Here is a 57,671-nt window from a genome sequence, read left to right as displayed (position 1 = left end):
CCACCAGGCAAATGGCATCATTGGCAAAATAATCACGGATCCCCATAAATTCCAGCTCCTCAGGATCCGCAAGGCGGTATAAATCGAAGTGGTACACCATGAGATTTTCAAGGGTGTACGGTTCTACCAGCGTGTAGGTTGGGCTTTTCACATTCCCGCTATGCCCTAACGCCTGTAAAAAGCCCCGGCTGAAGGTGGTTTTACCCGCACCTAAATCACCATACAGATAAATGACGGTTGCCCCCTGACAGGCCTGCGCCACGCGCTTGCCGAGATCTAAAGTGGCTTGTTCATCAGGTAAAGGAATCGCTCGATTAGTCATTTTCTACGTCAATCACATCCGGGTTAACAACACGCCGCAGCGTGCAAAAAAGATCGGTGGCCAGCATACCGCGTGTACCGTAACGTGCAGCCAGTTGATCTGCCGCTGCACCATGAGCCACGCAGCCCGCACAGGCTGCATCATAAAGGGGAAGTTTCTGTCCAAGCAATGCGCCAATGATGCCTGAAAGCACATCACCCATTCCGCCACTCGCCATGCCCGCATTTCCGGCATCAATAATGCCCAGCGTCTCGTCACTGGCGACGACGGTTCCTGCCCCTTTCAAAACGGCAACACCTCCGTAACGTTTTACCAGACACTGAGCAGAAAGTAAGCGATCGCTTTCAATTTCTGCCACGCTGCAGTTAAGCAGACGCGCGGCTTCGCCGGGGTGTGGCGTCAGAATGCGATTGTGACGCTTATCCGGGTTGATTGCCAGAAGGTTCAGCGCGTCAGCATCCCACAGCATCGGTTTACGAAAATTCTCGACCTTTTGCAGGGCCTGTTTACCCCACGCCTGCTGCCCAAGCCCGGGGCCGATAACGACCACATCTGCCCACTCGAGGCTTTCCTCAAGCATCGGGAGCGTAAGCTCATGCACCATCAACTCGGGTCTGGCAGTAACGATCGGCACAATATTCTCGATGCGCGTGAGGACTCGCACCAGACCAGCACCGCTTCGCAATGCCGCTTCACCCGCCATACGGATAGCCCCCGCCGTACCGTAGTCCCCCCCGACAATCACCAGTTTGCCATGATCGCCTTTATGGGATGTGGGACGTCTCGGGGGCAGCCACTCTGCAAGCTGCGAAGCATCAATGCGCGAAAGGTGCGTTTCCTGACCGGCTAACCAGCTGTCCAGACCCAGCGCATTGTGGTGCAGTACGCCGACCATATCCCGCGCTTTGCCGGTCAGTAAACCCGGCTTCAGGGCGATGAATGTCACCGTATGCGCCGCCTGAATTACTGCCCCCGGCGTCGCGCCAGTTTGTGCTATCAGGCCTGAGGGAATATCCAGCGCCACCACCGGCGCGGAATGGCAATTGGCATGTGTAATCAACGCGGTAATGTTCTCACGCGGCGCACTGCGTAGACCGGTCCCGAGCAGACCATCAATAATCAGATCCATATCCTCCGGCCAGAGGATATCAGGAGCATGAATCACACCGCCGGCATTCAGCCAGGCATCTCGGGCCGCGCAGGCCTCCTCCGGCAGCGGTTTATCACTCTCCAGCGCCAGCAACGTCACGCGGATACCCGCAGCAACGGCAAGACGGGCGACAACATAACCGTCACCGCCGTTATTGCCGTGCCCGCACAAAACCAGCCAGTGTCTGGATTGCGGATATGCATTGTGGGCAACGTTGAACGCGGCTTCGCCTGCGCGCTGCATGAGTTCATATAGGGTGATACCGAGGCTGTCTGCTGCCTCTTTTTCGGCGCGCCGGAGGTCGTCCGCACGCCAGATGGAATGTGGTATACTTGCGGGGTTTTTCTTCACTGTATGGTCCGTCATGTCACAGCCCCTCGATCTCAATCAGTTAGCGCAAAAAATTAAACAGTGGGGTGCTGAGCTTGGCTTCCAGAAGGTAGGCATTACCGATACCGACCTCTCCGCCAGCGAGCCGAAACTACAGGCCTGGCTGGACAAACAATACCACGGCGAAATGGAGTGGATGGCGCGTCATGGCATGATGCGCGCCCGTCCGCACGAGCTTTTGCCGGGCACATTACGTGTCATCAGCGTGCGCATGAACTACCTGCCCGCCAACGCGGCTTTTGCGCGCACGCTAAAAAACCCCTCGCTGGGTTACGTCAGCCGGTACGCCCTGGGACGTGATTACCATAAGCTTCTGCGTAACCGTTTAAAAAAACTCGGGGAAACTATTCAGCAGCACTGTGTTTCGCTGAATTTTAGACCCTTTGTCGATTCTGCGCCTATTCTTGAGCGCCCGATCGCCGAAAAAGCCGGGCTTGGCTGGACAGGTAAGCACTCACTTATCCTTAGCCGCGACGCCGGATCGTTCTTCTTCCTCGGGGAACTGCTGATTGATTTACCGCTGCCGGTAGACGGTCCGGTAGAGGAAGGCTGTGGCCGCTGCGTGGCCTGTATGACCATCTGCCCCACCGGCGCTATCGTTGAACCCTATACTGTTGATGCTCGCCGCTGCATCTCCTACCTCACTATCGAACTGGAAGGTGCGATCCCTGAGGAGTTTCGGCCGCTTATCGGCAACCGAATCTACGGCTGCGATGACTGTCAGCTGATCTGCCCATGGAACCGCTATTCACAACTCACGGATGAAGAAGATTTCAGTCCGCGTAAAGCTCTGCACGCACCGCAACTCGTTGAGCTGTTTGCCTGGAGCGAAGCCTGGTTCCTGAAAGTGACAGAAGGGTCTGCCATTCGTCGCATTGGCCATCTGCGCTGGCTACGTAATGTTGCCGTTGCACTGGGGAATGCGCCCTGGGATGAAGCCAATATTCAGGCGCTCGAAAGCCGCAGAGGTGAGCACCCACTTCTCGATGAACACATAGAATGGGCGGTTGCACAGCAAATCGAGAAGCGAAATGCCTGCGTAGTAGAGGTGCAATCACCGAAGAAACAACGCCTGGTGAGGGTGATTGAGAAAGGGCTTACGCGCGACGCATAATATATTCACAGCCTGTGTATAAAAATACAAACTCAAGCAGCATCGGGACTGGAGAAGAGGTCAAGTGATCTCAATAACATTTTGAAATCAAATTTTATTCATATAATACAGCTAATTACACGAATACTATTCACCCTGCTAAGTTTTTAGCCGATTCCGGTTAAACGTAGTTTCTGTGGATAACTCTGTTCACAAGAGTATTTCAGAGACAACAGAAAACGTCCCCAACGAATTTTTTCGCTGTGGATATTTTAAAGATGAAGATGAATTTGGAGCGGGAAACGAGACTCGAACTCGCGACCCCGACCTTGGCAAGGTCGTGCTCTACCAACTGAGCTATTCCCGCTTGGGTGGTGCGTGCTGTGGAAGCACTTTCAAATTTTGGAGCGGGAAACGAGACTCGAACTCGCGACCCCGACCTTGGCAAGGTCGTGCTCTACCAACTGAGCTATTCCCGCTTGGGTGGTGCATGCTTTAAAAGCACTTTCAAATTTTGGAGCGGGAAACGAGACTCGAACTCGCGACCCCGACCTTGGCAAGGTCGTGCTCTACCAACTGAGCTATTCCCGCAAATCTGTACTGCTTTTGTTGCTGTCGTAACGTGTAATTCTCTGTCGTTACGGGAGGCGCATTATACGAGAAATCCTTTTAGCTGCAACCCCCCTGAAAGCGATTTTTTCGAAATTCAGTTCAAATGCTTATTTAATCGGCAAGCTGCACAATTTAACGGCAAAAACCCGGCCACGCAAGGCGCCGGATCTCAAAATCACAGCTTAATGAAGTTTTCGCGGTAATACGCCAGCTCCGCAACAGACTCACGAATATCGTCCATTGCCTGATGCGTCCCCTGTTTTTTAAAGCCATCCAGGATTTCAGGTTTCCAGCGACGAGCCAGCTCTTTCAGGGTGCTCACATCCAGATAGCGGTAGTGGAAGTAAGACTCGAGCTCCGGCATGTACTTAAACAGAAAGCGGCGATCCTGGCCGATGCTATTACCACAGATTGGCGATTTGCCTGCCGGAACCCACTGTTTCAGGAATTCAAGCGTCGCCAGCTCCGCCTCACGGTCACCCTGAGTACTGGCCTTCACGCGATCCACCAGACCGCTGCCGGTATGGGTACGCACGTTCCAGTCATCCATCAATGCAAGCTGTTCATCAGATTGATGAACCGCAATCGTCGGCCCTTCCGCCAGAATATTCAGGTTGGCATCGGTCACCAGGGTTGCAATCTCAATGATGCGATCGCGCTCGGGATCCAGCCCGGTCATTTCAAGATCGATCCAAATCAGGTTGTTTTCATCCGCGCTCATGTTATTTTCCACCCTTCTCGCATAACCGGCAGTAGCAGGTTAACTAGTATTAATTAGAGTGTATCATAGAGGTTTTGCCCCTTACGGGCGACCAGGAGCCAGCGCGATTGAGTAAAAATAAACTCTCCAAAGGGCAGCAGCGCCGCGTGAATGCCAATCACCAGCGCCGTCTTAAAACCACTTCGGAGAAGGTCGATTACGACGACAACCTGTTTGGCGAACCAACGGAAGGCGTAGTCATCAGCCGTTTCGGTATGCATGCCGACGTGGAATCCGCCGATGGTGAGATCCACCGCTGCAACATCCGCCGGACCATTCGTTCTCTGGTGACCGGTGACCGCGTCGTCTGGCGTCCGGGTAAAGAGGCGGCGGAAGGTGTTACGGTAAAAGGTATCGTTGAAGCGGTCCATGAGCGCACGTCTGTGTTAACCCGTCCCGATTTCTACGACGGCGTGAAACCGATTGCCGCCAACATTAACCAAATCGTTATCGTCTCGGCGATTTTGCCTGAACTTTCACTCAATATTATCGACCGATACCTCGTCGCCTGCGAAACACTGCAGGTTGAACCGATTATCGTGCTGAACAAAATCGATCTGCTGGATGACGAAGGAATGGCTTTCGTCAATGAACAGATGGATATCTATCGCAAGATTGGATACCGCGTTCTGATGGTCTCCAGCTACACCAAAGATGGCCTGAAACCGCTGGAAGAGGCGCTCACCGATCGTATCAGCATCTTCGCGGGTCAATCCGGCGTGGGTAAATCGAGCCTGCTGAATAACCTGCTTGGTCTCCAGCAGGAGATCCTCACCAACGATGTGTCTGATGTCTCGGGTCTGGGCCAGCACACGACCACCGCATCACGCCTGTATCACTTCCCACATGGCGGCGATGTGATCGACTCTCCGGGGGTGCGCGAATTCGGTTTATGGCATCTCGAGCCGGAACAAATCTTCAACGGATTTGTCGAATTCCATGATTATTTAGGCGCTTGCAAATACCGCGACTGTAAACACGATAACGACCCAGGTTGCGCTATCCGTGAAGCGGTCGAGAATGGTGAAATCGCGGAGACTCGCTTCGAGAATTACCACCGTATTCTTGAGAGCATGGATCAAGTAAAAACGCGTAAAAACTTTTCTGATTCTGATAACTGACAACTAAGCTAAGCATCGCTAAAATCGTCCCCTTTTTTCAGGTTCCGGTGCTCTGCCACCGGATCAGGAACGACAAAACAATGGCCTGGAGGCTACCTTGTTAAACGCATTTAAACTTTCGCTTCAATACATTCTGCCAAAACTGTGGCTCACTCGCCTGGCGGGCTGGGGCGCAAGCAAACGAGCAGGCTGGCTGACCAAACTGGTCATCGACCTTTTCGTAAAATATTACAAGGTCGACATGAAAGAGGCGCAGAAGCCGGATACCGCCAGCTATCGCACCTTCAACGAATTCTTCGTGCGCCCACTGCGCGACGAGGTTCGTCCGGTTGATACCGATCCTAACGTGCTGGTGATGCCGGCAGACGGCGTGATCAGCCAGTTGGGCAACATCGAAGACGACAAAATCCTGCAGGCGAAGGGCCACAACTACAGCCTGGAGGCCTTACTGGCAGGTAACTACCTGATGGCAGACCTGTTCCGTAACGGTACGTTTGCCACCACGTATCTGTCACCGCGCGACTACCACCGCGTGCACATGCCGTGCAACGGTATTCTGCGTGAAATGATCTACGTTCCAGGCGATCTGTTCTCCGTGAACCATCTGACTGCGCAAAACGTACCAAACCTGTTTGCCCGTAACGAACGCGTCATCTGCCTGTTTGATACTGAATTTGGCCCAATGGCGCAGATTCTGGTGGGTGCCACCATCGTCGGCAGCATCGAAACCGTCTGGGCAGGCACCATCACTCCGCCACGTGAAGGCGTGATCAAGCGCTGGACCTGGCCTGCCGGTGAAGCGGAAGGCTCTGTCGCCCTGCTGAAAGGTCAGGAAATGGGTCGCTTCAAGCTGGGCTCTACCGTGATCAACCTTTTTGCGCCGGGTAAAGTGAAGCTGGCTGAACAGCTCGAAAGCCTGTCGGTCACCAAACTGGGCCAGCCGCTGGCGGTCTCTGCCGAAACCTTCGTGACGCCAGATGCAGAATCTGCTCCGCTGTCACAGGAAGAGATTAACGCCGAGCACGACGCCAGCCCGCTGGTTGACGACAAAAAAGACGAAGGCTAACAACAGAAGGATCGCTGACGTGCGCCCGATTATCGTTCTACTGATGGCCTGGTGCCTCAGCATGGGGGCGTACGCAGCGACAGCCCCCGACGCCAAACAGATAACGCAGGAACTGGAGCAGGCAAAAGCGGCCAAACCCGCTCAGCCAGAGACCGTCGAGTCGCTCCAGTCTGCCCTGAACGCGCTTGAGGAGCGGAAAGGCTCCCTTGAGCGCGCTCAGCAGTATCAGCAGGTTATCGACAACTTCCCCAAACTCTCGCAGACGCTGCGCGCGCAGCTCAATAATTTGCGTGACGAACCGCGCGACGTGCCCGCAGGCATGACCTCGGACGCCCTGAACCAGGAGATCCTGCAGGTCAGCAGCCAGCTTCTGGAAAAGAGCCGCCTTGCTCAGCAGGAGCAGGAGCGAGCGCGTGAAATTGCCGACTCCCTCAGCCAGCTTCCGCAACAGCAAACCGATGCCCGCCGTCAGCTCAACGAGGTTGAACGCCGTGTCGGCACACAAACCGGCAACACGCCGCAAAACCAGGCACAAAACCTTGGGCTGCAGGCAGAGTCTGCCCGCCTGAAAGCGCTGGTCGATGAACTGGAGCTGGCGCAGCTCTCCGCCAATAACCGCCAGGAGCTATCGCGGATGCGTTCAGAACTGGCGCAAAAACAGAGCGAACAGCTTGATGCTTATCTCCAGGCGCTACGTAACCAGCTTAATAGCCAGCGCCAGCGCGAGGCCGAACGCGCGCTGGAAAGTACCGAGCTACTGGCGGAAAACAGCGCTAACCTGCCCGTCGGCATCGTCGATCAGTTCAAGATCAACCGTGAGCTTTCAGCGGCACTGAACCAGCAGGCACAGCGTATGGACCTGGTCGCTTCACAACAGCGGCAGGCGACGAACCAAACCCTGCAGGTCCGCCAGGCGCTCAACACTCTGCGCGAACAGTCGCAGTGGCTTGGGTCATCAAACCTGCTGGGCGAGGCGTTACGAGCTCAGGTTGCACGCCTGCCGGAAATGCCGAAGCCGCAGCAGTTGGATACCGAGATGGCTCAGCTACGCGTTCAGCGACTGCACTTTGAAGATCTTCTCAACAAACAACCGCAAATTCGCCAGATCCGTCAGGCTGACGGGCAACCTCTGAGCAGTGAGCAAAACCGGATCCTTGAAGCCCAGTTGCGCACCCAGCGTGAACTCCTGAACTCACTGCTCCAGGGCGGTGATACGCTGATCCTCGAGCTTACCAAGCTGAAGGTGTCAAACAGTCAGCTGGAAGATGCGCTGAAAGAGGTAAACGAGGCAACGCACCGTTACCTCTTCTGGACCTCCGACGTGCGTCCAATGACCTTCTCGTGGCCAATTGAGATTGTTCAGGATCTGCGCCGCCTGATTTCACTGGACACCTTCAGCCAGCTGGGACAGGCCAGCGTGATGATGCTCACCAGCAAAGAGACCATTTTCCCACTGCTGGGCGCATTGATTCTGGTGGGCTTTAGCATTTACTCGCGCAGACATTTCACCCGTTTTCTGGAGCGTTCCAGTTCGCGCGTGGGGAAAGTCACCCAGGATCACTTCTGGCTGACGCTCCGCACGGTGTTCTGGTCGATTCTCGTGGCCTCTCCTTTACCGGTATTGTGGATGACGCTGGGGTACGGCCTGCGGGAAGCCTGGCCCTATCCGCTCGCCGTGGCGATAGGCGATGGCGTCACCGCGACGGTTCCACTGCTGTGGGTCGTGATGATTTGTGCCACATTCGCGCGGCCAAATGGCCTGTTCATCGCCCACTTTGGCTGGCCGCGTAATCGTGTTGCACGCGCCATGCGTTACTATCTGATGAGCATCGGACTGATTGTGCCACTCATTATGGCGCTGATTATGTTCGATAATCTTAACGACCGGGAGTTCTCAGGCTCACTGGGTCGCCTCTGCTTTATGCTGATATGCGGGGCGCTGGCCATCGTCACGCTCAGCCTGAAACGCGCCGGTATACCGCTCTATCTTGATAAATCCGGTAGCGGCGACAACATGTTCAACCGCCTGCTCTGGAACCTGCTGCTGAGCGCTCCGCTGATTGCGATGCTGGCAGCGGCGGTGGGTTACCTGGCGACCTCGAAGGCGCTGCTGGCGCGGCTGGAAACCTCGGTGGCGATCTGGTTCCTGCTTCTGGTGGTGTATCACGTCATCCGTCGCTGGATGTTGATTCAGCGCCGCCGTCTGGCCTTCGACCGTGCCAAGCATCGCCGGGCAGAAATCCTCGCTCAGCGTGCGCGGGGTGAGGATGAGCCAAACCACGTCAACAGCACGGAAGGGACGACGGAGGCGGACGATGTCGAACTGGATCTGGATGCCATCAGTACCCAGTCCCTGCGCCTGGTGCGCTCCATCCTGATGCTGATTGCTCTCCTGTCGGTGATCGTGCTGTGGTCGGAAATTCACTCCGCGTTTGGCTTCCTGGAGAACATCTCTCTCTGGGACGTGACATCTACAGTTCAGGGTGTGGAAAGTCTGGAGCCTATAACCTTAGGTTCAGTACTGATTGCCATTCTGGTGTTGATCATTACTACCCAACTGGTACGTAACTTCCCGGCGCTGCTGGAGCTGGCTCTGCTGCAACACCTGGATTTAACCCCCGGCACGGGCTACGCCATTACCACCATCACTAAATACCTGATCCTGCTCTTTGGCGGGATGGTGGGTTTCTCAATGATTGGCATTGAGTGGTCTAAATTACAGTGGCTGGTCGCTGCGCTGACATTTGGACTTGGCTTTGGCATGCAGGAAATTTTCGCTAACTTTGTTTCCGGCCTGATCATCCTGTTTGAAAAACCGATACGTATAGGCGATACGGTGACGATCCGCGATCTGACCGGTAGCGTAACGAAGATCAATACCCGCGCCACAACGATCAGCGACTGGGACCGTAAAGAGATCATCGTGCCGAACAAGGCATTCATCACCGAACAGTTCATCAACTGGTCGCTGTCAGACTCGGTCACGCGTGTTGTGCTGACACTACCGGCACCGTCGGATGCCAACAGTGAAGAGGTGACACAAATTCTCTACACCGCAGCCGAGCGCTGCACGCTGGTGCTCGATAACCCGGCACCGGAAGTGTTCCTGGTCGATTTGCAGCAGGGGATTCAGATTTTCGAGCTGCGTATTTACGCTGCAGAAATGGGACACCGTATGCCGCTGCGCCACGAGATCCACCAGCTGATTCTGGCTGGCTTCCGCGAGCATGGTATTGATATGCCATTCCCACCGTTCCAGATGCGTCTGGAAAGTCTGGACGGACGTAAAACGGGAAGAACATTGACGTCGGCGGCACGTAAGCGCCCGGCGGGAAGCCTGTAAATCTTCGCCCCTCTCTTTCGGGAGGGGCGTTTTAACCGCTACACCGCTTCCGTGACGTACGCCACTGAGCGTCGGCGGTAATTCTCATAAATCCCCATCGCCAGCAGCGAGAAGAAGATCGGGCCGCCAACCATCCACATCGCGCTGTTCCAGTCATTCGCTTCAATCACCGGCTGAATGACAGTGAAGATATTCGCGAACGCCACCACCAGCACGACCACAGTCGTCGCCAGTAGCGTTGACGTGCGGGTTTTAAAAATCACAAACGGACGTTCAAGACCCTGCTTCGCTTTGAAGAACGGGAACGCCAGCGTCAGGAACAGATACGGCAGCGTCATTGACACGTTCGCCATCAGGGTCAGCTTGTTATAAAACGCTGACGCGGTATCACCGCCAAACGATACCAGCAGAATGAATACGCACACCAACAGACATTGCATCCACATCGCGTTGGCAGGCATTCCCGCCGTATTCAGTTGCGTCATACGCGCTGGCCACAGCGCTTTTGGCGTGCCCTGGATTATCGCTTTCAACGGCGAGTAGATAAGCGTAAAGAACGCGCCGGTATAGGCGAGGAACATTGACAGGCCGGTAATGCGCGCAAACCAGATGCCCATTGTCACCGCCGCTTCCGGCGTCAGGTTCATCGCCTGTCCCAGCGTCATTCCCAGGCTTTTCATCAACACATAAGTAATGTTGCCAAGGTTAGTGGTGTTGTTGCTCAACACCTGCTGCCAGTTGGTACTGACCCCCCAGAGGAAGATTGCCAGCGAATAGCCAATGGAAATGACGATGGCGGCAAATATAATCCCTTTCGCGAAGTTCTTTTCCGGGTTCTCCGTTTTGTCGACCAGACCACCTACCGCCTCGATACCACCGTAGGCGAAAATGGCGAATACCACAAAAGAGAGCATCGCAAGGCCGGACTGATAACTTGGGTTAGGCGAAGCAACAAAGTTCACCTCCTGCGCAAAGTGACCGCCGTTCAGGCACAGAATAGCGATACTGACCAGGAGCAGCACCAGATTCAAACACATCACTGCGATCCCGCCCACGGCGGTAATCCGGGCAATCTTATTGATGCCTTTAGACGCGACCAGCGTCACAACCACCATCCAGCAAACAGCCAGAATCCCGACCACCTGTGTAGAACTGAGGCCCGCCAGAGACCAGACCTGGGTTTTATCGCTACCGAAAACAAACGTCGAGAACGGTACCCAAACTTTGGCCGCTGTACTGACCATCCAGACAACGTAAGAGGAGAACCACATAAACGTGCCAATAAACGCGTAGCGCGGGCCGATACTGTTATTCATCCACGAGTAGATCCCTCCCTCTTCTTTCCGGTATGCCGACCCCATTTCCGCCATCATCAGCGCGAATGGGATGAAGAAGAACAGGGCTGAAACGATATAGAACGGCGTCGCACTGTAACCCATCAGGTAAAAGGCCGACGGACTATTAGCGAAGCCAAAGACGGAGGTAAAAATCATCAGGATGAGCCCGGTGAGGGTCATCTTTTTGAGTGAGTGGGACATAGAACCATCCAAAGGAAATTAATCTGCGCGGATGGTAGCAGAAGACCAGACAAAAATTGTGCCTATAGGGAGCAAATTAAGAAAAAGACCCGTGTATAGAGAATGTGGCAGTTTTTAATATTGTTATGCGAAATGGAAAGGAAAATTGCCACCGGGGGAGTAGGCCGGGCAAGCGCAGCGCCACCCGGCATTTTTTCAGGCACGATCGACCGTAAACGCAATCACATCGCCCAACTGTTCTGCACCCAGCGCCAGCATCACCAGGCGGTCAACACCCAGCGCCACGCCGGAGCAATCCGGCAAACCTGCTTTTAATGCCTCAAGCAGATTAACATCAATAGGCTGCTGCGGCAGACCGCGTGCGGCACGCTTACGGTTATCCTGCTCGAAGCGCTGCTGCTGTTCACGCGCGTCCGTCAATTCGTGGAAACCGTTCGCCAGCTCGATGCCTTTGTAATAGACCTCAAAACGCTCTGCCACACGATGATCTTCCGTGCTGATCTGCGCCAGAGACGCCTGGCTTGCCGGGAAGTGATAGACAAACGTCGGGCGGTCTTTGCCAATCTGCGGTTCAACGCCAAACGTGAACAGCAACTGCAGAAGCGTATCGCGATCTTCTTCAGTATCTGCCACATTGCTGAGATCCAGTTTTGCCGCCACTTCGCGCAATTGAGTCTTGTCTGCTGACAATGGATCGATTTCCAGATAGCGCTGGAAAGCCTGCTGATAGGAGAGAGTTTCCGCTTCTGAGCAATCCAGCACCTGCTGCAGCAGGTCATCCACCTCATTCATCAGACGGTACATATCATAGTGCGGACGATACCACTCCAGCATGGTGAATTCCGGATTGTGGTGACGCCCCATCTCTTCATTACGGAAGCTTCTGCACAGCTGATACACCGGACCGCATCCTGCCGCCAGCAGGCGTTTCATGTGGTATTCCGGGCTGGTCATCAGATACAAATTCATGCCCTGAGAGTGCCCCGGGCCAACAAAACGGGTTTCAAACGGGACCAGATGAATATCGGTTACCGTTGCCTGACTCATGCACGGCGTTTCCACCTCCAGGACTCCGCGGTCGGCAAAGAAACGGCGGATCGCCGTCATAATTGCAGCGCGTTTTAACAGATTTGGGATGGATGCGCTCGGCTGCCAGGTGGCCGTTTCGCTCATGGGTAATTCTCCGATTTCAGACAAGGGCACGAAGTCTACTCGTTAGCGGGGACAGAGACAAATTTTGCGCAGTAAAAACGCGCATTTCATTTAGGTGCGTAATTACGTGACGCAATTCATCAATCACGATGATAAATCACCGTACAGAACAGCAAAAAAATCGAACACGTCAAATTTCCCTGACATCTACACGGTTATACTGTTTTACCCATAAAGGAGCAGTGGAAACGCTTTCGCAATTGTCCCTTTGGGCAGGTGAACTACCTTTAGTTTGTCGCGTTGCGAAATAACAAAAATCTGGAGGAATGTCGTGCAAACTTTTCAAGCCGATCTTGCCGTAATTGGCGCTGGCGGTGCTGGATTACGTGCTGCGATTGCTGCAGCACAAGCTAATCCCAACGCTAAAATCGCATTGATTTCAAAAGTCTATCCAATGCGCAGCCACACGGTTGCAGCTGAAGGAGGGTCCGCCGCCGTCGCGCAGGATCATGACAGCTTTGAATACCATTTCCACGACACGGTTGCAGGGGGCGACTGGCTTTGCGAACAGGATGTGGTCGACTACTTTGTGCACCATTGTCCTACGGAGATGACCCAGCTTGAACAGTGGGGATGTCCGTGGAGCCGCCGTCCGGACGGCAGCGTCAACGTTCGCCGCTTCGGTGGGATGAAAATCGAACGTACCTGGTTCGCCGCCGATAAGACCGGCTTCCACATGCTGCATACTCTGTTCCAGACCTCTCTTCAGTTCCCACAAATTCAGCGCTTTGATGAACATTTCGTCCTCGACATTCTGGTTGATGACGGACAGGCTCGTGGCCTGGTGGCGATGAACATGATGGAAGGCACGCTCGTCCAGATCCGCGCTAATGCGGTGGTGATGGCAACGGGCGGTGCGGGCCGCGTGTATCGCTACAATACTAACGGCGGCATCGTCACCGGTGACGGTATGGGCATGGCGCTCAGCCACGGCGTACCGCTGCGCGATATGGAGTTCGTACAGTATCACCCGACCGGTCTGCCAGGCTCCGGCATTCTGATGACAGAAGGCTGCCGTGGTGAAGGCGGTATTCTGGTCAACAAAAATGGCTACCGCTATCTGCAGGATTACGGCATGGGCCCGGAAACCCCGCTTGGCGAGCCGAAAAACAAATACATGGAACTCGGTCCGCGCGACAAAGTCTCCCAGGCCTTCTGGCACGAGTGGCGCAAAGGCAACACCATCTCCACGCCACGCGGCGATGTGGTCTATCTCGACCTGCGTCACCTGGGTGAGAAGAAGCTGCTGGAACGCCTGCCGTTCATCTGCGAACTGGCAAAAGCATATGTCGGTGTTGATCCGGTGAAAGAACCGATTCCGGTACGTCCAACCGCGCACTACACCATGGGCGGGATCGAAACCGACCAACAGTGCGAAACCCGTATCAAAGGTCTGTTCGCCGTGGGTGAATGCTCCTCTGTGGGCCTGCACGGCGCCAACCGTCTGGGGTCTAACTCGCTGGCAGAACTGGTCGTCTTTGGCCGCATGGCGGGCGAGCGCGCAATGGAACGCGCGGCTACAGCGGGTGAAGCTAACGGTGCCGCGCTCGATGCTCAGGTTACTGACGTTGAAAAACGCCTGAAAGACCTGGTGAACCAGGAAGGTAACGAGAACTGGTCTAAGATCCGCGATGAAATGGGCCTGTCGATGGAAGAAGGCTGTGGTATCTACCGTACCCCTGAGCTGATGCAAAAAACTGTCGATAAGCTGGCGGAATTGCAGGAGCGTTTCAAACGTGTGCGCATTACTGATACCTCCAGCGTCTTCAACACCGACCTGCTCTATACCATCGAGCTGGGTCACGGCCTGAACGTGGCAGAATGTATGGCGCACTCTGCGCTGGCGCGCAAAGAGTCACGCGGGGCGCATCAGCGTCTTGATGAAGGCTGTACCGAACGTGACGACGTCAATTTCCTGAAACACACTCTCGCCTGGCGCGATGCAGATGGCACTACGCGTCTGGACTACAGCGACGTGAAAATCACCACGCTGCCACCAGCTAAACGCGTGTACGGCGCAGAAGCAGAAGCCGCCGAGAAGAAGGAGAAGGCGAATGGCTGAGATGCAAAAACTGAAAGTTGAAGTGGTGCGCTACAATCCGGAAGTGGACACCGCACCACATAGCGCTTTCTATGAAGTCCCCTATGACGAGCAAACCTCTCTGCTGGATGCGCTTGGCTATATCAAAGATAACCTCGCACCTGACCTGAGCTACCGCTGGTCCTGCCGCATGGCAATTTGCGGCTCCTGCGGCATGATGGTCAACAAGGTGCCGAAGCTGGCCTGTAAGACCTTCCTGCGGGATTACACCAAAGGCATCAAGGTTGAAGCGCTGGGCAACTTCCCGATCGAGCGCGATCTGGTGGTCGATATGACCCACTTTATCGAAAGCCTGGAAGCGATTAAGCCGTACATCATCGGCAACCCGCGCACGCCGGATCAGGGGCCAAACACCCAGACCCCGGCGCAGATGGCGAAATACCATCAGTTCTCCGGCTGCATCAACTGTGGTCTGTGCTACGCCGCCTGCCCGCAGTTCGGTCTGAATAAAGAGTTCATCGGCCCGGCGGCCATTACCCTGGCGCATCGCTATAACGAAGACAGCCGCGACCACGGTAAAAAAGAACGTATGGCGCAGCTTAACAGCCAGAACGGCGTCTGGAGCTGTACTTTTGTCGGCTACTGCTCTGAAGTCTGTCCGAAGCATGTCGATCCGGCCGCCGCCATTCAGCAGGGTAAAGTGGAAAGCTCGAAAGACTTTCTTATCGCTACCCTGAAACCACGCTAAGGAGTGCATGATGACGACTAAACGCAAAGCCTATGTACGGCCTGTGCCGTCCACCTGGTGGAAAAATCTGCCGTTTTATCGCTTCTATATGCTGCGTGAAGGCACAGCGGTGCCGGCGGTCTGGTTCAGTCTTGAACTGATGTACGGTGTTTTCGCCCTCAAGCATGGTCCGGAAACCTGGGCAAGCTTTGTTGGTTTTCTACAAAACCCGATCATTGTTGTCCTGAACCTGATTGTGCTCGCGGCTGCGTTGCTTCATACCAAGACCTGGTTTGAACTGGCGCCAAAAGCGGCGAACATTATCGTAAAAGGCGAGAAAATGGGGCCAGAGCCGGTGATTAAAGGGCTCTGGGCAGTGACGATTCTGGTCACTGTGGTCATTCTGTTTGTCGCACTGTTCTGGTAAGGAGACTACTGTGATCAATCCAAATCCAAAACGTTCTGACGAGCCGGTCTTCTGGGGGCTGTTTGGCGCTGGCGGCATGTGGAGTGCCATCATCGCACCGGTGATCATCCTGCTGGTCGGCATTATGCTGCCGCTGGGGCTGTTCCCGGGCGATGCACTGAGCTACGAACGCGTACTGGCGTTTGCGGGCAGCTTTATCGGCCGCGTATTTATCTTCCTGATGATCGTCCTGCCGCTGTGGTGTGGCCTGCACCGTATTCACCATGCGATGCATGACCTGAAAATCCATGTTCCGAGTGGTAAATGGGTGTTCTACGGCCTGGCAACCATTCTGACCGTGGTAACGCTGATTGCCGTGGTCACCATCTGACCCTTCTGGCCCGCCCTCCGGCGGGCCTTTTTATTTCTGCATTTTGCCCACCAGCCACTGCGCAAACTCACGCATTGCCGGGGTTTCGGCTCTCGACTGTAGTCTTGTTAACCAGTAACTGCCCAGATCAATCTGTGTGGCAAACGGCTGCACAATACGCTCGCTGTTGAGCAAATGCGTAAACATATCGACCGGAGCGATCGCAATTCCCACACCGGCCTGCGCAGCTTCCAGCATGGTGACAGACGAATCAAACACCATCACCCGATGCGTGGGTGACGGGGGATTCTCCCCCGCCGCCTGCATCCACGCCGACCACTCATCACGTCGGTAGGAGCGCAGCAGGGTAAATTTCAGAATGTCGGCCGGAGTATGTAAACCGGCGGCGATATCAGGTGAGCAAAGCGGGGCCAGCGGCGCATGACAAAGAAACTGCGCTTCGGTACCGTGCCATGCTCCGCCACCATAGCGGATCGTGTAATCAAGCCCCTCAGCCGCCGGATCAACGCGATTGTTATGGGTTGAAAGGTGAAGATCGATATGCGGAGAGCAGCGGCGGAAATCAGACAACCGCGAGAATAAAAAACCGGTCGCGAAGGTTCCTACCACACCAATTTTGAGTTTCTCCTGCGCACGATGGCTGGCAAAGCGATCCAGCATTCCGGCGATACGATCGAACGAATCGTTAAGCACTGGCAGCAAATTCTCACCTTCCGTCGTCAGCATCAACCCGCGCGAAACGCGAACAAAAAGCTGGCAGTTCAGATGCTGTTCCAGCGTCTTAACATGCTGGCTGATAGCAGAATGGGTAACATTCAGCTCTATCGCGGCATGAGTAAAACTGAGATGCCTTGCGGCTGCTTCGAAAGCACGAAGCGAATTAAGCGGGAGATAGCTGCGAGTCATCGGCCCATCCGTTAGAAAAATTAACAGCTAATGCTAAATTTAACCGTTTGTCAGCGACAGTCAAATCCCACAGACTACAGCTGTCTGACGGGCCCGGACACTCCTTTGACCTGCTATTACGGAAGATAACTGATGATGAAAAAATCCCTTTGCTGCGCCCTGTTACTCAGCACCTCCTGCTCCGTCTTTGCTGCACCGATGTCAGAAAAACAGCTGGCTGCAGTGGTCGAACGTACCGTTACCCCGCTGATGAAAGCGCAGACCATCCCGGGGATGGCGGTCGCCGTAATTTATCAGGGTCAGCCGTACTACTTTACCTTCGGCAAAGCCGATATCGCGGCGAACAAACCTGTTACCCCGCAAACGTTGTTCGAGCTGGGTTCTATAAGTAAAACCTTCACCGGCGTCCTGGGTGGCGATGCCATTGCTCGCGGTGAAATTTCGCTGAGCGATCCGGTAACAAAATACTGGCCTGAGCTGACAGGCAAGCAGTGGCAGGGAATTCGCATGCTGGATCTGGCTACCTATACTGCGGGTGGTCTGCCATTACAGGTACCGGATGAGGTGACCGATAACGCCTCTCTGCTGCGCTTCTATCAGGACTGGCAGCCAGAGTGGAAGCCGGGAACCACGCGTCTTTATGCGAACGCCAGTATTGGTCTTTTTGGCGCCCTTGCGGTCAAACCTTCCGGCATGAACTATGAGCAGGCCATAACGACGCGGGTCTTTAAGCCGCTCAAGCTGGACCATACGTGGATTAACGTTCCGGAATCTGAACAAGAGCATTACGCCTGGGGATACCGTGACGGTAAAGCCGTCCACGTTTCTCCGGGCATGCTGGATGCCGAAGCCTATGGTGTGAAAACCAACGTCAAAGATATGGCGAGCTGGGTGATGGCGAACATGTCTCCCGATACTCTGCAGGATACCTCTCTGAAGCAAGGTATCGCCCTTGCGCAATCCCGATACTGGCGCGTAGGTGCCATGTATCAAGGGTTAGGCTGGGAGATGCTGAACTGGCCGGTAGAGGCCAAAACCGTGGTCGAGGGTAGCGATAATAAGGTTGCCCTGGCACCGTTGCCTGCGGTAGAAGTGAATCCCACGGCCACTCCGGTAAAAGCGTCCTGGGTGCATAAAACGGGCTCTACTGGCGGGTTTGGCAGCTATGTGGCGTTTATTCCAGAAAAGCAGCTTGGCATTGTGATGCTGGCGAATAAAAGCTACCCGAACCCGGCACGAGTTGAGGCGGCATATCATATCCTCGACGCGCTGAAGTAAAACATTGCCGGGTGGCGACTCTGCTTACCCGGCAAAACACCCCGCATTTTCCTTGCCGTCATCTACACTTAACAAAAAACAGTAAGGAAACTCCTATGCGCATTCTGCCTGTTATCGCCGCGGTGACAGCCGCGTTTTTAGTGGTTGCCTGTAGTTCCCCTACCCCACCTTCTGGCGTTACCGTTGTCACGCCTTTCGATGCACAACGCTTCCTCGGAACATGGTATGAAATCGCCCGCCTGGACCATCGGTTTGAACGGGGCTTAGAGAAAGTCACTGCGAATTACAGTCCGATGGATGATGGCGGTATTCAGGTGATCAACAGGGGCTATAATCCCGACCGGGAGATGTGGCAGCAGTCGACAGGAAAAGCATACTTCACTGGCGATCCACGGAGGGCCGCGCTCAAAGTCTCCTTCTTTGGCCCCTTCTATGGCGGCTACAACGTAATAGCACTCGACAAAGAGTACCGCCATGCGCTGGTTTGCGGGCCGGATCGCAACTACCTGTGGATACTCTCCCGCACGCCAACCATCTCGTCTGAGATGAAACAGCAGATGCTGGATGTTGCGACCCGGCAGGGGTTTGATGTGTCAAAACTCATCTGGGTAGAACAACCCCATTAATGCGTGCTGAGTTTCAACCCAATGATACCGGCCACGATCAGAGCGAGGCTGGCGATACGTGCCAGGCTCGCTGACTCTCCCAGCAGCAGAATGCCCGTGATGGCAGCGCCTACGGCACCAATGCCAGTCCAGACAGCATAAGCCGTTCCCACAGGCAAAGAACGCATCGCCCACGACAACAGGACGATACTGACTATCATCGCGGTAACGGTAATGACGCTGGGCGTCAGACGGGTAAATCCATGGGTGTACTTGAGACCAATCGCCCATACCACTTCGAGCAGGCCGGCAATTAAAAGAACGATCCAGGACATTTAAGGCTCCTTAACTTACAGGTAAGTTGGGGCCGTCCCCGGTGAAAGATACGCTTACGGGTCGTCCCGTAAGGCAAAGATTACGCCCTTTATTTTGCTTAGCGTGCGATTTTTTTTCAATCCCTTTCTGCTGAACACGTTAAGGCAAGAAATAGCCGCAGTATGGCGCGGAGTTCAGGCATTTACCACTCATCTGACTTCTCTATGATGATGTGCTTTCTGATGGCAGGAAGCCAAACCACTAGCCGACTGCGAATAAAATATGTTCAAAATTCTATTGATTGACCGTTGTCACTTCACCCGCGCAGGGTTTGAAGCATGGCTCAATCACTCCGGTTTGTTCCCTGGGCACTACGTTGTGACCGGGCTGAATAATCTATTTCTTGCCAGAGAGCACATTCTGCAATGGAAACCCAATCTGGTTATCGCTGACCTGTACGGCTTCAGGCAGGATATTCACCATTTCCAACAGCTCTCTACCCTACTTAACGCCAGTGAAAAATTGCCTTTTATCTTGCTGCAATCGGGAGAAGACAACAGCATGACGGACTGGCTCGGGCAGTTCCCGGTTTGGTCGTCATTGTTGAAAAACGCCAGCCTCGAAGAAGTCGCAACGGTTATCAACGACGCATTAGTCTCGCGCGCAAGCGCTGACAGGCCGACGACGGCGGCCCCCTTGCTGACCCGGCAGGAAGAGAAAGTGCTGACATTGTGGATGGACGGTGCGAGCAATCAGAAAATTGCCGCTCACCTGAGTATCAACGGGAAAACGGTCTATACCTATAAACGAAATATCCGCATGAAACTGCATATGGATACGCGTTTTTCACCGTTTTTATCCTTGCAGGAATCAGAAAGCTGACGGTACGAAACCCATCAGGTCCCGTACCGTTTGTTAATTACTGCTGGGCTTTTGTTGCCGCACCAGAGATTGCGCTACCACCTTCAGAAATATCCTGACCGACGCCACGCGTGGTATTACAGGCCGTTAACACCGAAGAAAGTACCAGGACTGAAAAGATCGCTGCAATTGTCTTCTTAACCATAATATCTTCCTTTTATAGCCAAAGTTGTTTTGTGTATAGCAACTTAAGAATAGACAAGATCCCGTCGGCTGACGGAAAAGGAAGCATTTTTAGGAAAATTAGACGAACTTAGCTGGCGGCGTGAGAAATGATATGACCGAGATCCTGGATATCTTGTCCCATTCCACGCGTGGTGTTACAGCCGGAGAGTAATGCGCTGGAAAGCGCTAACAGAAGCAGAATTTTAACGGTACGTTTCATCATCCCTGCCTGTAAAAATCAGGCGCAGCGGGCGCTGCGCCTTCAATCATCACGTAAATTACTTCACGCGGGATACGTATTCGCCGGAGCGGGTATCCACTTTGATCACTTCGCCAGTCTGAACGAACAGTGGAACTTTAACCACTGCGCCGGTAGACAGTTTGGCTGGCTTACCACCGGTACCTGCGGTGTCGCCTTTCAGACCTGGATCGGTTTCAACGATTTCCAGCTCAACGAAGTTAGGTGGGGTCACAGCGATAGGCTGGCCATTCCACAGGGTCACGATGCACTCGGCCTGATCCAGCAGCCATTTCGCGCTGTCACCTACCGCTTTCTCATCAGCAGACAGCTGTTCGAAAGTAGAGTTGTTCATGAAATGATAGAACTCACCGTCGTTGTACAGATAGGTCAGGTTCATATCAACAACATCAGCGCCTTCAGCGGAGTCAGTAGACTTGAAGGTTTTCTCAACACGGGTACCGGTCAGCAGACGGCGCAGCTTAACGCGTGCGAATGCCTGGCCTTTACCTGGTTTAACGAATTCGCTGGCTTCAACCGCGTACGGTTCGCCGTCCATCATGATTTTAAGACCAGCACGAAAATCGTTGCTATAGTACGTTGCCATAAGGCCCTCTAAATTTGTTAACTGGTAGCTAAGCCACAAAATGGCGCATATTGTAACCCTAAACACCCCGTCCAGAGAAGATTGGTTATCGCAACTTGCCGATGTAATCACCAGTCCTGATGAATTGCTGCGTCTTTTAGACCTCGATCAGCACCCAGAGTTGCTTGCAGGACGCGAGGCAAAGCGCCTTTTCGCCCTGCGCGTTCCCCGTGCGTTTGTGGCACGGATGGAGAAAGGCAACCCCGACGATCCACTTTTAAAACAAACACTTACTTCGCAGAATGAATTTGTCACCGCGCCGGGTTATAGCACCGATCCTCTGGAAGAGCAGAACAGTGTGGTGCCAGGTTTACTGCATAAGTATCTCAACCGAGCCCTGCTGCTGGTAAAAGGTGGCTGCGCGGTAAATTGTCGTTATTGCTTCCGTCGGCACTTCCCGTATGCGGAAAATCAGGGCAATAAACGCAACTGGCAGGTCGCGCTGGACTATATTGCCGCCCATCCGGAGCTGGACGAGATTATTTTTTCCGGTGGCGATCCGCTGATGGCGAAAGATCACGAGCTGGACTGGCTGCTGACTCAGCTTGAAGCCATCCCGCACATTAAGCGTCTGCGCATTCACAGCCGTTTACCGATTGTCATTCCGGCGCGTATCACTGACGGCCTGGTGTCGCGCCTGGAGCAGTCTCGACTGCAGGTGCTGCTGGTGAACCACATTAACCACGCGAACGAAATTGGCGATGATTTTCGCGCGGCGATGGCGCGTCTGCGTAAAGCGGGCGTGACGCTGCTAAACCAGAGCGTGCTGCTGCGTGGCGTGAATGATAGCGCCCACGTGCTGGCTGACCTGAGCAATGCCCTGTTTGATGCCGGAGTAATGCCCTATTACCTGCACGTGCTGGATCGCGTTCAGGGTGCGGCACATTTCATGGTAACGGATGAAGAAGCCCGGCAGATTATGCGCGAACTGTTAACGCTGGTTTCAGGCTATATGGTGCCGAAACTGGCACGTGAGATTGGCGGTGAGCCAAGCAAGACGCCGCTGGATTTACAGTTGCGGCAGCACTAATTTCCCCTCACCCTAACCCTCTCCCAACGGGAGAGGGAAAAAGGCAATCAGTTCGGGCACTTGTAGACCTGGCCATTCATCTGGCTGGCGGTCGGCACGAAGCTGGACAGCATACTCTGCGTTGGGCTGCTTACGCCGTAAATCACGTTCCCACCCATGGCCGCAGCCTGGTTACGCAGGGCATTCGCCGCACCGCGCATAGAACCACCTTCCTCGCCATGCTGACCTGACATCCAGTTGCTTTGCTCACCGGTTGCGGTGCCTAACAGCTGACATTCACTGCCAGGCTTATCTTCCACAAAGCGAACGCCCTGGCCCGCTGCCGACAGTTCATTGCTGGAGCTACAACCCGCCAGCAGCAATGCTGCTCCTACGATCCCTGCACAGACTTTTACGCGCATGTTATTCCTCGTTTTCAATAAGCTGGACAGTAGTTGTCCGTGTGTAAACCTTATACCTAAAAGATGACCAAAAGAAAAACCCCCGAGCATTTCTGCCCGGGGGTTTTTCACATTCTACGACGTAGAACGCACGATTACATCATGCCGCCCATACCGCCCATGCCGCCCATACCAGCAGCACCTAAGTCAGGTGCGTCGCCTTTAGGCATGTCGGTCACCATGCACTCGGTAGTGATCATCAGGCCAGCAACAGATGCCGCGTACTGCAGAGCAGAACGGGTCACTTTAGTTGGGTCCAGGATACCGAAGTCGATCATGTTGCCGTATTCTTCAGTCGCTGCGTTGTAACCGTAGTTACCTTCGCCCGCTTTCACGTTGTTCGCAACCACAGATGGCTCTTCACCGGCGTTGGATACGATCTGACGCAGAGGTGCTTCCATTGCACGCAGTGCAACTTTGATACCCACGTTCTGATCTTCGTTCTGCGCAGTCAGGCCAGCCAGTTTAGCGGCAACGCGCACCAGCGCAACACCACCACCAGCAACCACGCCTTCTTCTACCGCAGCACGGGTCGCGTGCAGGGCATCGTCAACGCGTGCTTTCTTCTCTTTCATTTCAACTTCGGTCGCTGCGCCCACTTTGATTACGGCAACACCGCCTGCCAGTTTCGCTACGCGCTCCTGCAGTTTTTCACGGTCGTAATCAGAGGTGGCTTCTTCGATCTGCTTACGGATCTGACCAACGCGGCCCTGAATAGCGGCTTCTTCACCTACGCCATCAATGATGGTGGTGGTGTCTTTGTTGATCACAACACGTTTAGCCTGGCCGAGGTCTTCCAGGGTCGCTTTTTCCAGCTCCATACCGATCTCTTCAGAGATAACGGTACCGCCAGTCAGAGTAGCGATATCCTGAAGCATCGCTTTACGGCGATCGCCGAAGCCAGGTGCTTTCACCGCAGCCACTTTCACGATACCACGCATGGTGTTAACCACCAGGGTCGCCAGCGCTTCGCCTTCAACGTCTTCAGCGATGATAACCAGCGGTTTGCCTGCTTTCGCAACGGCTTCCAGCACTGGCAGCATTTCGCGGATGTTGGAGATTTTCTTGTCAGCCAGCAGGATGAACGGGCTTTCCAGTTCAACAGCACCAGTCTCTGGCTTGTTGATGAAGTATGGGGACAGGTAACCGCGGTCGAACTGCATACCTTCAACCACGTCCAGTTCGTCTTCCAGACCGGTACCGTCTTCAACGGTGATGACGCCTTCTTTACCGACTTTGTCCATCGCTTCCGCGATCAGTTTACCTACGGTTTCGTCGGAGTTAGCGGAGATGGTACCTACCTGAGCAATCGCTTTAGAGTCAGAGCATGGTACAGACAGCGTTTTCAGTTCTTCAACCGCAGCAGCGACAGCTTTGTCGATACCACGTTTCAGATCCATTGGGTTCATGCCCGCAGCAACGGCTTTCAGACCTTCGGTGATGATAGCCTGCGCCAGTACGGTCGCGGTGGTGGTACCGTCGCCAGCAGCGTCGTTCGCTTTAGAGGCAACTTCTTTCACCATCTGCGCACCCATGTTTTCAAACTTGTCTTCCAGCTCGATTTCACGTGCAACGGAAACACCATCTTTGGTGATGGTTGGCGCGCCGAAGGATTTATCCAGCACTACGTTACGGCCTTTCGGGCCCAGAGTTACTTTAACTGCATCTGCCAGTACGTTTACGCCGCGGAGCATTTTTACACGAGCGTCGTTACCGAATTTTACGTCTTTAGCTGCCATGTTCTTATTTCCTCAAATTCTCGTGCGTAAATTACGCTTCAACAATTGCCAGAATGTCGCTCTCGGACATGATCAACACTTCTTCATTGTCGATCTTCTCGGATTTCACGCCGTAGCCATCGTTGAAAATTACGATGTCACCAACTTTAACGTCCAGTGGCTGCACAGTTCCGTTTTCCAGGATGCGGCCCTTACCGACAGCGATGATTTCGCCACGCGTTGATTTGGCTGCTGCAGAACCGGTCAGAACGATACCGCCAGCAGACTTGGTTTCAACTTCTTTACGTTTGACGATCACACGATCATGTAACGGACGAATACTCATTGATAGCTCTCCTTTGAGAAAGTCATTATCAGTTATGGATGACGCCGGCCCGCATGCGGTTTTCCGACTAGTGCCCTGAGAGATGGGGATAGCTTTTTACCCCTTCAAGGGGGAGTTGAAAAAAAAATTTGCGAAAGTGTTACCATCGCCTCTCTTTTAGTACTGGCAGGGCGATGTCAATGAGTGGACTCAAGCAGGAGTTGGGGCTGGCGCAAGGCGTTGGCCTGCTCTCAACCTCCTTGTTAGGGACGGGCGTGTTTGCCGTACCCGCACTGGCGGCGATGGTTGCCGGAAATAACAGCCTGTGGGCGTGGCCGGTACTGATTGCGCTGGTTTTCCCAATAGCCATTGTGTTTGCCATCCTGGGGCGACATTTTCCCAGCGCGGGCGGCGTGGCGCATTTTGTCGGGCTGGCCTTTGGCCCGCGGTTGCAGCGTGTTACCGGCTGGCTGTTTCTCTCCGTCATTCCGGTTGGCCTGCCTGCGGCGCTTCATATTGCGACCGGCTTTGGCCAGGCGTTGTTTGGTTGGCATAACGAGCAACTGCTGTTGGCCGAACTGGGTACGCTGGCGATTGTCTGGTGGGTCGGTTCGCGCGGAGCCAGTTCCAGTGCCAATCTGCAAACGCTGGTCGCAATCCTTATCGTCGCACTGATTGTCGCTATCTGGTGGGCAGGAAATCTCACCGTAGCGGAAATTCCCTTCCCGGCACTCAAGGATGTCGACCATTCGCAGCTTTTCGCTGCGCTCTCCGTCATGTTCTGGTGCTTTGTTGGACTTGAAGCGTTCGCTCATCTGGCTTCTGAGTTTACGCAACCTGAACGCGATTTCCCGCGCGCGCTGATGATTGGTCTGTTGTTGGCGGGAACGGTCTATTGGGCGTGTACCGTGCTTGTGTTGCACTTTAACGCATTCGGGGCGGATAAAGCGGCTGCCGCCTCGCTACCAGGCATTGTGGTGCAATTGTTTGGGGTGAAAGCCCTTTGGGTGGCCTGCGTGATTGGTTATCTCGCCTGTTTTGCCAGCCTCAATATCTACATTCAGAGTTTTGCCCGCCTGGTGTGGTCGCAAGCGTTGTATAAGCCTGAAAGCCGGCTCGCGCGTCTGTCAAAACGCCAGCTTCCATTAACTGCTCTGAATGCCGTGCTGGGTTGTTGCGTGCTGAGTACGCTGTGTATTTACGCCCTGAATATCAATCTGGATGCGCTGATCGTCTACGCCAACGGCATTTTCATTATGATCTATCTGCTGTGCATGCTGTCGGGTTGTCGGCTGCTGAAAGGTCGCTACAAAGTACTGGCGGTCATCGGAGGCGTGCTTTGCCTGTTACTACTGGCGATGGTGGGATGGAAGAGCGTGTACGCTATTGTCATGCTGGTAGGGCTGTGGCTGTTTTTACCAAAACGGCAGAATCCGTAGGCCCGGTAAGCGAAGCGCCACCGGGCAAAAAAATCACCGATCGTCTTTATGGTCTAAACGGTCGTGCTGTTCATCCTTACGCTGATACTCCCCTTCAAACGTATCACCCGGGCCGGTGCTGAACCCACCGCCCGGCATACGGCTAAAGCGCAGATGCGGCAGCAGCTTCATGGTCAGGTGCTTTTGCACCGGTGGCAGAAGCAATAAAAGGCCGAGGAAGTCGGTGAAGAACCCCGGCAGAATCAGCAGCAGACCCGCAATAATCAGAGACACGCTTTTGATCATCTCCGCGGCCGGGCTTTCACCAGCAGCCATCTTCTGCTGCATTATCAGGAAATTTTTGAAACCCTGATTACGCACCAGCGACATGCCGATGACAGAGGTGAAAATCACCAGAATCAGCGTCAGCAGGACGCCCAGCACATGGGCAACCTGGATGAAAATGGAAATCTCAATGTAAACATAGAGAAAGAAAGCAATAAACGGTATCCAGCGCACTGGCATCTCCTGTGTGGCAGGTGCCGTTGGGCCCCTGTCTGAATGTGTTCGCGACGCGCGTTTGTATGAGATGGTGACGGTTAGCGAAATTTCAATCAGTTTGCACGGATATTTTTTTTGGAAATATTAAAGCGGTGACTCATTTCACAGATTAATAATTATCATGGAATCGGCTCGATAATAAGTGATCCAGCTTACGGCAATTCGCTATCATCAGCATATGATCTCGAGCATCTGGCTGATTGAGGGAATAATCGTCGGTCAGAAAATATTCAAAACCACATTAATACTGTGTGTTTAGTACAATCCATCGGCAGCTTGAAAAGAAGGTTCACATGTTAAACAACATTCGTATCGAAGAAGACTTGTTGGGTACCAGGGAAGTTCCAGCGGATGCCTACTACGGTGTCCACACTCTGAGAGCGATTGAAAACTTCTACATCAGCAACAGCAAAATCAGCGACATCCCTGAATTTGTCCGTGGCATGGTGATGGTGAAAAAAGCCGCAGCACTGGCCAACAAAGAGCTGCAAACCATTCCTAAAAGCGCGGCAAATGCGATTATCGCGGCCTGCGATGAAGTGCTGAACAACGGCAAATGCATGGACCAGTTCCCGGTTGACGTCTATCAGGGCGGCGCGGGCACTTCTGTCAACATGAATACCAACGAAGTACTGGCAAACATTGGCCTGGAGCTGATGGGTCACCAGAAAGGTGAATACCAGTACCTGAACCCGAACGACCACGTTAATAAATGCCAGTCCACCAACGACGCCTACCCTACCGGTTTCCGTATCGCGGTGTATGCCTCCGTGGTGAAACTGGTGGACGCGATTAACCAGCTGGGCGATGGCTTCCAGCGTAAAGCGGTTGAGTTCCAGGATATCCTGAAAATGGGTCGTACCCAATTACAGGACGCAGTGCCAATGACCCTCGGCCAGGAATTCCACGCGTTTAACGTGCTGCTCAACGAAGAAACGAAAAACCTGCTGCGCACCTCCGAGTTGCTGCTTGAAGTGAACCTGGGCGCAACTGCCATCGGTACACGTCTGAACACTCCAGATGGCTATCAGCAACTGGCGGTACAGAAACTGGCTGAAGTCTCTAACCTGCCGGTTGTCCCTGCAGAAGACCTGATTGAAGCGACCTCCGACTGCGGCGCTTACGTGATGGTACACAGCGCCCTGAAACGTCTGGCGGTGAAACTGTCCAAAATCTGTAACGACCTGCGCCTGCTCTCCTCTGGTCCGCGTGCGGGTCTGAACGAAATCAACCTGCCAGAACTGCAGGCGGGTTCGTCCATCATGCCAGCCAAAGTGAACCCGGTTGTGCCTGAAGTGGTGAACCAGGTCTGCTTCAAAGTCATCGGTAACGACACGACCGTGACCATGGCCTCTGAAGCGGGTCAGTTGCAGCTGAACGTGATGGAACCAGTGATTGGCCAGGCGATGTTTGAATCCATCCACATCCTGACCAACGCCTGCTACAACCTGCTGGAAAAATGCATTAACGGCATCACAGCGAATAAAGAAGTCTGTGAAGGTTATGTCTACAACTCCATCGGGATCGTCACCTACCTCAACCCGTTCATCGGCCACCACAACGGTGACATCGTCGGTAAGATTTGCGCCGAAACCGGTAAGAGCGTACGTGAAGTGGTGCTGGAACGCGGACTGTTGACCGAAGCCGAGCTGGACGATATTTTCTCGGCCCAAAACCTGATGCACCCGGCATATAAAGCGAAACGATATACCGATGAAAGCGAACAGTAACCGTTCAGGCTAGGCTTCTTAAGGCACGTCACTTGTGACGTGCCTTTTTTCTTTATAAGCGTTACCAAAATACAACAATTCAATATCAACTTGTTAATAAGCAAGGCAGGTCCTTATGTTTGGAGCAGAACTCGTCATCGTCTTGTTGGCGATTTATTTGGGAGCAAGACTCGGGGGTATCGGCATCGGTTTTGCCGGCGGTCTCGGGGTGCTCGTTCTTACCCTTATCTTTCAGATCAAACCCGGTGCAATACCTTTTGACGTTATCGAAATCATCATGGCAGTTATTGCCGCTATCGCAGCGATGCAGGTGGCAGGCGGTATGGACTACCTGGTGAGTCTGGCGGAGCGTATGCTGCGCCGCCATCCAAAATACATCACCTTCCTTGCCCCACTGGTGACCTGGTTTATGACCATTCTCGCGGGAACCGGACACACCGCATTCTCCACGTTGCCGGTGATTACCGAAGTGGCGAAAGAGCAAGGTATTCGTCCTTCTCGTCCGCTCTCCATTGCGGTAGTTGCGTCGCAGATTGCAATCACCGCGTCGCCAATTTCCGCTGCCGTAGTCTTCTTCGCCGGTATTCTTGAACCGATGGGCGTGAGTTACCTGACGCTGCTGGCGATCTGTATTCCAGTGACGCTGATTGCGGTGATGATTACTGCCGTACTGTGTAACTTCCTTGGCGCCGAACTGAAAGACGATCCGGTGTATCAGGAACGTCTGGCTAAGGGTGAAGTGAAACTGCGTGGTAGCCAGGTCTTCGAACTGAAACCGCATGCAAAACGCTCCGTATTGCTGTTCCTGATCGGTATCGTCGCAGTCATGTTCTACGCGACCGCCATCAGTGACACGGTGGGCTTGATCCAGAACCCGGTGCTGCCGCGTAACGAAGCGATTGTGGTGTTCATGTTGACCATCGCTACGCTGATTAGCATCACCTGCAAAATTGACACCAGCGAAGTGCTGAACGCCAGCACCTTTAAATCCGGTATGAGCGCCTGTGTCTGCGTACTGGGCGTTGCATGGCTCGGTGATACCTTCGTGAAAGCACACATCAGCGACATTCAGACCGTTGCGGGTGACCTGCTGCACAACTACCCATGGCTGTTGGCGGTAGTCCTGTTCTTCGCCGCTACCCTGCTTTACTCTCAGGCGGCGACCACCAAAGCACTGATGCCTGCAGCACTGATGCTGGGCGTAACGCCACTGACGGCAATCGCTTCGTTTGCGGCGGTTTCTGCTCTGTTTGTTCTTCCAACCTATCCAACTCTGCTGGCCGCAGTGGAGATGGACGACACCGGCTCAACCCGTATCGGTAAATACGTGTTTAACCATGCGTTCCTGATCCCGGGTGTGGTCGCCATTACGTTGTGCGTGATCCTCGGATTTATCATCGGCGGCATCGTGCTGTAAACCATACGTTGTTGTAAAAATAATTAAAATCGGGCCGCTCTGCGGCCCGATTCATTAATGACCAATCGCCTCGCGTGATATAGTGAAGACTTTCGTGATGAGGAGGTCGACTTGTGAACACGCCTGATGCTGTTGTCGTATTGTGCACCGCCCCTGATGAAGCCTCTGCCCAGGATCTCGCCGCCAAAGTGCTGGCCGAAAAACTGGCTGCCTGCGTGACGCTCCTCCCCGGAGCCACCTCCCTTTACTGCTGGGAAGGTAAACTGGAGCAGGAGTACGAAGTCCAGATGCTGTTAAAAACGAATCAGGCGAACCAGCAGGCACTCCTGGACTGCCTCAAATCTCATCATCCTTACCAAACCCCAGAGCTGCTGGTGTTGCCAGTAGTCCACGGCGATAACGACTATCTCTCATGGCTCAACGCTTCCTTACGCTGATCCTGCTGCTGTGCAGCACGTCAGTATTTGCCGGGTTGTTTGACGCACCCGGCCGTTCGAATTTTATCCCTGCCGACCAGGCGTTCATTTTCGATTTTCAGCAAAATCAGCACGACCTGAATCTCAACTGGCAGGTCAAAGAGGGGTATTACCTCTACCGCAAGCAGGTAAGCATCACGCCAGCTCAGGCAAACGTGGGCGCTTTACAGATGCCCCCAGGCGAGTGGCATGAGGATGAGTTTTACGGCAAAAGTGAAATCTATCGCCAGCGCCTGAGCGTGCCTGTTACGGTGAATCAGGCCGATAAAGGCGCCACGCTGACGGTGACCTATCAGGGGTGTGCGGATGCCGGGTTCTGTTATCCCCCTGAAACGAAGGTGGTTCCACTCAGTGAAGTGAAAGCGTCAACCACGGTTACCCCTCTTCCTTCGGGCGAGAAGCGTGAAGCTCCCGCTGACCTTCCGTTCTCCGCACTGTGGGCCTTACTGATTGGAATTGGCATTGCTTTTACCCCCTGCGTGCTACCGATGTATCCGCTCATCTCTGGCATCGTGCTGGGCGGTAAGCAACGCCTTTCCACCGCCCGCGCGCTGCTGCTGGCCTTTATTTACGTGCAGGGTATGGCGCTTACCTATACGGCGCTCGGCCTTGTGGTCGCCGCTGCCGGGTTACAGTTCCAGGCAGCACTGCAGCATCCTTACGTTCTTATTGGCTTGTCGGCGATCTTCATCCTGCTGGCACTGTCGATTTTCGGCCTGTTTACCCTGCAGTTACCGTCGGCTTTGCAAACCCGCTTAACGCTGATGAGTAACCGTCAGCAGGGGGGCTCTGCAGGCGGCGTGTTTGCGATGGGGGCGATTGCCGGTCTGATTTGTTCCCCGTGTACTACGGCCCCACTGAGCGCCATCCTGCTCTACATCGCCCAGAGCGGCAATATGTGGCTCGGCGGGGGTACGTTGTACCTTTATGCTTTAGGGATGGGTCTACCGCTCATTCTGGTAACAGTATTTGGTAATCGTCTGCTGCCTAAGAGTGGTCCGTGGATGGAAACGGTGAAAACCGCGTTTGGCTTTGTCATCCTCGCGCTGCCGGTATTCCTCCTTGAGCGTATCATTGGCGACGTCTGGGGCTTGCGCCTGTGGGCGATGCTCGGCGTAGCATTCTTTGCCTGGGCATTTCTCGTCAGCCTGGGGGCGAAACAGCCATGGATGCGCCTGGTGCAAATCCTGCTGCTGGCTGCCGCGCTGGTGAGCATACGCCCTCTGCAGGACTGGGCGTTCGGCACACCGGTGGGTCAGACACAAGCGCATCTGAACTTCACCCAAATTAAAAACGTGGATGAACTCAACAGCGCCCTGGCAGAGGCAAAAGGTAAACCGGTGATGCTCGATCTCTATGCTGACTGGTGTGTCGCCTGTAAAGAGTTCGAAAAATACACCTTTAGCGATCCACAGGTGCAAAGTGCCCTGAAAGAGACTGTTCTCCTCCAGGTGAACGTTACAGCCAACAGTGCACAGGACAAGGTCCTGCTGAAACAACTTAATGTTCTCGGTCTGCCAACCATTTTGTTCTTCAATGAACAGGGGAAAGAGCAGCCGGAACAGCGCGTAACCGGGTTTATGGATGCGGCGGCTTTCAGCACACATTTGCGCGATCGCCAACCGTAAACAACACTTTAGACGGGACAAACCGTTGGGAATAGCGGAGGAGAAAACCGTGCAACGTGAAGACGTACTGGGACAAGCCCTGCAATTACTTGAGATTCAAGGGATCGCCAGCACCACGCTTGAGATGGTAGCCGACCGTATCGATTACCCTCTGGATGAGCTTAAGCGCTTCTGGCCGGATAAAGAGGCTCTGCTTTATGATGCTCTGCGCTATCTCAGCCAGCAGGTTGATGTCTGGCGCAGGCAACTGATGCTGAACGAAGAACTGACAGCGGAACAAAAGCTGCTGGCGCGCTATACCGCCCTGACCGAATGTGTCAGTAACAACCGTTATCCGGGCTGCCTGTTTATTGCAGCCTGTACGTTCTATCCTGACCCTGGCCATCCTATCCATCAGTTGGCGGATCAGCAAAAACGGGCGGCGCATGACTTCACCCACGAACTGCTGACCACACTGGAAGTGGATGACCCGGCAATGGTGGCTAAGCAGATGGAGCTCGTGCTGGAGGGTTGTCTGAGCCGCATGCTGGTAAACCGTAGCCAGGCTGATGTCGATACGGCACATCGCCTGGCTGAAGACATTCTGCGCTTTGCTCAATGCCGTATGGGCGGAGCATTGACGTAAACGAATCGGCTAAATTGGGCTGATTCGGCGCGTAAACCGTCAGATTGCCGCAAACTTAAGCAGTTGAACAGCTTTTCCTGAAATAAGGTTGACGATAAGGCCTGATTGCGGTTTAATGCGCTCCGTTGCCCGGATAGCTCAGTCGGTAGAGCAGGGGATTGAAAATCCCCGTGTCCTTGGTTCGATTCCGAGTCCGGGCACCACTTCTTCAGAGCCTGTTCGTTAAGAGATGAGATCCTTAACGGGCAAGACAGCAGTCCCCAGACGGCATGATGATGGTACTTGTGTTACCGCATCAGTTGAACACGGGACTTAAATCCAGAGGATGTTGGTACCATCCTCTGGATTTCTCACGTCCACAATTTACTTCACGAACGTATTTACCCTCAGATCTTCCCTGTGTCAATCTTTTGTAAAGCAAACATCCCTTTTTTTTCCATTTTTAATTTCATCAACTTAGATTTAACTTAAGATTAGTCTTATGCAGCATCCAGCTCCTCCAGCATGTCCCGTACCTTATCCAGGTCACTTTCAACATACTCCAGCGTGACCGCCGGTGTTGAATGACCCAGCAGGTCCTGTGCCATCTTCAGGTTACGATCCGGCAAACGCATCAGGTTAGTCGCGATGGTGTGTCGGAACCTGTGCGGACTGACTGTAAAACCGCATTCTCGTGAAAGCCGTCTGAAAAACGCACGCAACGGCGGATAATCCATGTTGCTGCTGATTTCATTCTTCCGGCCATCAAAGCGAGAAAGATTAAACAACTGGTCCTGCATCTTCGCGCCACGCTCAAGGGAGAGGTTATAGAGCCTTTCAAGTCTGGGACGGAGGTTTTCAGTAATCGGAACCCGGTGCTCCTTATGGTTCTTGGAACCCTCAGGCCGGAGATTAATCCAGCGGTGCTCAAAATTTACATCCTCCAGGCGAATGTGCAGCAACTGGTTCTGGCGCATTCCTGTCCTCCGCAATGCATCCAGTACCGTTAGCCAGAACCATGCTGGCCGTAAGGCGCTTTTTCTTAACTCCATCATACCAGTCCGTTCATCCTCTTCCCTTGCCAGCATGTGCAGATAAATTTTATTCATCTGCACATCAGTCAGTGTTTTTTTGCGTTTGACACCGGGTCTGAAGAACTGCTGTTATTGATGTCCATGACTATGATGACCTGTGTTGATGGATCCACACCGGAGGCTTAATGACCCGGCTTATCGTCGCTGGAGGCGCTTTTGCTGTAGGTCAGCAGAAGGCTGTCAAAAATGGGACAGGCCGCATTCAGCAGTTGCTCATCGTCGGTAAAGGTTTCACGTAATCCCGCCAGAATACTTTCCACCCCGGCAGCCTCCGGGGGCTGGGCACCGCCGACATCAAGGTAATGCACGAGTATCCCGGTGCGTGAAAGCCCCTCCTGTTCCAGAGAAAAACCAGCCAGCAGCACTTCAAAAGTTACCCTGTTATCCACATGACTGAATGTGGCCCCATCGAAGTCAAACCCGATAGCTCCGGCCGGACATTCCGCCGGATTGCTCATCCAGAGAAATTTTGCCCGGGGATCAATAAAGCGCCGGATTAACCACGCACAGGCCAGTCTGTCCACCCAGGGACGCCGTCGTGTTGCCCAGACTCGCTGTTGATAGTCACTTATGCGTAACTTCGGGATGGTACCGATCACCATATGAGGTTCATCAGGTGACAATATCCGCGAGCAGGCCATCTCCAGTTCCTGTAGTGCATTGTCCGCCTGGCGCTGCGCCTCTCCCGGAAAGAAGTCGATGTCAGCAAGACCGGTAAACGATTTTCGCAGTTTGCGAACCAGCCTGAGTGTTTCCTGGACATTCCCCCCGGTCAGGGCTCCCTGTGCACGTGAGATCTCTACAAGCAGTACCGCAAAATCTTCACCACGATCGAAAAGATTGGCGAAACAGGAACCTTCAGGCTCTTCAGTATTGAGTACCAAAGCCATCCCTCCAGCATCACAGACATCCTTTGCCTGAGCATCCAGAGTCATCCTGCATAATTCTGTTTCAGGCATCAGATAGACACCATCCCGCAATACTGCCGCTCCGGACGCTTTGAGTGCACGCCAGATCCGCATCCGGACGGCGGCGTTTTCTGTCGGAAGCGACAGGATGAGAAGGAGATATTTCATTTTCACTCACCACTCTCTGTTTATTGTCTCCCCTCCTTCGAGGGATTTTGTTAATGATATAACAGAATGAAGAATATGCTACATATTTACAATGAATGCGAATAGAGTGGACTCGCTGATGAAGACTTAATGAGCTTAAAAACTGAAGTTAATTACTGACGAATGTCTCTTTAATCCTCCCCACCAGGATAAAGCTTGTCATTTTTTTCAGCTCCCTCTATGCTTTCAACATCCCCCTGGGGGGGATGTAAATTCAAGCCAAGAGATTTCCTGATGCTCAATATTCTTTCTAATCGTACCTACCGCCACCTGTTTATGGCACAGGTTATCGCCCTTATCGGCACCGGTCTGGCGACCGTTGCCCTGGGGCTGTTAGCCTACGATCTTGCCGGAGACAGGGCCGGGGCGGTTCTGGGTACCGCACTGGCTATCAAGATGAGCGCCTACATTCTGGTTGCGCCTGTGGCAGCGGCCTTTGCCGACAAATTCCCGCGTCGAACCATGCTGGTGACGCTGGATCTGGTTCGCGCCCTCGTGGCTGTCGCGTTGCCTTTTGTCACCCAGATTTGGGAAATCTATATCCTGATCTTCATTCTTCAGTCTGCCTCGGCGGCGTTTACGCCAACCTTCCAGGCGACAATCCCGGATATTCTTCCTGACGAACGCGAATATACCCGGGCGCTGTCTCTGTCACGTCTGGCCTACGATCTGGAAAGTGTAATCAGCCCCATGCTGGCGGCGGCGCTGCTGACGGTCATGAACTTCCACAACCTGTTTGCCGGTACGGCGGTCGGGTTCCTCGCCTCAGCGACTCTGGTTGTTTCCGTGACGTTGCCAAAGATGAAAGCGTTAACGGTCAACCGCAGCATCTATGACAAAACCACACGGGGCATGCGCATCTTCCTGAAAACCCCAAGACTGCGCGGCCTGCTGGCACTCAACATGGCCGTGGCCGCAGCAAGTGCGATGGTTATCGTCAACACCGTGGTTCTGGTTCAGGCGGACTTTGGTCTCTCGCAGCGCTCCACCGCCATTGCGCTGACCTTCTTCGGTGTCGGATCCATGATATCGGCTCTGATTCTCCCCAGACTTCTCGACAAAATGAGTGACCGCATGCCGATGCTTGTGGGCACCGTACTCTTAGTCGTTGGCCTGGGGCTGGGCATTTTCCTCAAGGATTACATCACGCTGGTTGTGCTCTGGACGCTGCTGGGCGTGGGCTATTCGCTTTCTCAGACGCCGAGTGGTCGCCTGCTGCGCCGTTCTTCTACGGCTGAAGACAGACCGGCACTGTTCGCCGCCCAGTTTGCACTGTCGCATTCATGCTGGCTGGTGACTTATCCGCTGGCCGGGTGGGTCGGTGCAACATGGGGGACACAGGCTTCGTTCATCGCCCTGACCATTGTGGCCGCACTGTCACTGATTACTGCCGTTCTTATCTGGCGGCCTGAGCATGAAGTTTACGCCCAGGTTCACAGCCACACCGATCCAGAAACAAACAACGAATCGACCCATGAGCATGATTTCGTCATTGATGATGAACACCCTTCATGGCCGAAGAAAGAGAAGTAATTTCCGTAAAACAGACAAACGGGCAGGAGAGGATAAGCCGATAAAACGTGTGACCATGGCGTTGATACACATTATCTTATCCCCTCCACCTGGAGAGGATAAATCATGACCGTTCACGCATCACACCCTGACATTATTAAAAGACTTAAGCGTGCCGCAGGGCACCTGAAAAGTACCATCCAGATGCTCGAAGATGAAAAAGCGTGTCTGGATATCGCCCAGCAGCTGCACGCTGTGGAAAAGGCGATAACGAATGCGAAGCGTACCTTAATTCATGACCATCTGGATCACTGCCTGGAGGACGCCCTTCATGCCGACTACACTGAGTCTGATAACACGCTTAGCGAATTTAAAGAGATAACCAAGTATCTTTAAGGCAAGCGAAATATGACTGATTTTTCTGCTCTTTTACAGCAAGGCGTGGCGAATGCCTGGCTGTTCATCCCCAGCGCGATCCTGCTGGGTGCGCTTCACGGCCTGGAGCCCGGGCACTCCAAAACAATGATGGCCGCCTTTATTGTGGCTATCCGGGGAACGGTCAAACAAGCCGTATTATTAGGGCTTGCCGCGACCATTTCGCACACGTCAGTTGTCTGGCTGATTGCCATGGGCGGAATGTATGTCAGTCAGAAATTCACCGCCGAATCGGCTGAACCCTGGTTCCAGCTGATTTCAGCGATCATCATTCTTGCCACGGCGGCATGGATGTTCTGGCGCACCTGGCGCGGCGAAAAACTGTGGAAGATGGAGCAGGAAGAGGAACACGGCCACGGTCATCACGATCACGACGAAACCCGCATCATCGATACCGGTCATGGCAGCATTGAACTCTCAATTTTCGAGGAAGGCCAGCCGCCTCACTGGCGTTTACGCACGCTCAGCGGCAAGAAATGGGAAGCCCGCGATATCTCGCTGGTCACTAACCGGGGCACAGGAACATTTTCACAGGCCTTTGATTTCATCGAAAAAGACGGGTTTATGGAATCGGCCCTGGCGATCCCGGAGCCGCACAGTTTTGATGTTCGTCTCTCTTTGGGTCATCGCGGCCATGTACACGATTATGATGTGGAATTCCGCGAGCATGAACACGGTCACGATCATGACCACGATCACTCCGCGCTGGAGGGACTGGATGTTAATTCCCCCGAGTATCAGGACGCCCATGAGAAAGCGCACGCGAACGACATCAAAAAACGCTTTGCCAATCGCAGCGTAACCACCGGGCAAATTATCCTGTTCGGCCTGACCGGAGGACTCATTCCTTGCCCGGCAGCCATTACCGTTTTGCTGCTCTGCATCCAGGTGAAAGAATTTACGCTCGGTGCCGCGCTGGTACTGTGTTTCAGCATTGGGTTAGCGATTACGCTGGTTTCAGTGGGCGCAGCAGCGGCTTTCAGCGTTCGTCAGGCAACAAAACGCTGGAGCGGCCTGGATACGCTGGCACGTCGGGCCCCGTACTTCTCAAGCGTACTGATTGCCCTTGTTGGCATCTACATGGGTTATCACGGCTGGATCGGCGTGACCCGCTGATTTCGCCTTACATGACTCTTCTCTGAACCCACCCCCCGGTGGGTTTTTTATCTCTGAAGCCCATCACATTTTTATCCCCCTACCGGGGATAGCAATTGAGCTTTTACAGGCGCTCATTTATCATCAAATCATCCCCCCTGGGAGGATGTAAAATCATAAATGGAACCTGCTATGCAAAAACAATATTTCAGTCAGATTCGTCGTCAGTTCTTCAACGTCACCGGTATGTTACTCACTTCATTCATCGCCATTCCTGCCCTGGCAGCGCAGGGCGGCTTCTCCGCTGAGAAAGAGCCTGTCGTCACTGAGCGCATGTACGCCGGTCATAAAGTTCAGCAGGAGAATGGTCAAAGTCGTATTCAGGCCGTTCCTTCAATGCGCGAAGGGGCGTGGGTAACGCTGGAAGGCAATGTTATCAGTCAGCAACAGGAGGAATGGTACACATTCCGTGATCCTACCGGCACCATCAAAGTGCGCATTCAGCAGAAGGTCTGGAACGGGCAACATTTCGACGCTCAGGATCTGGTGCGTGTTAGTGGCCAGGTAAGCCATGAAAATGGTAGTACAATTTTAGACGTTGCAGTTATCAGCAAACCCTAAAACACAATTCTGGCGAACGGCACTTTTCTGGGCATGTGAAGTTCGTCAGTTGAATTCACAGCTCAAAGCAGACTGTCAGATTTGATTGTGTGCTGCCAGATAAAACTGTCAGGTCAAGTCTGAGCTAATACACATCAGTACGGGTGAATTTGTCGCCGTAATACGCATGTGCCTCCTGTGAACAGGCAATCTCATAATGCCCCCTGTCTATAATACAATACGTAAAACCCGTTCCACCCATCCCAAAAACACACGCCCAATAACCGAATCGTCACCAGAAACAAAAACTCTTTTACTCATTACCCTCTACCATATTATAAACACGAGCCACGTAATGTCCCCTGCCATCGCCATGTCCCAGATCCATTGATGTCAGAGCCTGTGCCTCTTCTTTAGTGAAACCTCTTTTCATATGATAATTCATGACATCAACAGAGTAGGCATAGCGTAAACTATGAGGCGCATATTTTCCTGTTAATCCGGACTCACGGACAACATTGCGATAACGTTCAATCGCTGTATGTAATGATGGCTTATCAATCAACTTTCCATTATTTTCATTCAAATGTTTAAGGGACGCATTGATTGCAGCCAGAGTTGACTCGCGATCTAATACCGTTGTATCTCTTGGTCGTCCTCCTTTTGTCCCAAATACAACACGTATTTTTTCGTTACCATTGAGTAAAGCTTTTTGCCAGGTACGCAACGATTTAGCAGACTGTACTGTTTCTTCTGTTCTTAACCCGAGTAATCTGGATAATCTCATTGCACATGCAACGCCATCATCCTTTTGCTCTACACACGTCAATACCTGCCGAAAATAAGCATCGGGAATAGCAACCTTAGTTCCATCCCGGCTCGTTTCCGAAATACCCAGAGCCTGATTGCTCAGTTTTTCATGAGAAGGATTTGCCATGAATGTTTTCCCCGCAACACGTAACAAAGCCCGGATAGCTGCCATTTCGTTCTGAAGTGTGCGTCTGGAAATATCTTCGGAAAGGCGGCTCTTCATATACAACTCGATATGCCCCGTCTTGATATTTTTAATATCTCTGATTTGAACATTAAGTTTTAATAAACGTTCGGCAAACCTGTCCGCAATTTTCATTCGGTCAGAAACGGTTTTAAAACTTCCCCCTGCCTGCCTGGCAAGTGTTTTAAGATTTTTATTCAGTTTTGCCATAAACAACCCTCCATTTAAACAGGTGTCAGTGCTTTTCCGTCTGCGTGAACGGAAAAGCACTGACACCGGCTGCGCCACAGCTACAGACGATGAATTTCACCCCGACGGCACGGTTTATGGTTGCCCTTCCTGCGTCTCGACAGATATCTGTGCATCGGGGCGGCGAAATGTTGAGTTATTGCGAAGCTCCCCAGGTCTCTGACCTGTTCGCGGTTTACACCGGGCTGAAATTAATCAGTCTGCTTCCACACACCAGTATGTTGACTGGTGTCGCCATCGATATCGTGTCGATTTTCTCCTTTCAGAATGAAGTCCTTACCCGTTTTTACGGGAAAGACGTTTGGTTGATAAATGAACAAACAGTGAATGAAGTACGTTTTTAAGGCCCTTTAACCTTTAAATACGTGTTGGTCAGTTGGTAAAAAAGTTGTCGAAATGGCAGTGCGTCAGCTCTGCCAGTTATGCGCTGCGCGCGTCACTTGGTACTCGTTTCACTCGTGCACAAGTGACGCCGCGCTCCTCTGCTCTCAATGCAGTCGTGGAAGATGCCCAAATGTTCCAAATGGTCATATCCACGCTGCAAAGTTCGCAACGGCCAGCAGCGTCATAAAGAGTGAAAACGATAAGAAAATTGCGACCAGACAACGGCTGCAAGACGTACCTAAAAAACAGATACAGAAGTGAAAGGGACCTTCATCGCCAGATTCAAACTGTATGCGATCTTCGTTTTCAAAGGGTAAACGAAGTTACCGCCCGAAGGCGCCACCTCTCAGGTCACGGTGGCATTGGCATGGCGATCACCCGAAGGCGCCTCTCTCAGATCGCCGAGGCATTGGCATGTTGCATACAACGCAACGGTACAACAGAGTCATATTAGATCAGAGCTCGATCCATTTTCAATGGTTACGACAATAAAAAGCGGAGCTGGTATGCTCCGCATTTAAATCATGAAATAACGGTATATATTCAATTTTGACTTTCTGAAACTATTTTCTCTTGCATATACTCTGTGAAAGACATTATCTCAGGATATATGAATTCTTTAGTGAATCCATATAAATCCAGTTCCTTCCTGATTTCAATAATTTTCTCTTTTGGAATGACTATCTTCAAAAGCCCCGAGTTTGATTGTAAACCGGAAAGACTTTCCTCATCTATTTTCGACACCGTATTACTTGCACCAAACATGGAGGCCGCATAAACTTCTTCATTTATTTTATTTGAAAAAAGCAATACGCCCTGCTGGTTTTTTACCCGTTGATTTATCGGTAGTGGTTTTATTATAGTCTGATGCTTATTAAAAATATCAACGTTATCGTGACTCCTACTGTAATTGTAGTCTAGATCCCCTAAGAATTGTGTCAAACTCCCAAACAAACGGGTGACAAGATTTTGACCAGTAAAACTGAAATTCAGAGTCATTAAATCAAAAAGATGAAGGCTTTGATTCAAATATAATTTAATCCCTGTCCCTGGTTCATAATGAATTAAGAGTGAACTTACATCATCCAGATAATCTTTTATATTTTTCAATAAAACTGGATCAGAAGGGTTCGAAATATAAAGAGCATGGTTAGATTTATAAAACTGAGAACTTCGACGGTAAATTTCCTTGTAAGCATCTTTCTCTGATTTTATTGCAGCGAGAAATTTCGAGCTTTGCACTACATCTAATTTACTATCTGGAGTATCCCAAATCATAAAAACAGAAGCATCAGTTAGCTCATCTGAATTTTTTCTTTTTTCTGTAGCAAAATACAGAGCAACTAATGGGCTTTTTGTCCAGTCGATAACCCTTGTCGATAAACCATAGTGTTGAGCTGTCACATGAAGATCAATTTCGTTCATAGTGTATCCGCTGATTATATTCACATCAGGATACACAACATGATTATCTTTAAAATTCTCATAAAGCTTATGTGCCAACACATACTCTGAAATGTCATCAGTCTGCATTTGTTGAGTAATAAAATTATACTGTGTTATATTAAACGGTTTTAATTTCGTATTATCTAACAAGCGATAAAGGCTGGAATTCACTCCATGAATAGCATTTCCCTGCCCACGATAAAAAACTTTTTCATTTCCCGGTGAGAATCTTTTCACCACCTTAAGAAAATCACCTACGGAGCTTATTACCTCTTCTGCACACATATTTTTTCCTTTTTTCAATGCGTTAGTGCACTAATATTTGTCTAATTATCATTATCTGCTGTTTTACGTAATGATAAGACAATAACATCAAACGATGCTTTATCAACAAGTTAAAAAACAGTACTTGATTCTTTCACCCCCTCAATTAATACTGTATATGCATACAGTTAATCAATGGGTGAGATCATGCGTGTTTTATCCTTCCTTAGTCCAACATCAGAGCCGCCAGAAGTATCGATTCCATTGTTTATCGAGAGCTGTTCCGCAGGTTTTCCCAGCCCGGCACAAGACTATGTAGAAGCCGAACTAGATCTGAACGAATACTGCATTCAGCGACGTGGCTCTACTTACTTTGTACGAGCTATTGGTAATTCAATGACAGACATCGGTCTTCATTCAGGTGATTTAATGGTTGTTGATAAGGCCGAACCAGCACGGCATGGCGATATCATTATCGCGGAGATCGATGGTGAATTTACCGTTAAACGACTGCTGCTCACCCCACGTCCGGGGCTGCAACCAATGAATCCTGCGTATCCAACGCTATGGCCAGAGCCAGAACAGCTACAGATTTTTGGAGTTGTTACCGCTTTTGTTCATAAAACTCGCGGAGCACAGTGATGTTCGCCTTAGCCGACGTGAACAGCTTTTATGCGAGCTGTGAGAAAGTCTTTCGTCCTGACCTGCGTGGCAAACCAGTAGTAGTGCTTAGCAACAATGATGGCTGTGTGATCGCACGCTCAAAGGAAGCCAAGATTCTGGGTATAAAAATGGGCGTACCATGGTTTCAGCTCAAAGCGATGTCATTTCCAGAACCCATCGTCACGTTCTCCAGTAATTATGAGCTCTATGCCAGCATGAGCACCCGTGTAATGTCCCACCTGGAAGAACTGGCACCGCGCGTGGAACAGTACAGCATTGATGAAATGTTCCTCGACATCCGTGGCATCGATAGCTGCATGAATTTTGAGGATTTCGGCCGGCAACTACGCGAGTATGTCCAGAACGGGACCGGGTTAACAATCGGTGTGGGGATGGGGCCAACCAAAACCCTCGCTAAATCTGCGCAGTGGGCATCAAAAGAATGGGCCCAGTTCGGGGGCGAACTGGCCCTGACACCAGGAAACCTGAAGCGAACGGAGAAACTGCTGTCCCTGCAGCCAGTCGAAGAAATCTGGGGTGTTGGCAGTCGCATCGGCAAAAAACTGAATACCTACGGGATCACCACTGCTCTGCAGTTGGCCCGCATGAACCCGACCTTTGTGCGCAAGAATTTCACGGTAGTACTGGAACGCACGGTACGCGAACTGAATGGGGAAGCATGCATATCGCTTGAAGAGGCTCCTCCGTCGAAACAGCAGATTGTCTGTAGCCGCTCCTTTGGGGAAAGGATCACAACCTATGAGGCGCTGCGTCAGGCTGTTTGTCAGTACGCCGAACGGGCAGCTGAGAAATTACGGGGAGAACGACAGTATTGCCGGCACATCTCGGTTTTCGTCAAAACCTCACCATTTGCAGTCAAGGAGACTTATTACGGCAACGTGGCCAGTGAAAAGCTGCTCCTTCCCACACTCGATACACGGGACATCATCACCGCCGCAGTAAAAGCTCTGGATCGTATTTTTATAGATGGCCATCGTTATGCAAAGGCCGGTGTGATGCTGAATGACTTTACACCCACCGGAGTTTCTCAGCTAAACCTGTTTGACGAGATACAGCCGCGCGCAAACAGCGATGAGCTGATGAAAGTGCTGGACGGGATCAACCATTCCGGACTGGGAAAAATATGGTTTGCCGGACGAGGGATAGCGCCGGAGTGGCAAATGAAACGTGAAATGCTCTCACCTTCTTATACAACGAAATGGTCAGATCTCCCTTGCGCTTCGATTAGATAATTCTAGTAGCTCTGTATATGCACCGGTTTACCGCGCATGTTGAGTAATCTGCTTCATCAAACTTACTGCTTCATCTGCAGGCATCTGAAACTGAACCCGGTGCCTGGCAGCGACATCAAGGGCAAACACCTTCGTGTACACCTCCGTCGAGCTTACTGACTTATGGCCCATCAGGCTCTGCAGCACCTTCAGCGGAATACCGGCGTAAAGCATGTGCATGGCATAGGAGTGACGGAACGTGTGCGGCGTCACTGGTACGGAGAATGTAATGTCATCGGCCGCAGCGGCTTCGACCGCTTCATTCAGCCAGGTCCTGACCGTCCGATCGGTGATCTCCCAGATGCGTGCCTTTTCCATTCTGCCGGTATGTTTATTTTTACGTTCCAGCGGAATTTTCAGGGTGGCCACCATCATCTCCAGCTGGCTGACGTACTGGCTGTCGGACAGCGGAACCAGACGGTGCGCCTGACTGCCGGCGGGCGCACGGCCTGCCGTTCTGGCGGCTTTTTCCGCGCGCTGCTTCAGCGTGGCCAGCTGCACGAACGGGTACGGCGGCGCCAGCGAAAAATCCCCCCGCGTCAGCGCCAGTGCCTCGTTAATCCGTGCGCCGGTGTTCCAGAGGGTGGCCAGCAGCATCCTGCGGTGCAGATCCGGCACGTAATGGAGCAGGGCGCTGACTTCCGGTGCCAGCAGGTATTTCGGCAGTTCGTCGTGCACCAGAGCCATCTGGCGCAGCGCAAGCGCGGCCGGGTAGTCGATGGCTACCGGTAACAGCGCTGAAGGTGCCGGATGCTGCCCAGGGGTAACGAGTCCGGTCATCAGGATTCTTCTCCGGCTGGAGGGATGTACAGTGCTGATGAAATGATTTCCCGGTTTTCCTCGGTGCGCCAGTTACCGAAATAATCCAGTTCCAGACGCAGGGACAGATGAGCGGCCTCTATCAGGTCAGATACTTTCTGCAGGGCATTCTGCAGTTGCTGCGCTGATATGACTCGTGGCACATCGTATTCATCCACGCCGTTGCGGTGTACCAGATCGTTTCGCCAGTCTGCAATGATGCCCAGCGGCTTAACAGGCCAGACGGGCGGGATGTGGAGTACGGCACCGAAATAGCGCTCAATAGTTTTAACGTTATGAAACGTCATTCGGGAAACATAATTGCGCGCAGCAGGTCTGAACATATGAAGTTCCATCTCACGAGCTGACTGCTTTTCGTTTTTTTTGACACGTTCGGACTTCAGGTAATACTCCACAAGAAAACGACAAAGTGGCCAGTCATGCTCAAGCAGCGCCCTGGCGCAGTACATCAGGTATGCCTCCATCACTGTAACTGTATGCACGAAAGACATCCTGTACACCAGTTCAGACTGCTCCTTATCGAGCAGGGCATCTAGCTTCTTCAGTTCCTGTTTTGCATGCTGGTAGCGCTCCTGAATATTATTCAGGGAAGCCACAAACAGCCCGTGTTCATGATCCCATTGTGCTTGGTCTGCAAGCGCCTCCTGTTCCCAGTAGTACAGGTTCGCGGCCTGCTCCCATTCTTCAGAATTGGGGACTACATCCGGGTAATTATCCTCAAGCCATTCATCAAATCGTTCAGCTTCAATATCCATCAACTGGTCTTTGAGGCTTCCCATAACGCCATCCTCCTGTGTGTTTTTGTAAATGTGAAATCCCGCCCGCCATTACTCAGCGCCCCTGCACTGTTGTGAAATCCCGTCAATCGTCAGAATCACCACCGTACATCCGATTTATATAATTAACTGCTCCCATATCCAGCTGCATAACTGACTGGCGATTGAGGGGTGGCCAGACTTTATCGCTTTCTTTAATGCACCGGTCGGCAGCATTAAAACGCCATGTTTTGCTCTGGGCATCAAATCCAGCAAGTGAACGCCCACCCGTTATAAGTTCTGGTGTACCGGTGCCAAAATTCAGGATCCACAGCCACTCCAGTTTATAGTGCATGAGTCTCAGTACACTGATTAACTCTTTAAATGTCATCACGCCTCTCACTCATTCCACATAAAATGTTCCCGCCATGAAAACATATCTTCCTGACGCCATCCCTGCCTTTTGTATTATCGCGCTTTGTGATAATCACTCACCTGATAATAACCAGGCATATAACCACGCCATTAAATTACCGGATGCCGGTTCCGGCGGGATCCGATTTTCTTACGTATAACGACTTTCCGGAAGGGTACCACGGTCAGTGAAGAAGCAGGGCGGCCTTTTTCCGCCCTGCTCGCCGGGTCACGAAAGATGGCGAAAATACAGCATATAGCGTGACGGTGGCGGCATTCCCCCCACATGTCGGGTTAAATAGCCGCAGCGCCCCGGAGGGGGGAAGCAGATCCGGGTCAACCTTTTTTCGGATCTCAGGAGCGGGGAAAAGGGATTATTGTATGAATAGCACTAAAAGAGAAGGATTGTTGCGAATTGGTGATTATTCCCTGAGGAGCAAAATTTGTATTGATTGATAACTCTAATTCAATTAAACAGCGACCCCATCAGGGGTCACCGTAATTTTGATCAGCGATGTTCAAACCGCGCCACTGGTGTATCAGTGATTTCCATCTCCATCTCCCAGAGCGTTTTCATTACACCTTCAAGTGGATCGTCGCTGCTGCGGTAGAAGGTGTTGAAAAGGGTTCCATCCGGATACCTGAACAGCCTGAGTTCACCAAAGGATTCCGTGCTGACCATAAGTGAATACTCCTGTTCGGAATTGTGGACAAGGTAAATAATACAGTTATTTACCCTGAAGGGCAGAGAGTGGATACCCCTGGCTGACGCATCAGCATGTATGTCAAAAGCTGCATGTCTTTCCCGCTGATAGGCCAGATCTCTCAATTCTTCACTGAAGCAAGAACCATAGATCACCAGAATGTAATTCTTTTGATCAGCGGACCGTCGCGCGACTTGTTTTAGAAGAACATCCAGGCTTTTAACTTTCATCGTTAGTTTGGCCTGTGATTTCCACAGTAAATAATGCAGTTCGTTGAGAATATTTGACCTTACATCTGATACAGACGGAAAATCTCCGTAGAAATTACGATTTATCTCTCTGGAAACATACTCTTTGGAAACATTGCCTGAGATAAATCTGACCTGCCAGTGGCGATTACACTCTGTATCTTGAGAAAAGCTGAAATGTTTAAGTAGAGCATGTTCAGTCAATATTTCTGGGGATTCTTTTGTAAGACGAATATCGGTATTCCGCAGTCGTTCCTGGTCTACTTCAGCAGCAAGGATATCTGCCATTTTACTACGACTGAAAACATCAATGTATTTATCCAGAACATCATTAAAAAAAACCACATTCGTTACATAATCTGCTTCTGAAATGATATAGCCTTCATAAGGGACTGAAGGGTCTCGCTTCAGTCGTTCAAGAATAGAAATTATTCTGTGTTTACTGAAGTAGGAAAACAACCCTCCCGCCAGGGCTTCATTAACACGCTGTGTAACCTGTTCCGCAGGCCTTGCGAGCTTTATAGCCAGCAAGGCAAACGCCCCGTAGAGACTCCCTAAATCTTCATATACTCCTGTATACATACGCCCAGGAATGTAAGGCCTTTCATTATATGAGTTCATAACCTCAATGGTTTCGGATAACCCACTGTACCAGCTTGTATTCGTATGCAGATTACAGTGCTCAATTCTCAGTATCATGTCAATGATATCGACAGAACATCTGAATGCAGGCGTCAGCGTGTCATGTGTATCTCTATCTTCATATAATTCAGACATAATGAGATGATTCACAAGATCGGCTAAGTCTATATTTTTTTGCGGTTCAAAATGCGCAATAAGATACCCTGCCATTAACAACCGCAAATCAGATAAGGCATTTGAAAATATAATGGACAAGGCCGCATCTTTTTTATACAGGCTGCCCCTGAGTAACATATCCCACTGCGGATCAGTCTCCTTCTGGGACAGATAATCCGGAGTCAGGAAGAAACTGTGCCAGCGGTACTCTTCCTCCCAGTACCGTGTAAACCGGCTCTGATTAAACCAGAGGCAGAGAACGTCGTGAGCATATCGCACGGAAGAGGCATTATCGGCAACCACTGACGGAATAAGAAGCCTGGCGGTATTATGCAGATGATACATCAGGCGGCCAGAAGAATCTTCACTCCCGGGTTTGCCAGTGATCGTGGTCATACTCCAGCCTTCCCACAGTCCGATATACTCGCGGATAAGGGCCTGGTGAGTCAGCTCCTGGCTGGCCGAGAGGGGGCCCCCCAGTCCCGCTTTCCACTCGTTTAACACATGCCACACCCTGAAAAGCGAAAGTAAAAACTGTCTGAAATCGGTAAAACACGTGCTCTGTGTTTTTCTGTACACTTGCAATGGAATGGCCATCGATTCACGGAAATATTCGCCTGAATATTCCGTTGATTTTACGGATTCACGAAAAAACTTTCTCAATTCATAATGGAATGAATCACTGAAAGTATGGCTAAAACCTGATTCTTTTACTTCATCCAGATAATTTTTATCGACCCCGTAATTGTAACTTCTTTTGATAGAGGTATAGGTATCTGTTAATCGTTCAATCCCTGTTCTGAAGACGCTAATATTTTTATCGTTAAGTGCATCGTAAGCCTCACCAAAGAAATCAAAAGTAATATCATCCAGATCCCTTTTGTTCTCAGGGCGCCCTGTTACAATACAACGGCTAAATAACCACCGCCACAATCCTGAAACAGGCTTGATATTTCTCGATGACAATAAAGTCAGTTCACCAGAACGAACACCAAAGGAGGGCAAAATGATAATTTCCGCATCCTGCCCATCTACCGCCTCTAGGGAAGGTGCGAATAAGCAGGTCATTTCTTCCCAAGCTGACTCGCTGATTAAAATTTCGCGGATCTGGGCCGATTTTTTTCCCGCAAACACATCGAATCAGCCTATTTAGGCTATTTTTTCCACCATTTCTGGCGTTATTTCCGGTTTTTACTGAGATCTCTCCCACTGACGTATCATTTGGTCCACCCGAAACAGGTTGGCCAGGGTGAATAACATCGCCAGTTGGTTATCGTTTTTCAGCAGCCCTTTGTATCTGGCTTTCACGAAGCCGAACTGCCGCTTGATGATGCGAAACGGGTGCTCCACCCTGGCACGGATGCTGGCTTTCATGTATTCGATGTTGATGGCCGTTTTGTTCTTGCGCGGATGCTGCTTCAAGGTTTTTACCCTGCCGGGACGCTCGGCGATCAGCCAGTCCACATCCACCTCGGCCAGCTCCTCGCGCTGTGGCGCTCCTTGGTAGCCGGCATCGGCTGAGACAAATTGCTCCTCTCCATGAAGCAGATTACCCAGCTGATTGAGGTCATGCTCGTTGGCCGCGGTGGTGACTAGGCTGTGGGTCAGGCCACTCTTGGCATCGACACCAATGTGGGCCTTCATGCCAAAGTGCCACTGATTGCCTTTCTTGGTCTGATGCATCTCCGGATCGCGTTGCTGCTCTTTGTTCTTGGTAGAGCTGGGTGCCTCAATGATGGTGGCATCCACCAAAGTGCCTTGGGTCATCATGACGCCTGCTTCGGCCAGCCAGCGATTGATGGTCTTGAACAATTGACGGGCCAGTTGATGCTGCTCGAGCAGGTGGCGGAAATTCATGATGGTGGTGCGATCCGGCAGGGCGCTATCCAGGGATAATCGGGCAAACAGGCGCATGGAGGCGATTTCGTACAGGGCATCTTCCATGGCACCGTCGCTCAGGTTGTACCAATGCTGCATGCAGTGAATACGCAGCATGGTCTCCAGCGGATAGGGCCGTCGGCCATTGCCCGCCTCGGGATAAAACGGCTCGATGACAGCGGTCATATTCTGCCATGGCAGAATCTGCTCCATGCGGGAGAGGAAAATCTCTTTTCGGGTCTGACGGCGCTTAGTGCTGAATTCACTATCGGCGAAGGTGAGTTGATGGCTCATGATGTCCCTCTGGGATGCGCTCCGGATGAATATGATGATCTCATATCAGGAACTTGTTCGCACCTTCCCTAGCCTTCTCAGCAGAAATAAAAATGGCCTAACATAAATATCTGTAACAACATCACCTTTACTGATATTAGATTTAACATGAAGCATGTCGTCTTTCTCAGAGATTGAGTAAGGCAGTGTTTTAATATTACCGAGGTAATTTTCACCTACGTTAGCCCCCGGGTAGCGCAGCCACGCCAGAATATATGCTTTTTGAATGTAGTCATCCACTATCTGAGACAAAAAAAACTTATTCATTAGTCGATCGCGCTTGCTCTCATCCAGGACATTCAGACTGGAGACGAAGAACCAGATAGACAGAATAATATTGAAAAGCATCCACACAAAAGCAGTAACGGCGAAAGCTGTATTAAGGTATCTGTCACCAACAGATAACGTCATACCGCCCAACACAATAAATGCGGCAAGTGACAGTCCACTCAGACCAGCAAACAAATATCCGGAATGAAGTTGATATGCTGATTGGATATGGATCCTTGCTGATTTTTTTTGAAACAGAACACTTATAAGGCCCACGACAAGTGGAAAAACGATACCGATAATAGTCAACTGGCTACCCAGTAAATTAGACATCCAACCTGAAAGCGTGGTAATACCCTTGAAATGCTGCAGAGCGAAAGGTAGTAGTACAGGGCGAAAATATTCGACCACGCCAACAGCCGCGAAGGCTGCGGACCAGAGAACCAGCATAGCCCGGATGTAATGGGTGGTGCAGGCAATAAGTATTCTCTCCACCGGGTTCCAGCGTAGTTTTTTGTAATCCCGGTTCGACTTCAGGCTCCGTCGGAGCTCAGCTCTGACCTGCCATGAGACACTTTTTAGAAGTTTTCCAAACATAGATATCCTGCGTTTTCCATAAGAAATTTCATGAATAATAAGCGGTAGGGAGCTTTTTTTCTCTGGAAAATGTCACCTGATGCCCTTCATGCAAAGTTCGTCACCCTATTATCCGATTTATGCTTTTTTCGGATCGAAGGGAAACAGAACATTGCATAATCAGAGACAAAATCGGAATACAATGCAATTTTAGCAATGATGTAATACTGTGAGCTTTACAACCTGCAATTTCTAGGAGTGCCAAGGTGAAACAAGGATCCCGGACTGCTGAAAAAAAAGCCACCAGTAAGGGTGGCTTTCTGAAGATGAGGCCCTGAGCCTTCCCGGGACTGAGCCACTGACAGAAGGGAGAGCCGTTTTTTTCGGTGACATCCCCCGCATGGCGGCAGATGATTTAAATATGGTATGAATGAATCATAACTCACCGTACAAGAGATTTCCAGACCTATGCGTATCGACCGACGTCTGAACAGGGACGTGCTTACCGAGCGTCAGCTCTATTTTACTGAATGCTGGTCCAACTTCTGCCATAAAAACAGCCCGGATACGGACCGTGTCGGATACAGCAATCCACTCAACACAATCCGCGAACTGCTGTTTCTTTACGAAATGGAAGATCGTTTCAGTGCCGATAAAAAAAGACTCCGGGTGGCCACAGAACTGCTCGAGTTACTCGAGACCGATCAAGTTCTCAGGAGAGAGGCATTTGAGGACATCCCCGCTCAACTGGTGAGTCTTCTGGACAGAGATCTGCTGGTTGACCCCACTCGCAGCCCGGTGGAAAAGCGTCCTCGTCTTATCTGTAGCCTCTGCGTACAACTGGCGGATATCACCGAGGCCAGTTATATCACTGAGGCTCTTGAGATGCTTGAACAGGAGCTGTTTACAGAGCACCCTCTGGATGAAAACTGTGCGCGGGATATTTACGCACTGACGAACGGGGTCATGAGTGTGCTCCTCACCCGGGGAATGACGCTTACGGAATGTTACTTGCTGTACATCAATATTTTCAGAAATGTGAGTACTGAACCGGACGCTTTCCGGACCGCCTTTCACTCGTTCCGGCAGAAACTGGTAACACCTACCCGGGACGTAACAGTCCGGATGTTTATTATCAGTGAGAAACTGCACACCCTGCTTAACACGCAAGGACCCACACTGCAGTTCAACGGATGTGTGTTCCGGCCACTTGATGAAGCCCGACAACGCTTCTCCCTCTCTGTCGATATACCAGTTTGCTCAATGTCTGACACATCTGCCCGTAACATGGCCGGTCAGATGCTTCGTGAATCCCTGGATGTCATTGCCTACATGGTGGGTAAGGGAGATATCACCGTCCAGAAACAGTTCATGATAATCAGGGATGAAGACGAAGCCGAAGTGCCGCGCTTCGATAATGAAATCGAGGCAAACTCGGACCGGTTAACGGACGAGGAGTTTGCGCGCTTTATGGTGGCGATGAACCGGCTATTCACAGATACACCGGATGTGTCCCGTAAAAAAATCAGCTCCGTATTTCGGTTTTTCCGTAACGGTATTGAAAGCCAGGTTCAGGAGAGTCGTTTCACCGCTTACTGGTCGGCACTTGAATCATTAACGCTAGGGGTTGCCCCTGGCACACCATCACATGAACAGCATGTCATCAGCGTTGTGGCTCCCTGCATGGTGCTGGATTATATTGTTAAACAGCTTTTTTCACTAAGAAAAGTGCTTCGCTTCATCCTGCGAGAACCGGGACACCCCTTACGCACACCAGACATTGCCTCACTTCCACTGGGGCAGCTCTATGCCCTTCTTAAAGATGCAGACCGGGCCCGGGAGCTTCAGGCAGATTTACAGCACTTTCCGTATGTCATGTACCGAGTGCGTAAGCTTGCCGGGATCTGTGCGTCACCCGAGAAAATGGCGGATAAACTGCAGCAGCATGCAGAGAAAGTCACCCGGCATCTTCACCGCCTGTATCTGCTGAGAAACACCATCGTGCACAATGCAGGCACCAGCCCGCACATTGACCTGCTGACGGTGAACCTTGAACACTATCTGCGGGCAACCATCAGCGCGTTGTTTAATATTGTGGTGATCCACCCAACCGTCAGTACCGCTGAGGAAGCATTTACCCGGTGCCAGTTTACCAGTGAGTCAGTTTTCAGGGAACTGAACCCCCTTCACGGAATCACTGAAAAAAAACTGTACACAGCCATTGATAATCAGCTGAAAAATGGGACGCTTTCCCGTAGCGATGCACTTCTGATTGCATGGCTCAATGCTCACCACTGACACTCTGGTGACGGCTGTCAGGGGAAAGGGTAACTCACAGGCCTCATCGGCCCCCATCATGCTGCCTCCAACAGCATGATGGGGGCCAATGTTCGGGTTTTCAAACACTCAATGGCACGCAGGTGCTACTCTTCTGACACGTCTGTCTGCCCTAGGGATGGTACAGTTTCTCAGCTTAGTATCCGCTCATAACGGGAACGGAATGCTTTTTCCCCTCCCTCCATTTGTCGGCAAATCAGCGCCTTCACCGGCGTCTCCTGAAGCGCTCCACAAAGCCCCGGGTACAGGCCAGAGCGGTCGTGTTGCATACTGATAACGTATTCCGCATCACCATTGACGACTATTGGGGCAGAATGCGACACGATAATCAGCTGCCGGCGTTTCTTGTTTGCCATGATGGCAGGGATAACGCTCATGCTTAGCATCAGGCAGTCCAGGTCGTCTTCTGGTTGATCCAGCAGAAGTGGATCGGTGCCATACGACAACAGGAACTGCAACATGCTCGCCCCTTTTTGTCCTGGTGAGGCAGAGGAAATGTCTTCCATTCCTCCCCCGGGCGTCTGGTAACGAATGTGGATCCCGTCATCCGGATACCAGCATTGCAGGGCATCCAGTTGCGCTTCATTCAGACCTTTAAGGCGATTTCTGAAAGCACCGTGAAGCTCTGCCCCGGCGCCCGGCTCCTCGCGATTGATAGCAAGATGCAGCGCTTTAAGCTTATCCAGCTCAAGATATTTGCTTTCCGTAGCCGCTGGCATCGGACTGTACGGACGCAGACTGATAAAGCCGTGAAGCAGCCCGCTTCCGTCACCATTATCATAGATACGTTCGGCAAAGTTGCCTATGCCGGTTACCGCCTGATAGCCAGATACAGTGTCTTCATACGGGGCACAGAGCGGCAGAATTTTTATTTCCAGCGCGCTGAGAGACAGGGAGGACAGAAACGCCTTCCGCTTTTCGGTCAGTACCATACGGTGGTTACGCATTTCAGCCAGCAATTCTGCGGACTTCGCTGCGGAGGCAGCAATCGTCCCGTCAAGATCGGCGTAATTTCTCAGCTCCGATTTCAGCGACTCGCAACGTGTCATCAGCTCATCGAGGACATTCGGATTGAGCCCCTGCTCCCGTAACGCAATAGCCTCACGTTGTACGGTTTCCTCCTGGTTGCGGACCACCTCTTCCAGTGCGAGAAGAGAGGGCTCCTGCCTGATGGCATCGAGTTCCGCGGCATAGTCTGACAACAGCGTGTCAAGACGCTGTTCATATTGTTGCTGTACGTCCGAAAGACGCGTCATAAATGCTGTCAGTGGTGCAGACGCCTCCACCTGGAGAACCGGGACTTGTACTGACTCTTCCGCCTGCGCCCTCAGGCCAGCGACACGCTGTTCATGATGCTCCAGAGGAAGAGTCGCCGCAGACAGTTCAGCCCGGGCCGTGGCCAGACGGGTGCAAACTGGATAGTACGCACTGGACCGCAACTGACTGACGGCCCGTTCAGCATCAGACAGCTCCCCCTGCAGTGTGCCCGCGATCGTCTGGCTGGCCAAGTGACCACGCAGCGTGATTTGCTCATTCAGATATTCTCTTTCCAGTTGATCCCAGCGCTCTTTCCAGGCACGTTTGTTGACCACCGGACTCTCGTCACAGACGCGCAGGAATGCCCCTGTGTCCGACGCCAGCTCGTAGAGCATTTTCTGGCTGTATATCGAGAGGGGAAAACGGTCTGCTGACCAGTGATTGTCCTGCACCCACTGACCTTCGCTGAAGATATGCAATTCATGACGACCACCGGGCCGCCAGCTGAGCCTGAAATCGGTGCCTTCTTTGCGGAATACACATTCGATGAAAGAATCCGCCTCCATGCCCATCCCCGTCTGACTGAACTGGCTCAACTTGTTGCTTTGAGACACAGTCAGTCCTTCGGTTTTTCGCATGGCCAGACGGATACTTTCGATAAGCGTGGACTTACCACTGCCCCGGGAGCCGATCACCGCGTTGTAAAACGGACTGAACTCGACGGAGGCCCCATTCTGGTCCGCCGGCCGGCAAAGTCGAGTCCTGAATGTCAGGCTTCGCAAATGTGAAGCTGGTGCCTCCGGAGGGTTATCATCGAACAACACGCAGTTTTCCGGATCGAGTAATGCATGCCTGAGACCGTCAAAATCAGGCGCGGACATCTTCAGCCAGCAAGTGCGCACTCCCGCTTGTTCAGGGTGGTGCGCATCTGATCCCCGGAGCCATGGCAAATCCGCAATCAGACGCCGGTGAGTCCCGTTCGTAATATCCTCCTCCCTGTGTCTGATCTCCACAGCATGAGGGTTTGCCTGAAAAGCGGCAGCCAATTCCCCCTGATTAGTAAGGCTTGTCAGAACGCCTTTCGCTGCATCAATGTGTGCGAGGATACAAATCGCTTCCGGGTTACGACGGATATTACTGATGATGCCCGCAGGTCCCAGCTGGAGCACAAGCTGATGATTGGGGGTTTCACGCGGAATAGGGAAGTTGTTGTTGCACTGGGCCAGGAGCCGTTCCACCTCGGCACTGGTGCTCTGGGTGTGCAACACTGCGAGGATATGGACGTTGCCGGTGGCCGTGAGCTCCACCCCCGGAAACAGAGTCAACGGCCGGAAGTCTGCCAGTTCACCGGAACTGGCGTCCCGGGACATGTTCGCCAGTTCCGCTTTCAAAACGTCAATCCAGGCCCCACTGTTATGGTCACTAATGACAACACAGTCGACCTGCTGTCGCATGTAAGCCAGCAGCCATTCCCGGGGCTGGAGATCCGGTACTCTGTAGTCATCTGAGGCCGGGGTATGGTTATGAAAATCAAATTTAAACCAGCGTGATCCTACCGTCATTGTTTCTTTTCCATGTGATGCCAGAAGTCATCCCACTATAGAAGCATTCACCTAGTAATCCAGAAACATTTCGTCATATATTCTTAGGTTGCGGGCTGGAGCTCGCCGCCAAAGAACGCGCAGGTGAGCCGATACCCTCCCCCAATAGCGCTTTATAATTTGCGTGTAAAGGGGATTTTTAGTAGCTTATTTATTAGACAAAAAGACAAAATGAGGAGTCGTTGCCATGAGCGAAGACGGTTTCAATAAAGATGACCTAAGCAGCACCTTTGCGCGCTTCACCACAAAACGCCGCAATATCGTTTGTGATGAGTCCAAGTTAAAGCGGAAAAAACCTGAGCCAATTGCACTAACCAGTGCAACCAATGCATGTGGAACCTCCGTACTCGATGGTATAGCAAATATTCTGACCATAACTCCCGAACGTAAAAAACGAAATGACGAATGGAGAGCACGTTGGGAAGAAGAAAGGGCTGAATGGGCAGATCAAGATAGGAAATGGACTGATAATAGATGAACTGCGCGTTTCAAATATCGCGCAGTCCTCTATGGGCAGTCCTCTATGGAATGAATACTACTATTTGAAGCTTCCTTTTATAGCTCCCCCGACTTTATCTGTAACAATCTGCTGAGCTCCTCTTCCAGCCTCGGCTCCCGCCTGCTGTGGTTGAGAACCACCTTTTTCTAATCCAGTAGTTATTGCTGTTCCCAAATTAACGCCAATCCAGCTAAGCATTCCTACCCAAAACGCGGGAAATACCAAGTACATCATCCCCAGAACCAGGTTCATAATCCATCCATCAGCCGTTGAACTAAAGAAAGCCGCGAAAGGCACCGAGCTGTTTGCAATCCCCTGCTCAGCCATATTGTCATAGAGGATGGTGATCAATCTGTCATCAAGCCAGCCTGCCAGCTCCCACCAAAACGTGATGAACTGAAGAGCGAATAACGCGAAGGAGATAGTAAAAATAGTTTTCGGATCGTAGGCGCTGAACATCAGTAATGCCGGTATGACCGTGATTACCATCATCAACAATAATGCCTGAATCATTGGCAATGCCTGTTTCAATGCATCAAAACCAGGTAACGCTTCGGCCTGTTTCAGTCCAAGACCAATAGACGAGGTAAGGCGTGTAAGATTACCAACTACTCCGGTGGTTGTATCGCTACTGCCAACAGCATAAGTGGTACCGCCCCCGGACAGATCTGCGTTACGTGGGCTGACAAGCCAGCGTAGGGCGATTTCTTCCCACTGCTGTCCGGGGAACTGGCGTTGCATCTCCTTACGTGTGTTATCACTAAAGCTGGCCAGAACTCTTTTGCGAAGCCCGGAAGTACCATCGGACCACCACGTCTTACATGTTGGATATCCACCTGCGCCAGTATCTGGATAGCCACTGTCCCGGCTGCTGTTGTAAGGCCACTGGCTACGTGGCGTCATAGCCGTGTAGTAGTCATAATATCCGGTAGTATTCAGAAAGTAGCTGCTACCTATCCAGCCCACAGAGTTGATGGTGGCATCACTGAGCTGGCTGTTGCTGTTTTTCAACCTGAAATATGCTCTCGAGTAACATTGATCTGCAAATTCCTGGACCTCCTGCAGCAACACAGGATCACGCAGCTTCGTGTTCTGAACGTCAAAACGCATCTGCCGCAAATTCGTACCGCATGGGATTGATGCAATCATTGCCTGCGTTGTACCCTTCGACATCATATGCAGGAGATACCACCATACTGGAACCTCGGCCGTACGACCGTCAAAATCATTAACGAGTCCCTTGTAGCCGGAATTCTGTGGCGTCGGCACACTGACGCCACACTGTTTAGCGCGCGAGCTGTCGAACTTGATTGTGCTGATATCAACCGGCAACAGCGGAATACAGCAAAAGAGCATCACAAGATAAGACACATACAGTGCATGTTCGATTCGCGGAAGGGCAAGGAGCCCTTTGTTCCCCTCGTCAGCCCCCTCCTCCCTCACTTT

At 52.0% G+C, this 57,671-nt stretch carries 51 protein-coding genes, 4 tRNA genes and 2 pseudogenes (2 of these 57 running past the window's edge); 28 read left to right on the top strand and 29 right to left on the bottom strand.

The genetic code is table 11. The annotated features are described in order from the left end of the window. On the bottom strand, positions 1–322 hold the 5' portion of the coding sequence (tsaE, locus tag LCD46_02160; GenBank protein UOY71167.1) for a tRNA (adenosine(37)-N6)-threonylcarbamoyltransferase complex ATPase subunit type 1 TsaE. 140 nt of this gene lie to the left of the window's left edge; only the first 322 of its 462 coding nucleotides appear in the window; the start codon lies at positions 320–322; its stop codon lies beyond the left edge, outside the window. After that, positions 315–1,838 carry a bifunctional ADP-dependent NAD(P)H-hydrate dehydratase/NAD(P)H-hydrate epimerase gene (gene nnr, locus LCD46_02155; protein UOY71166.1) on the bottom strand — a complete coding sequence of 508 codons (1,524 nt, stop codon included), beginning with the start codon at positions 1,836–1,838 and terminating at the stop codon, positions 315–317. Before nnr ends, tsaE begins: the two co-directional genes overlap by 8 nt. Between nnr and queG the strand changes: the two genes are divergently transcribed. Beyond that, entirely contained in the window at positions 1,837–2,976 is a 1,140-nt protein-coding gene (gene queG, locus LCD46_02150) for a tRNA epoxyqueuosine(34) reductase QueG (protein UOY71165.1), read from the top strand. The two genes, nnr and queG, sit on opposite strands and share 2 nt — an antisense overlap. A 270-nt stretch (positions 2,977–3,246) precedes the next feature. On the opposite strand, the gene LCD46_02145 is transcribed toward queG, so the two are convergent. The 4 genes from LCD46_02145 to orn form a co-directional block, all read right to left on the bottom strand. Then, positions 3,247–3,322 (bottom strand) — tRNA-Gly (locus tag LCD46_02145). Positions 3,323–3,358: 36 nt separating this feature from the next. Further along, positions 3,359–3,434: transfer RNA gene (locus LCD46_02140), tRNA-Gly, on the bottom strand. A gap of 36 nt (positions 3,435–3,470) precedes the next feature. Beyond that, a tRNA-Gly gene (locus tag LCD46_02135) sits at positions 3,471–3,546 on the bottom strand. Positions 3,547–3,742: 196 nt separating this feature from the next. After that, entirely contained in the window at positions 3,743–4,288 is a 546-nt protein-coding gene (gene orn / locus LCD46_02130) for an oligoribonuclease (protein ID UOY71164.1), read from the bottom strand. A 107-nt stretch (positions 4,289–4,395) separates the two neighbouring features. Between orn and rsgA the strand changes: the two genes are divergently transcribed. The 3 genes from rsgA to mscM all read left to right on the top strand — a co-directional run bounded on the left by rsgA (position 4,396) and on the right by mscM (position 9,857). Next, positions 4,396–5,448, top strand: coding sequence for a small ribosomal subunit biogenesis GTPase RsgA (gene rsgA, locus LCD46_02125; protein UOY71163.1), 1,053 nt, complete (start codon positions 4,396–4,398; stop codon positions 5,446–5,448). Between the two features lie 97 nt (positions 5,449–5,545). Beyond that, a complete protein-coding gene (gene asd / locus LCD46_02120) occupies positions 5,546–6,514 on the top strand; it encodes an archaetidylserine decarboxylase (GenBank protein ID UOY71162.1) in 969 nt (322 codons plus the stop codon). Positions 6,515–6,533: 19 nt separating this feature from the next. Continuing rightward, entirely contained in the window at positions 6,534–9,857 is a 3,324-nt protein-coding gene (gene mscM, locus LCD46_02115; GenBank protein ID UOY71161.1) for a miniconductance mechanosensitive channel MscM, read from the top strand. A gap of 38 nt (positions 9,858–9,895) precedes the next feature. Here the strand turns inward: mscM and yjeM are convergent, their stop codons facing one another. Further along, complete coding sequence (gene yjeM / locus LCD46_02110) at positions 9,896–11,395, bottom strand: glutamate/gamma-aminobutyrate family transporter YjeM (GenBank protein UOY71160.1); 1,500 nt, start codon at positions 11,393–11,395, stop codon at positions 9,896–9,898. A 195-nt stretch (positions 11,396–11,590) separates the two neighbouring features. Beyond that, on the bottom strand, positions 11,591–12,568 hold the full coding sequence (gene epmA, locus LCD46_02105; GenBank protein UOY71159.1) for an elongation factor P--(R)-beta-lysine ligase: 978 nt from the start codon (positions 12,566–12,568) through the stop codon (positions 11,591–11,593). Between the two features lie 310 nt (positions 12,569–12,878). On the opposite strand from epmA, the gene frdA reads away from it, so the two are divergent. The 4 genes from frdA to frdD are packed head-to-tail and all read left to right on the top strand — an operon-like array spanning position 12,879 to position 16,172. Beyond that, positions 12,879–14,669: a fumarate reductase (quinol) flavoprotein subunit gene (gene frdA / locus LCD46_02100; protein ID UOY71158.1), complete on the top strand. Its 1,791-nt coding sequence runs from the start codon at positions 12,879–12,881 to the stop codon at positions 14,667–14,669. Further along, entirely contained in the window at positions 14,662–15,396 is a 735-nt protein-coding gene (gene frdB, locus LCD46_02095) for a fumarate reductase iron-sulfur protein (protein UOY71157.1), read from the top strand. Before frdA ends, frdB begins: the two co-directional genes overlap by 8 nt. Positions 15,397–15,406: 10 nt before the next feature. Continuing rightward, positions 15,407–15,802, top strand: a complete 396-nt coding sequence (gene frdC / locus LCD46_02090) for a fumarate reductase subunit FrdC (GenBank protein ID UOY72871.1) — start codon at positions 15,407–15,409, stop codon at positions 15,800–15,802. A gap of 10 nt (positions 15,803–15,812) precedes the next feature. Further along, positions 15,813–16,172 carry a fumarate reductase subunit FrdD gene (gene frdD / locus LCD46_02085; GenBank protein ID UOY71156.1) on the top strand — a complete coding sequence of 120 codons (360 nt, stop codon included), beginning with the start codon at positions 15,813–15,815 and terminating at the stop codon, positions 16,170–16,172. 30 nt (positions 16,173–16,202) lie between these two features. On the opposite strand, the gene ampR is transcribed toward frdD, so the two are convergent. Then, positions 16,203–17,078, bottom strand: a complete 876-nt coding sequence (gene ampR, locus LCD46_02080; GenBank protein ID UOY71155.1) for a LysR family transcriptional regulator AmpR — start codon at positions 17,076–17,078, stop codon at positions 16,203–16,205. Between the two features lie 132 nt (positions 17,079–17,210). Between ampR and blaACT the strand changes: the two genes are divergently transcribed. Together blaACT and LCD46_02070 are read left to right on the top strand one after the other, a co-directional pair. Beyond that, positions 17,211–18,356 carry an ACT family cephalosporin-hydrolyzing class C beta-lactamase gene (gene blaACT / locus LCD46_02075; GenBank protein UOY71154.1) on the top strand — a complete coding sequence of 382 codons (1,146 nt, stop codon included), beginning with the start codon at positions 17,211–17,213 and terminating at the stop codon, positions 18,354–18,356. Between the two features lie 95 nt (positions 18,357–18,451). After that, entirely contained in the window at positions 18,452–18,982 is a 531-nt protein-coding gene (locus LCD46_02070) for a lipocalin family protein (protein ID UOY71153.1), read from the top strand. On the opposite strand, the gene sugE is transcribed toward LCD46_02070, so the two are convergent. After that, the gene (gene sugE, locus LCD46_02065) at positions 18,979–19,296 is read right to left on the bottom strand and encodes a quaternary ammonium compound efflux SMR transporter SugE (GenBank protein UOY71152.1); all 318 of its coding nucleotides are present in this window, start codon (positions 19,294–19,296) and stop codon (positions 18,979–18,981) included. The genes LCD46_02070 and sugE overlap by 4 nt on opposite strands. 262 nt (positions 19,297–19,558) lie before the next feature. Between sugE and LCD46_02060 the strand changes: the two genes are divergently transcribed. Further along, a complete protein-coding gene (locus LCD46_02060; GenBank protein ID UOY71151.1) occupies positions 19,559–20,158 on the top strand; it encodes a LuxR C-terminal-related transcriptional regulator in 600 nt (199 codons plus the stop codon). 37 nt (positions 20,159–20,195) lie between these two features. Here LCD46_02060 and ecnB read toward each other — a convergent pair whose 3' ends face one another. From ecnB to efp, 3 genes are all read right to left on the bottom strand, one after another. After that, positions 20,196–20,342: a lipoprotein toxin entericidin B gene (gene ecnB / locus LCD46_02055; GenBank protein ID UOY71150.1), complete on the bottom strand. Its 147-nt coding sequence runs from the start codon at positions 20,340–20,342 to the stop codon at positions 20,196–20,198. A 108-nt stretch (positions 20,343–20,450) separates the two neighbouring features. Next, complete coding sequence (locus LCD46_02050) at positions 20,451–20,582, bottom strand: entericidin A/B family lipoprotein (protein UOY71149.1); 132 nt, start codon at positions 20,580–20,582, stop codon at positions 20,451–20,453. A gap of 58 nt (positions 20,583–20,640) precedes the next feature. Continuing rightward, a complete protein-coding gene (gene efp / locus LCD46_02045) occupies positions 20,641–21,207 on the bottom strand; it encodes an elongation factor P (GenBank protein UOY71148.1) in 567 nt (188 codons plus the stop codon). A 40-nt stretch (positions 21,208–21,247) separates the two neighbouring features. Here efp and epmB point away from each other — a divergent pair, with 40 nt between their 5' ends. Continuing rightward, positions 21,248–22,276: an EF-P beta-lysylation protein EpmB gene (gene epmB / locus LCD46_02040; protein ID UOY71147.1), complete on the top strand. Its 1,029-nt coding sequence runs from the start codon at positions 21,248–21,250 to the stop codon at positions 22,274–22,276. 47 nt (positions 22,277–22,323) lie between these two features. On the opposite strand, the gene LCD46_02035 is transcribed toward epmB, so the two are convergent. The 3 genes from LCD46_02035 to LCD46_02025 form a co-directional block, all read right to left on the bottom strand. Beyond that, on the bottom strand, positions 22,324–22,677 hold the full coding sequence (locus tag LCD46_02035) for a DUF4156 domain-containing protein (protein UOY71146.1): 354 nt from the start codon (positions 22,675–22,677) through the stop codon (positions 22,324–22,326). Positions 22,678–22,811: 134 nt separating this feature from the next. Then, positions 22,812–24,455: a chaperonin GroEL gene (gene groL, locus LCD46_02030; protein UOY71145.1), complete on the bottom strand. Its 1,644-nt coding sequence runs from the start codon at positions 24,453–24,455 to the stop codon at positions 22,812–22,814. Positions 24,456–24,486: 31 nt separating this feature from the next. Next, entirely contained in the window at positions 24,487–24,780 is a 294-nt protein-coding gene (locus LCD46_02025; GenBank protein UOY71144.1) for a co-chaperone GroES, read from the bottom strand. Between the two features lie 179 nt (positions 24,781–24,959). Between LCD46_02025 and yjeH the strand changes: the two genes are divergently transcribed. Continuing rightward, positions 24,960–26,198 (top strand): L-methionine/branched-chain amino acid transporter, encoded by a 1,239-nt coding sequence (gene yjeH / locus LCD46_02020; GenBank protein ID UOY71143.1) that lies wholly within the window; start codon positions 24,960–24,962, stop codon positions 26,196–26,198. A gap of 33 nt (positions 26,199–26,231) precedes the next feature. Here the strand turns inward: yjeH and fxsA are convergent, their stop codons facing one another. Further along, positions 26,232–26,696 carry a membrane protein FxsA gene (fxsA, locus tag LCD46_02015; protein ID UOY71142.1) on the bottom strand — a complete coding sequence of 155 codons (465 nt, stop codon included), beginning with the start codon at positions 26,694–26,696 and terminating at the stop codon, positions 26,232–26,234. 335 nt (positions 26,697–27,031) lie between these two features. Between fxsA and aspA the strand changes: the two genes are divergently transcribed. The 6 genes from aspA to LCD46_01985 all read left to right on the top strand — a co-directional run bounded on the left by aspA (position 27,032) and on the right by LCD46_01985 (position 32,817). Then, complete coding sequence (gene aspA / locus LCD46_02010; GenBank protein ID UOY71141.1) at positions 27,032–28,468, top strand: aspartate ammonia-lyase; 1,437 nt, start codon at positions 27,032–27,034, stop codon at positions 28,466–28,468. A gap of 115 nt (positions 28,469–28,583) precedes the next feature. Next, positions 28,584–29,885, top strand: coding sequence for an anaerobic C4-dicarboxylate transporter (locus tag LCD46_02005; GenBank protein ID UOY71140.1), 1,302 nt, complete (start codon positions 28,584–28,586; stop codon positions 29,883–29,885). Positions 29,886–29,998: 113 nt separating this feature from the next. Continuing rightward, positions 29,999–30,322 carry a divalent cation tolerance protein CutA gene (cutA, locus tag LCD46_02000; GenBank protein ID UOY71139.1) on the top strand — a complete coding sequence of 108 codons (324 nt, stop codon included), beginning with the start codon at positions 29,999–30,001 and terminating at the stop codon, positions 30,320–30,322. After that, positions 30,298–31,989: a protein-disulfide reductase DsbD gene (locus tag LCD46_01995; protein UOY71138.1), complete on the top strand. Its 1,692-nt coding sequence runs from the start codon at positions 30,298–30,300 to the stop codon at positions 31,987–31,989. The genes cutA and LCD46_01995 overlap by 25 nt, the downstream gene beginning before the upstream one ends. A 49-nt stretch (positions 31,990–32,038) precedes the next feature. Next, positions 32,039–32,614 carry a transcriptional regulator gene (locus LCD46_01990; GenBank protein ID UOY71137.1) on the top strand — a complete coding sequence of 192 codons (576 nt, stop codon included), beginning with the start codon at positions 32,039–32,041 and terminating at the stop codon, positions 32,612–32,614. Between the two features lie 127 nt (positions 32,615–32,741). Next, a tRNA-Phe gene (locus LCD46_01985) sits at positions 32,742–32,817 on the top strand. 276 nt (positions 32,818–33,093) lie between these two features. Here the strand turns inward: LCD46_01985 and LCD46_01980 are convergent. Together LCD46_01980 and LCD46_01975 are read right to left on the bottom strand one after the other, a co-directional pair. Beyond that, a pseudogene (locus LCD46_01980) lies at positions 33,094–33,744 on the bottom strand (site-specific integrase). Positions 33,745–33,809: 65 nt separating this feature from the next. Further along, on the bottom strand, positions 33,810–34,763 hold the full coding sequence (locus tag LCD46_01975) for a chromate resistance protein (protein UOY71136.1): 954 nt from the start codon (positions 34,761–34,763) through the stop codon (positions 33,810–33,812). Positions 34,764–35,036: 273 nt separating this feature from the next. Here LCD46_01975 and nirA point away from each other — a divergent pair, with 273 nt between their 5' ends. The 4 genes and pseudogenes from nirA (at position 35,037) to nirD (ending at position 38,518) form a co-directional block, all read left to right on the top strand. Beyond that, entirely contained in the window at positions 35,037–36,335 is a 1,299-nt protein-coding gene (nirA, locus tag LCD46_01970) for a nickel resistance membrane nickel efflux protein NirA (GenBank protein UOY71135.1), read from the top strand. Positions 36,336–36,440: 105 nt separating this feature from the next. Further along, positions 36,441–36,710 carry a nickel-sensing transcriptional repressor NirB gene (gene nirB / locus LCD46_01965; GenBank protein ID UOY71134.1) on the top strand — a complete coding sequence of 90 codons (270 nt, stop codon included), beginning with the start codon at positions 36,441–36,443 and terminating at the stop codon, positions 36,708–36,710. Positions 36,711–36,722: 12 nt separating this feature from the next. Beyond that, positions 36,723–37,865: a nickel/cobalt efflux protein RcnA gene (locus LCD46_01960; protein UOY71133.1), complete on the top strand. Its 1,143-nt coding sequence runs from the start codon at positions 36,723–36,725 to the stop codon at positions 37,863–37,865. Positions 37,866–38,024: 159 nt separating this feature from the next. Then, positions 38,025–38,518 (top strand): annotated as a pseudogene (gene nirD, locus LCD46_01955) (nickel resistance OB fold protein NirD). 239 nt (positions 38,519–38,757) lie between these two features. On the opposite strand, the gene LCD46_01950 reads toward nirD, so the two are convergent. After that, on the bottom strand, positions 38,758–39,648 hold the full coding sequence (locus LCD46_01950; protein UOY71132.1) for an integrase domain-containing protein: 891 nt from the start codon (positions 39,646–39,648) through the stop codon (positions 38,758–38,760). Between the two features lie 89 nt (positions 39,649–39,737). Between LCD46_01950 and LCD46_01945 the strand changes: the two genes are divergently transcribed. Next, entirely contained in the window at positions 39,738–40,031 is a 294-nt protein-coding gene (locus LCD46_01945) for a hypothetical protein (GenBank protein ID UOY71131.1), read from the top strand. Between the two features lie 583 nt (positions 40,032–40,614). Here the strand turns inward: LCD46_01945 and LCD46_01940 are convergent. Then, a complete protein-coding gene (locus tag LCD46_01940) occupies positions 40,615–41,802 on the bottom strand; it encodes an FRG domain-containing protein (protein ID UOY71130.1) in 1,188 nt (395 codons plus the stop codon). A gap of 186 nt (positions 41,803–41,988) precedes the next feature. On the opposite strand from LCD46_01940, the gene umuD reads away from it, so the two are divergent. Both umuD and LCD46_01930 read left to right on the top strand, forming a co-directional pair. After that, on the top strand, positions 41,989–42,423 hold the full coding sequence (umuD, locus tag LCD46_01935; protein ID UOY71129.1) for a translesion error-prone DNA polymerase V autoproteolytic subunit: 435 nt from the start codon (positions 41,989–41,991) through the stop codon (positions 42,421–42,423). Further along, positions 42,423–43,697: a Y-family DNA polymerase gene (locus LCD46_01930; GenBank protein UOY71128.1), complete on the top strand. Its 1,275-nt coding sequence runs from the start codon at positions 42,423–42,425 to the stop codon at positions 43,695–43,697. Before umuD ends, LCD46_01930 begins: the two co-directional genes overlap by 1 nt. 27 nt (positions 43,698–43,724) lie before the next feature. Here LCD46_01930 and LCD46_01925 read toward each other — a convergent pair whose 3' ends face one another. From LCD46_01925 to LCD46_01900, 6 genes are all read right to left on the bottom strand, one after another. Continuing rightward, entirely contained in the window at positions 43,725–44,516 is a 792-nt protein-coding gene (locus LCD46_01925; protein UOY71127.1) for a site-specific integrase, read from the bottom strand. Beyond that, positions 44,516–45,334 carry a hypothetical protein gene (locus tag LCD46_01920; protein UOY71126.1) on the bottom strand — a complete coding sequence of 273 codons (819 nt, stop codon included), beginning with the start codon at positions 45,332–45,334 and terminating at the stop codon, positions 44,516–44,518. Before LCD46_01920 ends, LCD46_01925 begins: the two co-directional genes overlap by 1 nt. An 82-nt stretch (positions 45,335–45,416) precedes the next feature. Further along, positions 45,417–45,704, bottom strand: coding sequence for a hypothetical protein (locus LCD46_01915; protein UOY71125.1), 288 nt, complete (start codon positions 45,702–45,704; stop codon positions 45,417–45,419). 528 nt (positions 45,705–46,232) lie between these two features. Then, positions 46,233–48,608: a hypothetical protein gene (locus tag LCD46_01910; GenBank protein UOY71124.1), complete on the bottom strand. Its 2,376-nt coding sequence runs from the start codon at positions 48,606–48,608 to the stop codon at positions 46,233–46,235. Between the two features lie 57 nt (positions 48,609–48,665). Further along, positions 48,666–49,646, bottom strand: a complete 981-nt coding sequence (locus tag LCD46_01905; GenBank protein UOY71123.1) for an IS5-like element ISKpn26 family transposase — start codon at positions 49,644–49,646, stop codon at positions 48,666–48,668. Positions 49,647–49,691: 45 nt separating this feature from the next. Next, complete coding sequence (locus tag LCD46_01900; GenBank protein UOY71122.1) at positions 49,692–50,552, bottom strand: hypothetical protein; 861 nt, start codon at positions 50,550–50,552, stop codon at positions 49,692–49,694. 477 nt (positions 50,553–51,029) lie between these two features. Between LCD46_01900 and LCD46_01895 the strand changes: the two genes are divergently transcribed. Continuing rightward, a complete protein-coding gene (locus LCD46_01895) occupies positions 51,030–52,829 on the top strand; it encodes a hypothetical protein (protein ID UOY71121.1) in 1,800 nt (599 codons plus the stop codon). Between the two features lie 170 nt (positions 52,830–52,999). On the opposite strand, the gene LCD46_01890 is transcribed toward LCD46_01895, so the two are convergent. Further along, positions 53,000–55,687 carry a hypothetical protein gene (locus tag LCD46_01890; GenBank protein UOY71120.1) on the bottom strand — a complete coding sequence of 896 codons (2,688 nt, stop codon included), beginning with the start codon at positions 55,685–55,687 and terminating at the stop codon, positions 53,000–53,002. Positions 55,688–55,913: 226 nt separating this feature from the next. Between LCD46_01890 and LCD46_01885 the strand changes: the two genes are divergently transcribed. Then, positions 55,914–56,204, top strand: coding sequence for a hypothetical protein (locus tag LCD46_01885; GenBank protein ID UOY71119.1), 291 nt, complete (start codon positions 55,914–55,916; stop codon positions 56,202–56,204). A gap of 60 nt (positions 56,205–56,264) precedes the next feature. On the opposite strand, the gene LCD46_01880 is transcribed toward LCD46_01885, so the two are convergent. Next, on the bottom strand, positions 56,265–57,671 hold the 3' portion of the coding sequence (locus LCD46_01880; protein ID UOY71118.1) for a conjugal transfer protein TraG N-terminal domain-containing protein. Its footprint extends 135 nt past the window's final position; the window shows 1,407 of its 1,542 coding nt (coding positions 136–1,542); the start codon falls outside the window, past its right edge; its stop codon occupies positions 56,265–56,267.

Origin of the sequence: Enterobacter ludwigii, from assembly GCA_023023105.1 — a bacterium.
GTDB lineage: Bacteria > Pseudomonadota > Gammaproteobacteria > Enterobacterales > Enterobacteriaceae > Enterobacter > Enterobacter adelaidei.
Note: the sequence above shows the minus strand (reverse complement) of the source record. Positions and strands in the feature narration are given on the sequence as shown.

Bases quoted from the DNA above. Each gene is read 5' to 3' on its own strand.
- queG (UOY71165.1), top strand. From the start codon at position 1,837: ATGTCACAGCCCCTCGATCTCAATCAGTTAGCGCAAAAAATTAAACAG.
- nnr (UOY71166.1), bottom strand. From the start codon at position 1,838: ATGACGGACCATACAGTGAAGAAAAACCCCGCAAGTATACCACATTCC.
- orn (UOY71164.1), bottom strand. From the start codon at position 4,288: ATGAGCGCGGATGAAAACAACCTGATTTGGATCGATCTTGAAATGACC.
- yjeM (UOY71160.1), bottom strand. From the start codon at position 11,395: ATGTCCCACTCACTCAAAAAGATGACCCTCACCGGGCTCATCCTGATG.
- epmA (UOY71159.1), bottom strand. From the start codon at position 12,568: ATGAGCGAAACGGCCACCTGGCAGCCGAGCGCATCCATCCCAAATCTG.
- frdB (UOY71157.1), top strand. From the start codon at position 14,662: ATGGCTGAGATGCAAAAACTGAAAGTTGAAGTGGTGCGCTACAATCCG.
- frdC (UOY72871.1), top strand. From the start codon at position 15,407: ATGACGACTAAACGCAAAGCCTATGTACGGCCTGTGCCGTCCACCTGG.
- ampR (UOY71155.1), bottom strand. From the start codon at position 17,078: ATGACTCGCAGCTATCTCCCGCTTAATTCGCTTCGTGCTTTCGAAGCA.
- blaACT (UOY71154.1), top strand. From the start codon at position 17,211: ATGATGAAAAAATCCCTTTGCTGCGCCCTGTTACTCAGCACCTCCTGC.
- LCD46_02070 (UOY71153.1), top strand. From the start codon at position 18,452: ATGCGCATTCTGCCTGTTATCGCCGCGGTGACAGCCGCGTTTTTAGTG.
- sugE (UOY71152.1), bottom strand. From the start codon at position 19,296: ATGTCCTGGATCGTTCTTTTAATTGCCGGCCTGCTCGAAGTGGTATGG.
- LCD46_02060 (UOY71151.1), top strand. From the start codon at position 19,559: ATGTTCAAAATTCTATTGATTGACCGTTGTCACTTCACCCGCGCAGGG.
- ecnB (UOY71150.1), bottom strand. From the start codon at position 20,342: ATGGTTAAGAAGACAATTGCAGCGATCTTTTCAGTCCTGGTACTTTCT.
- LCD46_02050 (UOY71149.1), bottom strand. From the start codon at position 20,582: ATGAAACGTACCGTTAAAATTCTGCTTCTGTTAGCGCTTTCCAGCGCA.
- efp (UOY71148.1), bottom strand. From the start codon at position 21,207: ATGGCAACGTACTATAGCAACGATTTTCGTGCTGGTCTTAAAATCATG.
- epmB (UOY71147.1), top strand. From the start codon at position 21,248: ATGGCGCATATTGTAACCCTAAACACCCCGTCCAGAGAAGATTGGTTA.
- LCD46_02035 (UOY71146.1), bottom strand. From the start codon at position 22,677: ATGCGCGTAAAAGTCTGTGCAGGGATCGTAGGAGCAGCATTGCTGCTG.
- groL (UOY71145.1), bottom strand. From the start codon at position 24,455: ATGGCAGCTAAAGACGTAAAATTCGGTAACGACGCTCGTGTAAAAATG.
- LCD46_02025 (UOY71144.1), bottom strand. From the start codon at position 24,780: ATGAGTATTCGTCCGTTACATGATCGTGTGATCGTCAAACGTAAAGAA.
- yjeH (UOY71143.1), top strand. From the start codon at position 24,960: ATGAGTGGACTCAAGCAGGAGTTGGGGCTGGCGCAAGGCGTTGGCCTG.
- aspA (UOY71141.1), top strand. From the start codon at position 27,032: ATGTTAAACAACATTCGTATCGAAGAAGACTTGTTGGGTACCAGGGAA.
- LCD46_02005 (UOY71140.1), top strand. From the start codon at position 28,584: ATGTTTGGAGCAGAACTCGTCATCGTCTTGTTGGCGATTTATTTGGGA.
- LCD46_01995 (UOY71138.1), top strand. From the start codon at position 30,298: ATGGCTCAACGCTTCCTTACGCTGATCCTGCTGCTGTGCAGCACGTCA.
- LCD46_01975 (UOY71136.1), bottom strand. From the start codon at position 34,763: ATGAAATATCTCCTTCTCATCCTGTCGCTTCCGACAGAAAACGCCGCC.
- nirA (UOY71135.1), top strand. From the start codon at position 35,037: ATGCTCAATATTCTTTCTAATCGTACCTACCGCCACCTGTTTATGGCA.
- nirB (UOY71134.1), top strand. From the start codon at position 36,441: ATGACCGTTCACGCATCACACCCTGACATTATTAAAAGACTTAAGCGT.
- LCD46_01960 (UOY71133.1), top strand. From the start codon at position 36,723: ATGACTGATTTTTCTGCTCTTTTACAGCAAGGCGTGGCGAATGCCTGG.
- LCD46_01950 (UOY71132.1), bottom strand. From the start codon at position 39,648: ATGGCAAAACTGAATAAAAATCTTAAAACACTTGCCAGGCAGGCAGGG.
- LCD46_01945 (UOY71131.1), top strand. From the start codon at position 39,738: ATGAATTTCACCCCGACGGCACGGTTTATGGTTGCCCTTCCTGCGTCT.
- LCD46_01940 (UOY71130.1), bottom strand. From the start codon at position 41,802: ATGTGTGCAGAAGAGGTAATAAGCTCCGTAGGTGATTTTCTTAAGGTG.
- umuD (UOY71129.1), top strand. From the start codon at position 41,989: ATGCGTGTTTTATCCTTCCTTAGTCCAACATCAGAGCCGCCAGAAGTA.
- LCD46_01930 (UOY71128.1), top strand. From the start codon at position 42,423: ATGTTCGCCTTAGCCGACGTGAACAGCTTTTATGCGAGCTGTGAGAAA.
- LCD46_01925 (UOY71127.1), bottom strand. From the start codon at position 44,516: ATGACCGGACTCGTTACCCCTGGGCAGCATCCGGCACCTTCAGCGCTG.
- LCD46_01920 (UOY71126.1), bottom strand. From the start codon at position 45,334: ATGGGAAGCCTCAAAGACCAGTTGATGGATATTGAAGCTGAACGATTT.
- LCD46_01905 (UOY71123.1), bottom strand. From the start codon at position 49,646: ATGAGCCATCAACTCACCTTCGCCGATAGTGAATTCAGCACTAAGCGC.
- LCD46_01900 (UOY71122.1), bottom strand. From the start codon at position 50,552: ATGTTTGGAAAACTTCTAAAAAGTGTCTCATGGCAGGTCAGAGCTGAG.
- LCD46_01890 (UOY71120.1), bottom strand. From the start codon at position 55,687: ATGACGGTAGGATCACGCTGGTTTAAATTTGATTTTCATAACCATACC.
- LCD46_01885 (UOY71119.1), top strand. From the start codon at position 55,914: ATGAGCGAAGACGGTTTCAATAAAGATGACCTAAGCAGCACCTTTGCG.